Source organism: Streptomyces sp. NPDC006872 (genome assembly GCF_040635845.1).
GTDB lineage: Bacteria > Actinomycetota > Actinomycetes > Streptomycetales > Streptomycetaceae > Streptomyces.
This window is the reverse complement of sequence record NZ_JBEYIL010000020.1, coordinates 1-57,671: the sequence shown is the minus strand read 5'-3', so window position 1 is coordinate 57,671 and position 57,671 is coordinate 1. Positions and strand designations below refer to the sequence as shown.

Annotated in this window: 42 protein-coding genes (1 of these 42 running past the window's edge); 30 read left to right on the top strand and 12 right to left on the bottom strand. The window is 71.0% G+C overall.

Annotation, left to right across the window (positions count from 1 at the left end):
- Positions 1-600, top strand: the 3' end of a protein-coding gene (locus ABZ725_RS41770; RefSeq protein ID WP_358807584.1) for a sel1 repeat family protein. It extends 1,803 nt beyond the left edge of the window; the window shows 600 of its 2,403 coding nt (coding positions 1,804-2,403); its start codon lies beyond the left edge, outside the window; the stop codon is at positions 598-600.
- A 91-nt stretch (positions 601-691) separates the two neighbouring features.
- Here the strand turns inward: ABZ725_RS41770 and ABZ725_RS41765 are convergent, their stop codons facing one another.
- On the bottom strand, positions 692-1,345 hold the full coding sequence (locus ABZ725_RS41765; RefSeq protein ID WP_358807583.1) for a TetR family transcriptional regulator: 654 nt from the start codon (positions 1,343-1,345) through the stop codon (positions 692-694).
- 281 nt (positions 1,346-1,626) lie between these two features.
- Here ABZ725_RS41765 and ABZ725_RS41760 point away from each other — a divergent pair, with 281 nt between their 5' ends.
- Positions 1,627-3,105, top strand: coding sequence for an MFS transporter (locus ABZ725_RS41760; RefSeq protein ID WP_358807582.1), 1,479 nt, complete (start codon positions 1,627-1,629; stop codon positions 3,103-3,105).
- A 452-nt stretch (positions 3,106-3,557) separates the two neighbouring features.
- The gene (locus ABZ725_RS41755; protein WP_358807581.1) at positions 3,558-5,072 is read left to right on the top strand and encodes a family 43 glycosylhydrolase; all 1,515 of its coding nucleotides are present in this window, start codon (positions 3,558-3,560) and stop codon (positions 5,070-5,072) included.
- Positions 5,073-5,170: 98 nt separating this feature from the next.
- On the opposite strand, the gene ABZ725_RS41750 is transcribed toward ABZ725_RS41755, so the two are convergent.
- A complete protein-coding gene (locus ABZ725_RS41750; RefSeq protein ID WP_358807580.1) occupies positions 5,171-5,311 on the bottom strand; it encodes a hypothetical protein in 141 nt (46 codons plus the stop codon).
- Positions 5,308-7,530 (bottom strand): glycoside hydrolase family 3 C-terminal domain-containing protein, encoded by a 2,223-nt coding sequence (locus ABZ725_RS41745; protein ID WP_358807579.1) that lies wholly within the window; start codon positions 7,528-7,530, stop codon positions 5,308-5,310. Before ABZ725_RS41745 ends, ABZ725_RS41750 begins: the two co-directional genes overlap by 4 nt.
- Before the next feature lie 122 nt (positions 7,531-7,652).
- Here ABZ725_RS41745 and ABZ725_RS41740 point away from each other — a divergent pair, with 122 nt between their 5' ends.
- On the top strand, positions 7,653-9,116 hold the full coding sequence (locus ABZ725_RS41740; RefSeq protein WP_358807578.1) for an MFS transporter: 1,464 nt from the start codon (positions 7,653-7,655) through the stop codon (positions 9,114-9,116).
- Between the two features lie 366 nt (positions 9,117-9,482).
- On the opposite strand, the gene ABZ725_RS41735 is transcribed toward ABZ725_RS41740, so the two are convergent.
- The 5 genes from ABZ725_RS41735 to ABZ725_RS41715 all read right to left on the bottom strand — a co-directional run bounded on the left by ABZ725_RS41735 (position 9,483) and on the right by ABZ725_RS41715 (position 18,435).
- Entirely contained in the window at positions 9,483-10,109 is a 627-nt protein-coding gene (locus ABZ725_RS41735; protein ID WP_358807577.1) for a TetR/AcrR family transcriptional regulator, read from the bottom strand.
- A 256-nt stretch (positions 10,110-10,365) separates the two neighbouring features.
- Complete coding sequence (locus ABZ725_RS41730) at positions 10,366-12,726, bottom strand: glycoside hydrolase family 3 N-terminal domain-containing protein (RefSeq protein ID WP_358807576.1); 2,361 nt, start codon at positions 12,724-12,726, stop codon at positions 10,366-10,368.
- Between the two features lie 94 nt (positions 12,727-12,820).
- Positions 12,821-14,923: a hypothetical protein gene (locus ABZ725_RS41725; RefSeq protein WP_358807575.1), complete on the bottom strand. Its 2,103-nt coding sequence runs from the start codon at positions 14,921-14,923 to the stop codon at positions 12,821-12,823.
- Between the two features lie 2 nt (positions 14,924-14,925).
- Complete coding sequence (locus ABZ725_RS41720; RefSeq protein WP_358807574.1) at positions 14,926-17,400, bottom strand: glycoside hydrolase family 2 TIM barrel-domain containing protein; 2,475 nt, start codon at positions 17,398-17,400, stop codon at positions 14,926-14,928.
- Positions 17,401-18,093: 693 nt separating this feature from the next.
- On the bottom strand, positions 18,094-18,435 hold the full coding sequence (locus tag ABZ725_RS41715; RefSeq protein ID WP_358807573.1) for a helix-turn-helix transcriptional regulator: 342 nt from the start codon (positions 18,433-18,435) through the stop codon (positions 18,094-18,096).
- Between the two features lie 185 nt (positions 18,436-18,620).
- Between ABZ725_RS41715 and ABZ725_RS41710 the strand changes: the two genes are divergently transcribed.
- The 4 genes from ABZ725_RS41710 to ABZ725_RS41695 all read left to right on the top strand — a co-directional run bounded on the left by ABZ725_RS41710 (position 18,621) and on the right by ABZ725_RS41695 (position 23,496).
- On the top strand, positions 18,621-19,598 hold the full coding sequence (locus tag ABZ725_RS41710) for a zinc-binding dehydrogenase (protein WP_358807572.1): 978 nt from the start codon (positions 18,621-18,623) through the stop codon (positions 19,596-19,598).
- Positions 19,599-19,675: 77 nt separating this feature from the next.
- The gene (locus ABZ725_RS41705) at positions 19,676-20,656 is read left to right on the top strand and encodes an EamA family transporter (RefSeq protein WP_358807571.1); all 981 of its coding nucleotides are present in this window, start codon (positions 19,676-19,678) and stop codon (positions 20,654-20,656) included.
- Between the two features lie 191 nt (positions 20,657-20,847).
- Positions 20,848-21,687 (top strand): formylglycine-generating enzyme family protein, encoded by an 840-nt coding sequence (locus ABZ725_RS41700; RefSeq protein WP_358807746.1) that lies wholly within the window; start codon positions 20,848-20,850, stop codon positions 21,685-21,687.
- 48 nt (positions 21,688-21,735) lie between these two features.
- A complete protein-coding gene (locus ABZ725_RS41695; RefSeq protein ID WP_358807570.1) occupies positions 21,736-23,496 on the top strand; it encodes a sulfatase in 1,761 nt (586 codons plus the stop codon).
- Positions 23,497-23,679: 183 nt separating this feature from the next.
- Here ABZ725_RS41695 and ABZ725_RS41690 read toward each other — a convergent pair whose 3' ends face one another.
- Positions 23,680-24,387: an NAD(P)H-binding protein gene (locus ABZ725_RS41690; RefSeq protein ID WP_358807569.1), complete on the bottom strand. Its 708-nt coding sequence runs from the start codon at positions 24,385-24,387 to the stop codon at positions 23,680-23,682.
- A 125-nt stretch (positions 24,388-24,512) separates the two neighbouring features.
- Between ABZ725_RS41690 and ABZ725_RS41685 the strand changes: the two genes are divergently transcribed.
- Together ABZ725_RS41685 and ABZ725_RS41680 are read left to right on the top strand one after the other, a co-directional pair.
- A complete protein-coding gene (locus ABZ725_RS41685) occupies positions 24,513-25,244 on the top strand; it encodes a TetR/AcrR family transcriptional regulator (protein WP_358807568.1) in 732 nt (243 codons plus the stop codon).
- 476 nt (positions 25,245-25,720) lie between these two features.
- Positions 25,721-26,887: a DNA gyrase subunit B gene (locus tag ABZ725_RS41680; protein WP_358807567.1), complete on the top strand. Its 1,167-nt coding sequence runs from the start codon at positions 25,721-25,723 to the stop codon at positions 26,885-26,887.
- 28 nt (positions 26,888-26,915) lie between these two features.
- On the opposite strand, the gene ABZ725_RS41675 is transcribed toward ABZ725_RS41680, so the two are convergent.
- Positions 26,916-27,566, bottom strand: coding sequence for a DUF6518 family protein (locus ABZ725_RS41675; RefSeq protein WP_358807566.1), 651 nt, complete (start codon positions 27,564-27,566; stop codon positions 26,916-26,918).
- A 425-nt stretch (positions 27,567-27,991) separates the two neighbouring features.
- Here ABZ725_RS41675 and ABZ725_RS41670 point away from each other — a divergent pair, with 425 nt between their 5' ends.
- From ABZ725_RS41670 to ABZ725_RS41655, 4 genes are all read left to right on the top strand, one after another.
- On the top strand, positions 27,992-28,444 hold the full coding sequence (locus tag ABZ725_RS41670; RefSeq protein WP_358807565.1) for a hypothetical protein: 453 nt from the start codon (positions 27,992-27,994) through the stop codon (positions 28,442-28,444).
- Between the two features lie 34 nt (positions 28,445-28,478).
- On the top strand, positions 28,479-29,045 hold the full coding sequence (locus ABZ725_RS41665) for a hypothetical protein (RefSeq protein ID WP_358807564.1): 567 nt from the start codon (positions 28,479-28,481) through the stop codon (positions 29,043-29,045).
- An 84-nt stretch (positions 29,046-29,129) separates the two neighbouring features.
- Complete coding sequence (locus ABZ725_RS41660) at positions 29,130-32,948, top strand: CHAT domain-containing protein (RefSeq protein ID WP_358807563.1); 3,819 nt, start codon at positions 29,130-29,132, stop codon at positions 32,946-32,948.
- Positions 32,949-33,061: 113 nt separating this feature from the next.
- Positions 33,062-33,874, top strand: coding sequence for a hypothetical protein (locus ABZ725_RS41655; RefSeq protein WP_358807562.1), 813 nt, complete (start codon positions 33,062-33,064; stop codon positions 33,872-33,874).
- Positions 33,875-34,022: 148 nt separating this feature from the next.
- On the opposite strand, the gene ABZ725_RS41650 is transcribed toward ABZ725_RS41655, so the two are convergent.
- Positions 34,023-34,931, bottom strand: a complete 909-nt coding sequence (locus ABZ725_RS41650; protein WP_358807561.1) for a LysR family transcriptional regulator — start codon at positions 34,929-34,931, stop codon at positions 34,023-34,025.
- A gap of 72 nt (positions 34,932-35,003) precedes the next feature.
- Here ABZ725_RS41650 and ABZ725_RS41645 point away from each other — a divergent pair, with 72 nt between their 5' ends.
- Positions 35,004-35,450 (top strand): RidA family protein, encoded by a 447-nt coding sequence (locus tag ABZ725_RS41645; protein ID WP_358807560.1) that lies wholly within the window; start codon positions 35,004-35,006, stop codon positions 35,448-35,450.
- Positions 35,447-36,562 (top strand): dipeptide epimerase, encoded by a 1,116-nt coding sequence (locus tag ABZ725_RS41640; protein WP_358807559.1) that lies wholly within the window; start codon positions 35,447-35,449, stop codon positions 36,560-36,562. The genes ABZ725_RS41645 and ABZ725_RS41640 overlap by 4 nt, the downstream gene beginning before the upstream one ends.
- A gap of 100 nt (positions 36,563-36,662) precedes the next feature.
- Here the strand turns inward: ABZ725_RS41640 and ABZ725_RS41635 are convergent, their stop codons facing one another.
- Positions 36,663-40,187, bottom strand: a complete 3,525-nt coding sequence (locus tag ABZ725_RS41635; RefSeq protein ID WP_358807558.1) for a hypothetical protein — start codon at positions 40,185-40,187, stop codon at positions 36,663-36,665.
- Positions 40,188-40,546: 359 nt separating this feature from the next.
- Between ABZ725_RS41635 and ABZ725_RS41630 the strand changes: the two genes are divergently transcribed.
- The 14 genes from ABZ725_RS41630 (at position 40,547) to denD (ending at position 57,569) form a co-directional block, all read left to right on the top strand.
- Positions 40,547-42,592, top strand: a complete 2,046-nt coding sequence (locus tag ABZ725_RS41630; protein WP_358807557.1) for a calcium-binding protein — start codon at positions 40,547-40,549, stop codon at positions 42,590-42,592.
- A gap of 200 nt (positions 42,593-42,792) precedes the next feature.
- Positions 42,793-44,925, top strand: a complete 2,133-nt coding sequence (locus ABZ725_RS41625) for a glycoside hydrolase family 27 protein (RefSeq protein WP_358807556.1) — start codon at positions 42,793-42,795, stop codon at positions 44,923-44,925.
- Positions 44,926-45,070: 145 nt separating this feature from the next.
- Positions 45,071-46,363 (top strand): ABC transporter substrate-binding protein, encoded by a 1,293-nt coding sequence (locus ABZ725_RS41620; protein ID WP_358807555.1) that lies wholly within the window; start codon positions 45,071-45,073, stop codon positions 46,361-46,363.
- Between the two features lie 2 nt (positions 46,364-46,365).
- Complete coding sequence (locus ABZ725_RS41615; protein WP_358807554.1) at positions 46,366-47,262, top strand: sugar ABC transporter permease; 897 nt, start codon at positions 46,366-46,368, stop codon at positions 47,260-47,262.
- Positions 47,262-48,185, top strand: a complete 924-nt coding sequence (locus tag ABZ725_RS41610) for a carbohydrate ABC transporter permease (protein WP_358807553.1) — start codon at positions 47,262-47,264, stop codon at positions 48,183-48,185. The genes ABZ725_RS41615 and ABZ725_RS41610 overlap by 1 nt, the downstream gene beginning before the upstream one ends.
- Complete coding sequence (locus ABZ725_RS41605) at positions 48,182-50,293, top strand: alpha-galactosidase (RefSeq protein ID WP_358807552.1); 2,112 nt, start codon at positions 48,182-48,184, stop codon at positions 50,291-50,293. Before ABZ725_RS41610 ends, ABZ725_RS41605 begins: the two co-directional genes overlap by 4 nt.
- A gap of 82 nt (positions 50,294-50,375) precedes the next feature.
- Positions 50,376-51,134: a glucose 1-dehydrogenase gene (locus ABZ725_RS41600; RefSeq protein WP_358807551.1), complete on the top strand. Its 759-nt coding sequence runs from the start codon at positions 50,376-50,378 to the stop codon at positions 51,132-51,134.
- A gap of 50 nt (positions 51,135-51,184) precedes the next feature.
- Positions 51,185-51,946, top strand: a complete 762-nt coding sequence (locus ABZ725_RS41595; RefSeq protein ID WP_358807550.1) for a FadR/GntR family transcriptional regulator — start codon at positions 51,185-51,187, stop codon at positions 51,944-51,946.
- Complete coding sequence (dgoD, locus tag ABZ725_RS41590) at positions 51,943-53,088, top strand: galactonate dehydratase (protein ID WP_358807549.1); 1,146 nt, start codon at positions 51,943-51,945, stop codon at positions 53,086-53,088. The genes ABZ725_RS41595 and dgoD overlap by 4 nt, the downstream gene beginning before the upstream one ends.
- Positions 53,082-53,879 carry a hypothetical protein gene (locus ABZ725_RS41585; protein WP_358807548.1) on the top strand — a complete coding sequence of 266 codons (798 nt, stop codon included), beginning with the start codon at positions 53,082-53,084 and terminating at the stop codon, positions 53,877-53,879. The genes dgoD and ABZ725_RS41585 overlap by 7 nt, the downstream gene beginning before the upstream one ends.
- A gap of 44 nt (positions 53,880-53,923) precedes the next feature.
- Positions 53,924-54,559 (top strand): bifunctional 4-hydroxy-2-oxoglutarate aldolase/2-dehydro-3-deoxy-phosphogluconate aldolase, encoded by a 636-nt coding sequence (locus tag ABZ725_RS41580; protein ID WP_358807547.1) that lies wholly within the window; start codon positions 53,924-53,926, stop codon positions 54,557-54,559.
- Positions 54,556-55,425 carry an SMP-30/gluconolactonase/LRE family protein gene (locus ABZ725_RS41575; protein WP_358807546.1) on the top strand — a complete coding sequence of 290 codons (870 nt, stop codon included), beginning with the start codon at positions 54,556-54,558 and terminating at the stop codon, positions 55,423-55,425. Before ABZ725_RS41580 ends, ABZ725_RS41575 begins: the two co-directional genes overlap by 4 nt.
- A 10-nt stretch (positions 55,426-55,435) precedes the next feature.
- Positions 55,436-56,413, top strand: a complete 978-nt coding sequence (locus tag ABZ725_RS41570) for a sugar kinase (RefSeq protein ID WP_358807545.1) — start codon at positions 55,436-55,438, stop codon at positions 56,411-56,413.
- Between the two features lie 145 nt (positions 56,414-56,558).
- Positions 56,559-57,569 (top strand): D-erythronate dehydrogenase, encoded by a 1,011-nt coding sequence (gene denD / locus ABZ725_RS41565; RefSeq protein ID WP_358807544.1) that lies wholly within the window; start codon positions 56,559-56,561, stop codon positions 57,567-57,569.
- Positions 57,570-57,671: the final 102 nt, after the last annotated feature.

The window sequence follows — 57,671 nt, the reverse complement described above, 5'->3', positions numbered from 1 at the left end:
GCCGACGACGTCGAGGAAGCCGAGCGTCTTTACCGGCAGGCCGTCCGCCAGGGCGCCATCGGCTGTCTGGGATCGCTCGCGCGGCTTCAGGAAAATCTCGGCCACCCTGAAGCCGCCGCCCGGCTGTACCGGAAAGCGATCGATGCCGGCGCCACCATTGATCTGATCTTCCTGGCGAGGATCCACAAGGAAGCCGGGCAGCACGAGGCTGCCGAGGCCTGCTATCAGGAAGCGATCGACGCCGGGTTCGGCAACGACCTGCTCCACCTCTCAGAGGTGTTCCACCGGCTCGGGCACCACGACCACGCCGCTGAGGTCACCGACCGTGCTGCCCAAGCCGGCGTTCTCGGCGCGCTCGTCGTGACCGCCGACCCGCACGACGAGACTCTGACGCACAGCCTGTACCGCAAGGCGCTCGCTGCCGGCGATTCGACGGCCCTCACCTTGCTCGGCAAGGTGAGGGAATACCTCGGCGACCCAGACAGTGCCGAACGCCTGTACATACGGGCAGCCGACTGCGGTTCGCAGCAACGACAGTTCCATAGACGCTGGCCTCACGGCCTCGACCCCGACGGCACCCCCACATCCGCCTGCTCCTGAGGTTCTGGGGTTGGCGTCGGGTCGTGACGGCGGGTGATCGTTACGGTATGCCGGAAGCATGCGGTAGGCGCAAGGCCGAACGGGCCGACGATCAGTCCTCCCGTGTGACCGGTGCCTGCCACAGAGCCGCAATGGCGTCGACCAGGCCGTTCGCCGCCTCGCGCCAACTGGCGCGGAAAGTCGGCTCGTTGCCCGCAAGAGCTCGCTCGCGCTCGGCGACCATCTGCGTGACGAGATGACGCGTCATGGCGGTGCGTTCGGCGTGCACCTCGGCCGGCAGGTCGGGCAGACAGCGATTCAGGCCCTCCTGCAGTTTCTGCACCGACGGCGAGGCGGCCGCGAACTCCTCGGTCGTGACGGCGCGCAGGGCCGGGTCGGCCGTGACCTGGGCGATGAAGCGGCCGTACCAGCTGGGGGTACCCAGGCTCTCCACGTGCTCGGTGACCGGACGGACCGCGCAGGCCACCCAGTCCCGCAGGTCGGCCGAGTCGCCGATGTCGGACAGCATGCGCACACGGCCGGCCTCTATCCCCTCGGCGTGCCGGCGGGCGATGGCGCGCACCAGGTCGATCTTGGTGCCGAAGTGATAGCTGACCGCGGCGTTGTTGCCCTGCCCGGCGGCTTCGCTGATCTGGCGGTTGGCGACCGCATGCACGCCGTGTTCGGCGAACAGTCGCTCCGCCGCTTCCAGGAGCGCCTCCCGCGTCGCGCTGACCTGCTCGTCCCGCCTGGTCCTACCGGACATCGTCACCACCGCTTCGGGACATCGCATCGATCCGCGAGGGCCCGTCCCCCAGGCCGTCGCGGATCCTCGACCGGATCGGCGAGGTCGAACGACGAAAGCGTACGCAATGGCACGGCCGGTTCAGGCCGCCCTCCTCCACGATCCCTCCACGCAGTGTTCCCGCCGGATTCAGTCGGCCCGACTTGAACCCGACCACCCCTCGGAGTAGATTTTAAATCAACCCGTTGATTTAAAGCTGGCGGGTTCATTCCACATCTGCCTGCTTCAGACGGAGACCAGCCATGTCCGACACGCCCACCCGCCCCGCGGACACCACCGCGTCCGCGCCCCCGAATCCGAACGTGATCGTGGCTGTGCTGGCCTTCGCCGGGATCGTGGTCTCGCTGATGCAGACCCTGGTGATCCCGATCGTCCCGGAGCTGCCGAAGTACCTGAACGCCTCGGCCTCCGACACCGCCTGGGCCGTCACCGCCACACTGCTCGCCGCCGCCGTCGCCACCCCCATCGCCGGACGCCTCGGCGACATGTACGGCAAGCGCCGCATGCTCCTCACCAGCCTCGCGATGGTGACCGCCGGCTCGTTCGTCGTCGCACTCAGCGACTCCCTCACACCGATGATCATCGGACGCCTTCTGCAGGGCCTCTCCGCCGGAGTCATCCCGCTCGGCCTCAGCATCATGCGCGACGAGATGCCCGCCGAACGGCTCGGCTCGTCGACCGCCCTGATGAGCGCCTCGCTCGGCATCGGCGCCGCCATCGGCCTGCCCATCGCCGCTTTCGTCGCCGACAACTTCGACTGGCACACCCTGTTCTGGACCTCAGGCGTCCTCGGCGGCCTCGCCCTCGTGCTCGTCGTGACGCTGGTCCCCGAGTCCAAGGTGCGCACCGGCGGCCGCTTCGACCTGCTCGGCGGCATCGGCCTGGCGGGCGGACTGGTCGCCCTGCTGCTGGCCATCTCCAAGGGCGGCGACTGGGGCTGGGGCAGCGCCACCACCCTCGGCCTCTTCACCACCGCCGTGATCGTCCTGCTCGCCTGGGGCTTCTTCGAACTGCGCACCCCCCAGCCACTCGTCGACCTGCGCACCACCGCCAAACCCCAGGTGCTCTTCACCAACCTCGCCGGCCTGGCCTTCGGCTTCTCCCTGTTCGCACTCCAGCTGATCGTCCCGCAGCTCATGCAACTTCCCGAGCAGACCGGCTACGGCCTCGGCGAGGACCTGCTCGCCGTGGGCCTGGTCCTGGCGCCCCAGGGCCTCGTCGTCATGATCGCCGCCCCCCTGTCCTCGAAGATCTCCAAGGCCTTCGGAGCGAAGTACACGCTGATGATCGGCGCCGTCATCGTCGCCACCGGCTACGCCCTGAACATCTTCATGATGAGCGAGATCTGGCAGCTGGTCCTCGTCTCCTGCATCGTCGGCGCCGGCGTCGGCTTCGCCTACGGCGCCCTGCCCACGCTCATCATGAGCGCGGTGCCGGTCTCCGAGACGGGATCCGCCAACGCCGTCAACACCCTGCTCCGCTCCATCGGCAGCTCCCTCGCCAGCGCCGCCTGCGGAGTCGTCGTCTCCCAGATGACCATCGACTTCGGCGGCCACGCCCTGCCCTCCGAGGACTCCTTCAAGGTGATCATGGCCATCGGCTGCTGCGCCGCCCTCCTCGCCCTGCTCCTGGCCTCCTTCCTCCCCCGGCGGCGCGCGGCCGCCTCAGCACCCGGGACGCCTGCCGAGACGGTCACCGCAGACGTCGCGCAAAAGGCTTAGACCCCGCTCCGACCGGCTCGGCCGGCACGGGGACCCTGCCGGGCCGCATCGCCCGGCCTGCGTCGGATCCGCCCCGCTCTGTTCCTCGCGGGACGCCACAGCACGCACGTGAACCCGCCCTGCGGCGGCGGTGGCCGGTGTTCCGGTCCGGGCGGTGAACAGGCGGGCGGCGGCGCGGGCGACGTCGGGGCCGTCCGGGCGCATCAGGATGCCGGAGGCGGCGATCGCCCCGCGGAACAGACACGTCGTGCCCATGAGGTCTGCTCCTGACACTTCAACGGCGCTTGAGGATCGGCCCCACGCCGACCTGGCGCAGCCGGGCGGCGGCGAGGCCGTGGAGTGGTCGAGCGTCCGGTCATGCCCGTCATCCAAAATCTAACGTATATAGAATTTAGCGGCTAGGGTGATCGCGACACCGCCACCCCTCACGACCGCACATCGAAGGGCCGCACATGACCATCAACATCAATCCGGTCATCCCGGGCTTCCATCCGGATCCGTCCGTCTGCCGTGTCGGCGAGGACTACTACCTGGTGAACTCCAGCTTCGAGTACTTCCCCGGGGTCCCGATCTTCCACAGCCGCGACCTCGTGCGGTGGGAGCAGATCGGCAACGTCCTGGACCGGCCGAGCCAGTTCACCGTGCGGCTGGGCCGGGAGGGAGCCAGCGCGGGCATCTACGCGCCCACCATCCGCTACCACGACGGCGAGTTCTGGATGGTGACCACGAACCGGGAGGACGTGATGAAGGGTCACCTGATCGTCCGGGCGAGCGACCCCGCGGGCGAGTGGAGCGAGCCCGTGTACACGACGGGCGCGATCGGCATCGACCCCGACCTGGCCTGGGACGAGACCGGCACCTGCTACCTGACCTGGGCGTTCCCGGGAGGCATCCATCAAGCCACCGTGGACCCTGCCACCGGCAAGCTGCTCTGCGAGCCGCGCCTCGTCTGGAGCGGCACGGGTCTGGCCCATGTGGAGGGCCCGCACCTGTACCGGCGCGGCGACTACTGGTACCTCCTGGTGGCCGAAGGCGGCACCGGACCGGGGCACGGGGTCACCGTCGCCCGCTCGCACTCCCCCTCCGGACCGTGGGAGCCGCACCCGGCCAACCCGGTCCTCTCCCACCGCAGTTCCCCGCACCCGGTGCAGAACACCGGCCACGGCGACCTGGTCGAACTGCCCGACGGCACCTGGGCGATGGTGCACCTGGGCGTACGGCCGCGCGGGTCGTTCCCGGAGTCCCACGTCAACGGCCGCGAGACCTTCCTCACCGGCGTGGACTGGGTCGACGACTGGCCCCTGATCGTCGAGGACCGCTACGACGTCCCTCAGGCGCCCACCGCCTTCACCGACGACTTCGACGCCGAGCGGCTCCACCCGCGCTGGATCGCGCCGGGCGCCGACCCCCGTTCCTTCGCCGTTCCCACCCCGGGCGCGGGCCTGCGCCTGTCGGCCGGCCGGACGCCCGAGGGCCGCGAGGCCGAGCGGCTCCTGGCGGTCCGGGCCCGCGACTTCTCCTGGACCGCGACCGCCACCCTGCCCCAGGGCGACGCGGCTCTCGTCGTGCGGATCGACGACGCCCACTGGGCCGCCGTGGAACGCCAGGGCACAACCGTGTCGGCGCGCGCGGTCGTCGGCCCGTTCGACCAGGTGCTGGCCACCGCCGAGGGCATCACGGCGGACCACCCGCTCGCCCTGCGCGCGGTCGCCAACACGCAGCAGTACAGCTTCGCCAAGGGACCCGACGACATCCACCTCGGCTATCTCGCCGACGGCGAGTTCCAGACCCTCGCCGCGATCGACGGACGGTACCTGTCGACCGAGGTGGCCGGCGGCTTCACCGGCCGGGTGATCGGCGTCGAGGGACTGGGCACGGACGCCCTGGTCACGCGCTTCACCTACGCTCCCGACCCGGACCCGGTGCCGGCCACCCCGATGGCGATGCCGCCGTCCGCCGACTCCTGACGACTACCGGGACAACACTCGAAGGGGCGGGCCGGACGCGATCGTCCGGCCCGCCCCTTCGGCTGAGCGCGCTCATCGGTCGTGAGCGATGTCCGCTCTCACCTCCCGGTCTTCAGCTCGCCCTGGCTCTGTTGCTCCGTCCGCCACCAGTCGCTGGTGATGTTGTCGCCCTCGATCTGGTGCGGTGCGGTGGAGGCGTCCCCCAGGAGGTCGGGGCGCAGGTCGGGGGTGCGGCTCAACGGGTCGCCTCCAGGATCTCGGTCAGGTCGTCGGTGGTCACGGGGACGCCGGGGAAGTGCAGGTACTGGCGGGCCGGGATGGACGCGACCATCTCCATGAGGTCGCTGTCGGCCTCGGCCTGCCGGCGCTGCTCCTCGGTCGCCCCGGCCATGAGAGCCTCCTGGAGCAGCGGACCCGCGACGGGGTGCGCGAACCAGTCGCCGATCGCGGAGTCGAGGGTCAGGGCGGTGGCGGCGGCATCACCGGCGAGGGTGATCTTCTGTTCGGCGACGACACGAGCGGCACTCTCGCCGATTTGGATGGTGTACTCGCCCGGGGCCACCGTCCAGCGGCAAGCCTCCACGTCGTAGTAGGCGAACGCCCGTCGCTCCAGCGGGAGCTCGACCGTGCGGGACTCACCCGGCGCCAGAGAGATCTTGGTGAAGGCACGCAGTTCGCGCACCGGACGGCGTACTCGCCCGGCACTGGTGGCGACGTACACCTGGACGACGTGCTTGCCGGCCCGCTCGCCCGTGTTGCTCACCCGCACCCGGACGGTGGCGGTGTCGTCGTCGGTGACGTCGACCGTCAGCTCTTCCGTCTCGAAGGTGGTGTAGCTCAGTCCGTGTCCGAAGGGGTAGCGGACGGCGCGGCCGACGGTCTCGTAGTGGCGGTAGCCGACCATCACCCCCTCGCCGTAGCGGACATGGCCCGCTTCACCGGGGAAGGTGAGGTAGCTGGGGTTGTCCTCCAGGCGCAGCGGGATGCTCTCCGCCAGTCGGCCGGAGGGGTTGACGGCGCCGGTCAGAACGTCGGCGAGGGCGGCCCCGCCGGCCTGGCCGAGCAGCCAGCCCGCCATGATCGCGTCGACGTCGTCGTGCCAGCCCTCCAGGGACACCACGCCTCCGGTCGAGAGCACGACCACCGTGCGCGGGGCGATGGCCGCCACCGCCCGTACCACCGCCACCTGGTCGGCGGGCAGGTCGAGGTGCTCACGGTCGGAGCCCTCCGTGTCCCCGCGCAGACCGACGAAGACCACGGCGACCTCGACCCCGCAGGCGGCTCGGGCGGCTTCCTCGCGCAGCGCCTCGGGGTCGCCCGTCCCGTCGGTCGTGAACCCCGGCGCGTACGTCACCGGGTGACCGAGAGCCCTGATCGCCTCCAGCGGGGCGTCGACGCGGGTGGCGGCGACGAGGGAGCTGCCGCCGCCCTGGAACTGGGGTCTCGCGGCGAACTCGCCGATGACGGCCAGGCGTACGCCCTCCGCCAACGGCAGGGTGTACTTGTCGTTCTTCAGCAGGACGACGCAGTCGGCGGCCGCCTCGCAGGCCAGCGCGTGGTGCTCGGCGGCGGGTACGGCGGACTCGGCGTCCGGGGTCGCGGCCCGTCCGGCGAGGGCGGCCACCCGCCGTGCGCTCGCGTCGACCAGGGCCTCGTCCAGGCCGCCCGCACGCACCGCCCGCACGACCGCCGCGTCATGGACGGCGTCCGGACCGGGCATCTGCAGGTCGAGGCCCGCGGCCAGGGCCGCCACCCGGTCGCCGACGCCGCCCCAGTCCGAGACCACCAGCCCCTCGAAGCCCCACTCCTCCCGCAGAACCTCGGTGAGCAGCCGGCGGCTCTCCGCGGCGGGGACGCCGTTGATGCGGTTGTAGGCGGCCATGACGATGGCCGGGCGCGCCTCGGTCACCACGCGTTCGAATGCCGCCAGGTAGATCTCGCGCAGGGTGCGCTCGTCGACGTCGGCGCTGATGCGCATCCGGTCGGTCTCCTGGTTGTTCGCCGCGAAGTGCTTGACGCTCGCCGCCACGCCCTGGCTCTGCAGGCCGCGCACGAAGGCGGCGCCCAGGGCCCCGGACACGAGCGGGTCCTCGGAGTAGTACTCGAAGTTGCGTCCGCACAACGGGGAGCGCTTGATGTTCACGCCGGGGCCCAGGACGACGTCGACGCCGTGCGCGCGGGCCTCTCGGCCAACGGCCTCCCCGATGCGGGCGGCGAGTTCGGCGTCCCAGCTGGAACCGACGGCGACGGCCGGCGGGAAACAGGTGGCGGGCTCGCTCGCATGGAAGCCCAGATGGTCGGCGCCCGCCTTCTGCCGGCGGATGCCGTGCGGGCCGTCGGTCAGCACCACCGCGCGAACTCCCGCCCGGTCGAGCGGCTGAGTGGACCAGAAGTCCCCTCCCGAGAGCAGGGACGCCTTCTCCTCCAGGGAGAGGGCCGCGGTGTCGAACTGCTGCATGTGCGCCACCTCAAGGTCACAGAAATGTTTCCGTGTTGAAAATCTACCATTCAAAAAAATTCAGAGCTAGCCTGCGCGCTGGGAGCACAAGGGCTCCATCCGCACAGAAGGCCGGGTGCCGCATGACACTCAACGTCGAGTCACCGGAGCGCGAGGAGGAGACCGGCAAGTCCGGTTTCGGCGCACGGTTCGCACTCATCCTGATCGCGCTGCTGTGGGCGTCCCAACTGAACGGCCTCATCGGCCTCATGGGGTCGAACGCGCAGGCCGAGATCGCGGTCCATTACCACACCACCGAGATCGCCTGGTTCAGTCAGATCGGCCTGCTGGTCGGCGTCTTCTCGACGCCGTTCATCGTCAAGTGCGCAGGCATGTTCGGCACAAGGCGCCTGCTGATCGTCATCACCACGCTCGGCCTGGTCGGCGACCTGGTCACCGCCCTCTCGACCAACTTCGAGACCCTGCTCGTCGGGCGGGCCATCGCCGGCTTCTACGGTCCGTCGATCGCGCTGGTCTACGCACTCACCCGGGACGTCTTCCCGCCCAAGCTGGTCGGTCCCGCCAGCGGATTCCTCGGCGGCGGCATGGGCGTGCTCGCCCTCGGCGGACCCTTCCTGTCCGGCTGGGTCCTGGACGACTTCGGCTACCGCGGCGTCCTGTGGTTCATGGTGATCGCCACCGGGATCAGCCTCCTGGCCCTGCTCTTCATCGTGCCCGAGAGCCAGGTCCGCGAGCCCCGCACCCCGGTCGACTGGGTCGGCGGAACCCTGCTGGGCGGCGGTCTGGCGTCCGTCATCTACGGCGTCGGCAAGGGTCAGCAGTGGGGCTGGACCAGCGGCGACACCCTGTCCTTCATCGGCTTCGGCCTGCTGGCGGTGATCGGGTTCGTCCTGGTCGAGCGCAAGGTCGCCCACCCGATGTTCCCCATCACCCTGCTCGGGCGTCGCCGGGTGTGGTCGACGTTCCTGGTGTCGAGCCTCATCATGGGCGCGATCTTCGCCCAGGGCACGGTGCTCAACCTGCTCATCCTGATGCCGAAGATCCCGGGACTGTCCGACGGCCTGGGCTGGACCGCCACCAAGAACGCCTGGGTCGGCGCACCCAACAGTGTCCTCCTCATCGCGGTCTCGGTGGCGACCGGCATTCTCGTCCGCCGCTTCGACTCCCGTCTGCTGCTCGGGATCGGCGGCACCCTGGTGGCCGTCGGCGTCTGCCTCATGTCCCAGTTCCACCACAGCGTCGCCCAGATCATGACGATCGGTGTGTTCAGCGGGGTCGGCATGGGCATCGTCGTGGCCCTCGTCCCGATCATGGTCATCGAGTCGGTCAGGCCGGAGGAGCAGGCGCTGGGCAACGGCGCGCAGAACATGATGCAGGGCGTCCTGCAGGGTGTGATGACCCAGGTGGCGTTCGTACTCGTCGCGCAGAACAGCAACGTGATGAAGGGCACCGCCTTCTACGTCGACGACAGCTACAGCAAGGGGTTCCTGCTGTTCGCCGGCGTGATCGCGGTCGGCACCCTGTTGATCCTCCTGATCCCCAAGGCCAAGAGCCTCAAGGAGGCAGAGGTCGGCCAAGCGGCCTGACGGCCCCGCCTCCTGAACACGGCCCCCCCACGCCTTCTCGGCCGGCTCCGACACCTCGTCGAAGCCGGCCGAGGCCACGAGGGGCTCCACACGAGGACATCACCGGGATCGGGGAGTGACGGCGCTGGACACACTCGCGGCCCTGCCGCACGGCGCGGACACTCTGGAGGTGCCGGCCACGTTGTGCACCACGGGCTCGTTGCGCACGGCCGCCGCGTCCGTGCACCGCCATCCCCATCCCCATCCCCATCCCCATCGCCGCCCGACCGGCGCGGGCGGAGTCCCATCCGGGCTTCTCCTTCACTACTCCCGCGGGTCGTCTGCGCCTCGAACTCGCGCTGCTCCTGATGCCGGAGGCGAACCCGGTCAGTCGGCGGCCTTCTCCTCCCGCCCGGAGTCGGCCGAAGGCGCCAGCATCCGCGTGAACGTCTCCGCGATCGCGGCGATGTCCACCGTGGGGTCGTGCATCCACTGGATCTGCAGGCCGTCCAGCACCGCCAGCACCACCCTTGCCAGGTGCTCGGCCGGTTCGTCCGCCCGGATCACCCCGGTCCGCTGCTGCTCCTCGAAGTCGCGCGTGACTTCGGAGGCGATCGTGCGGTAGCGGTCGTGGAAGTAACTGTGCGCAGGACTCTCCGGGTCGGTCGCCGCCGCGGAGAGGGTGACATACAGCTTGGCCAGCCCGGGATGGTTGGTGGTGTGCCGGGCGCTCGCCGCCATGCCCTCGACCATGCTCGCGCCCTCCACGGCGGCGCCGGTGCTCGCGGCCTTCCCCATCACGTCGCGCCGCTCCAGCACCGCGAGCAGCAGGTCGTCACGCGTGGGGAAGTAGTACGTCAGCGCCGGCTGCGTCACTCCGACCCGGTCGGCGATGTCCTGCAGGGAGGCTCGTTCGCCGTGCTCGTCGATGGCCTCGTAGGCGGCCTGGAGGATCTGCTCCCGCCGCTCGGCGCTCTTGCGGTAGGGGCCTCGTGGCTTTCGCTGACTGGTCACTCGGGGGCCTCGTGGCTTTCGCTGGTCCGTCACTCGTCAGACCGTACTTCACACGACTCGTCCGGCAGAGGCCCTATGGCCTGCACTGTTGCGGAAATCGGCCACGCGCGGGCTGCGCCGTTTCGCCGGCGTCATGGCATGGCGAAGCGGGCGCGCCCATCAGGTGGCACGCCCGCCCCGTCTCGTCGACACGGTCGGCTGCCGGGGTGTCAGGCACCGGCGGCCGACCGGCCGATCTGATTCCTGTCCGCCCGTGTCAGGGTCGGATCGGACAGGTCTGACCGACCGTCACCGTCGCCGCGCAGGGGAGTGCGTCGGCGGCGAGGCCGGCCAGTACGGTGACGTCGCCCGGCTCGATGCCACGACGGCCGTCGGTCAGGGTGTAGTGGAGCCGTTCCACCGGGGCTTCCACGACGAGGGTCCTGCTCTCCCCCGCGGCGAGGCCCACGCGTTCGAACGCGATCAGCTGCCGCACCGGGCGGACGACGCTCGCGAACTCGTCGCGCGCGTACAGCTGCACGACGGTCTCGCCGTCCACGTCCCCGGTGTTCACCACCGTGAGCCGGGCCCGGATCATCCCGTCGGCCAGTTCGACCGCCGGACGGTCCTCCCGCTCGTCGAGCGTGACCTCGAAGGTGGTGTACGACAGCCCGTGGCCGAACGCGTAGAGAGGGCCCTGGGTGTCGAGGTCGCCGTAGCCGTGCCGGGTGCCGGTGGGGTGTCCGTAGCCGCTGCCGTGGTGGTGTCCGTGGTAGAGGGGGATCTGGCCCAGGTGGCGCGGGAAGGTGCTGGGCAGTTTGCCGCTGGGGTTGATCAGGCCGAACAGGGTGTGCGCGATCGTGGTGCCCGCCTCCTGGCCGAGCAGCGGCGCGAGCAGGACGGCGTGGGAGACCGATGCCGCCTTCTGCAGCAGCAGCGGGCGGCCGGAGACGACCACGGTCACGAGCGGCTTGCCCGTGGCGGCCAGGTGCTCCAGGAGATCCTCCTGGTCACCCGGCAGGGAGGGCGAGGCCGTCGACTGGCCCTCGCCGGCGGTGTTGTTGCCGACCCACCCGGTGCGCTCGCCGAGCACGGCGAGGACCAGGTCGGCGTCCGCGACGGCGGCGCGCACAGTGGCGGCGTCGAGCGAGTCCTCCTTCTCGAACCGGCCCAGCGACACGAACTCGATCTTCGCGTCCTGCTCCCGCAGGGCGTCCAGGACCGTGAGCGCCTCGGGGTGCAGTTCGCGGGCCACGCCCTCGAAGACGGGGTCCATGCCCGGCATGCGGGTCTGGAAGATGTCGGTGAACACGAAGGACGCCGGGTCCACGCCGGGCACCTTGCCCTCCATGACCGCCATCATCCCCAGCGGCATCTCGGCGTTGGAGACGGAGGTGTACGCGCCGAAGTGGATGCGCAGTTCGTCGGCGGCGGGCCCGACGACGACGATGCGACGCTCGCCGGGTGTCAGCGGGAGGATGCCGTCGTTCTGGAGCAGGACCATGCCGCGGGCCGCGAGGGCGCGGCGGACCTCGGCGGCCTCCTCGCGGTCCGGGCGCACCGCCGGCGCGGGGGCCGGGCCGAAGCCGGGGACGAGTCCGACGCGGGCCTTGACGGCCAGGACCCGGGCCACCGCGAGGTCGACGACCTTCTCGTCCAGGCGCCCTTCGGTGACCTCCTCCACCAGGGAGGCGTAGTTGCCGTTGCCGGGAAGTTCGACGTCCAGGCCGGCGGACAGTGCCTGGACCGCCGCCTCGCCTGCGGTGCGGGCGGTGCGGTGGTGGGTGCGGAGCATGTCGACCGAGTCGTAGTCGCTGACCACCAGGCCGTCGAAGCCGAGGGTCTCGCGCAGGAAGTCGGTGAGCAGCCAGCGGTTCGCGGCCGCGGGCACGCCGTCGATCTCGTTGTAGGAGTTCATCACCGACCTCAGGCCCGCCTCCGTGATCGCGCGGCGGAACGGCTCGGCGTACTCGTCGACCAGGGCGCGGCGTCCGAGCTGGGTCGCCGCCTGGTTGAGGGCGCCCTCCGAGGATCCGTAGCCCAGGAAGTGCTTGCCGGTCGCCAGGACACCCGGCTCGGACTGCGCACCGCGCACGAACGCGACGGACATCTGCGCGGCCAGCTCCGGGTCCTCGCCGTATGTCTCGTGCACACGGCCCCAGCGCGGGTCGCGGTTGATGTCCATGACCGGGGAGAACATCAGCTGGATCCCGGCGTCGAGCATGTGCGCGGACGTCACGGTCGCGGCCCTGCGGACCAGTTCAGGGTCCCAGGTCGTGGCCTGCGCCCAGGCGGTGGGGAACTGCGAACCGGAGGCGTGCAGGAAGCCGTTGATGCCCTCGTTGTGGACCAACGCGCCAATTCCGAACGGGGAGACCTCGCGGACGACGTACTGGATCTGGGCGAGCAGTCCGCGCATGCTATCGGCGTCATGGCCCAGGAACCACGCCAGGGACAGATGTCCCACGCCGTGGGGACGCATGTCCTTGATGCGCAGCGGTTCGACGGCGGGGCCGGCCTCCGACTGTGTGAACAGGTCGGCGGCGCTCAGACCGGCGAGCTGGGCGACCTTGTGTTCCAACGTGAGCCGGGAGACCAGATTCCGGATCTCGTCGGGGCTCCATTCACCAGTGGCCATGTTCAGGTTCTTTCGTTCGGGGGTGGTCGGGCGGGGACGGACGGTCGCGGAGGGTCGCGGACGGTCGCGGACGGTCGCGGAGGGTCGCGGACGGTCAGGGCCAGCGGATGAAGCCCTCGTGTCGGACATGCCAACTGCTGTCGCGCGGGAAGCCGGGACAGTCGGCGTCGGCGGAGTCCCAGCCGGCGGCCATGAGGGACACCGCGGCGAGCAGGCCGCCGTTGGCCGGGTTGTAGAGGGGCAGCAGGCTGCCGAACTGCGGGTTGTGGCCGACCGCCGAGTACGTGTTCCTCGGGGTGTCCCTGAGCAGGGCGTCCACCGCGAGGTCGGGGCGGCCGACGCGGGTCGCGGTCATCGCCATGGCCGGGAAGTCCCAGCCCCAGGCGGTGTCCCACTGCCAGTCGTCCAGGACATCGACGAGGGTTGCTTCCATGGTGGCCGCGTCGACGAGCGGGCCGGCCGGGACGACACCGAGCGCGCACAGCAGCGAGGGATGGTCGTCGCGGCGCAGATACGGCTCGGTCGCGGTCGCGGTGTAGCGCCCGTCCCTCTGGTGCGGTGCGGCCAGGTGGTCCTGGATGTGCTGCCAGTGCTTGTTCCGCTCCAGGCCGAGGCGTTCGCGCCAGGACTGGGCGATTTCCAATCCGTACCACCAGTAGGCGAGTTCGAAGGTGGGGTCCTCGGTGGTCTTCGCGTCGTAGAACTCCTGGGCGGGCATCACGGGCGCGGGCAGGTGGTAGGTGCCGGAGCGCTCTTCGACGAAGGAGGCCATGAACCGGGCTGTTTCCTCGACGAGTTCGGCGAAACGGGCGACCAACTCCATGCGTTGGTGCTCTGGTCGGGCGCGGTGGAGCAGTTCGAGGAGGTAGAGGGGGTGTGGTTGCTGCCAGACGAGGAGTGCGCCGATGTCCGACGGGCTTTCCCGGCCGTCGGGGCCCACGTGTTTGGGCCAGCGGGCGCCCTCGTAGCTCTGCCGCCGTGCGGTCTTCCGCGCCGAGTCGAGGATGGACAGGTACCAGTCCATGCTGCGGGCGAGCAGCGCGGGGCGGCCCCAGGCGGCGAAGTGGGCCGCGTGCCACCAGTGCATCTCGAGGTGGAACTTGCCGCCCCAGGAGTTGGCGACGAGTCCCGACTCCTGGGGCGGGAGCGCGCCGGAGCCGTGCACGGCGGTCAGATACTGCGACAGCACGACGCGGCGCTCCAGCTCCGCCGCCCGCGGATCGGTGCTGCCCGCGAAGTCGACGGCCGCGCCCGAGGTCCAGAAGCCGCGCCACCACGCTGCGGCCGTGTCGGCCACGGATGCGAACGTGCCGCTGCCGGGGTCGCCGTCGGGAGCGAATCCGGCAACCAGCTCCAGTGTGTCCGCCGAGCCGGTCAGCACGAACTCGTGGGGTTCCCCTGTCGCGGAGAGAATGCCCTGGCTCCAGTCCGTTCGGACCGCGTAGGTCGTGTCGTCGAGCACCCGCCGGATCAGGGCCGTCCGCTCCCCCGCGCTCTCCAGTACCGACTCGTGCCGGTCGGGCGATGCCCAGTCGGAGGTCTGGAAGAAGCCGTCGCTGGCGTAGGGGAACCGCAGGACGACGCCGGCGAGGCCGCTCGCGATCAGCTTCGACTCGATGCGGAAGGCGACTCGCGCGTGGTGCGGGTCGGCGACCGTGGTGACTCTCACCTCCTGACCGGCGTACTCGAAGCTGCTGGTGAGCGTGCCCGACCACAGGTCGAGCCGTTGGCGTGGGTTCGCGAGGGCTTCGGGGCAGGTCTCCGGCTCCGCCCCGGGGGCGGTGCGCAGCAGCAGCCCGATGCGTCCGAGGTCGATCCGCTGCGGGTTCGTGTGGAGCCAGGCTCCGGCGCGGAACTCCTCGGCCGGCTCACCGCTCATCATCGAGGCCATGTCGAACTTGTCGGGGTATTGCACCGGCCCGCGTGCGGTGTGGTAGGTCGACATCGCATCGTCGAGGACGAATCCGTCGGGGTTGGGCATCGAGTGCCAACCCCAGTTCGACATGGTCGCGTTGGTGACGGCGAGGCGCTGCTCGGCGAAGGCTGCGGACTGGTCGTGGTAGGCGACGAAGGTCTGCATGCCGGTGATGTCGGCGGTGTAGGCGAAGTCTCCGTTTCCGACCGTCAGCACGTGGGAGGGGTCGGGGCGGGTGATCTCGACGGCATGGCGACCGACGAGGGACTCACGGTCGATCATGGTCATCGTTCCTTGCGGGGCATGTGCGGGTGCGGTTCGACCGTGACGACGACGTCGACCGGGTCGCATCCCTCGGCCGTCGCGGTGAGGCGGATCTTCCCGGGACCGGTGGGCCGCAGGACGGCCAGCGCGCGTCCCTCGTAGGTGAGGCGGTCCGTGGTGTCGAACCGTTCCTCGGTCCACGGGTCGGCGCTGCCGAGGGCGAGCAGAACTCCGGCTCCGGTGACCTCGACGGACACGCGACGGTCGGCGGCGGTGTGGACTGTGCCCTTCGCGTCGGTGAGGGTCAGGGTGACGTAGGACAGGTCGCCGCCGGTCGCCCGGATGACCTCGCGGTCGGCCTCGGCGTTCAGCCGGACGGGGCCGTTGGCCCATTGCAGGCTGGTGCGGCCGGTCTCGGCTCCGTCCCGGTAGGCGACGGCGACCAGTTCCCCGGGCACGTAGGCGATCTCGAACTCGGTGCGAAAACGGTGCTCCGGACCGGCGGGCCGTCGTCCGAAGGAGTTTCCGTTGCCGAGGAGTTCGACCTCGTCGGCGTCGCTGTAGACCTCGACCGTGATCGGGGCCCCCTCGGAGCCGGGCCAGGCCCAGCTGGAGACGGTGTCGCTCCACGCCCACGGCGATCCCGCCCACGTCCTGCCGTGGTAATCGGGCCTCCTGACGGCGATGTAGGGCTCGGCGCGCAGGCCGAAGACGATCTCCCGGTAGTAGGAGGCGGGCCTGCGGTGGCCGGTGATGTCGATGTCGCCGCAGCCCGCCACCAGGTACGGGTACGGCGCGTTGTGGCCGGGCTGCTGCCTGTCCCCGTCCTCGCTGACGTACTGGGGTCGGCCGATGCCGACCTCGCCGAGGTAGTCCCAGCCGGTCCAGGTGAAGTCACCGATGACGTGGCCGTACTGCTTCACCAGCCGCCAGTTGCCGTCGATGCGGGTGGGGAAGGTCTCGGTGCCGAGGATGATCCGGTTGGGGAACAGGTCGCGGTCCAGGGCGTAGCGGGCCTCGGCGTAGTTCATGCCGGCCACATCGAGGACGGCGAAGGACTCCGCCGTGCGCTCGGTGACCAGCTCCGAGGAGCTGACCGCGTTCATCGCGTCGCCCGCGTCGGCCATGAGGGTGTTGATGCCAGCGCCGTCCTGCGCCGACTGCTCCAGCACCTGCTGCTGGAGTGCGCCCAGCTCGGACAGCACCGCCAGCATGCCGTTGACGGCGTTGGTGACATAGCGCGTCGGGTCCAGGGAGCGGACCTTCTCCGCGAGCCTGCGGCCCCATGCGGCGCCGAAGGGCGAGCCGGTCTCGGGGATCTCGTTGCCGATCGAGTACATGATGACGCTGGGATGATTGACGTCCTTGGCGACCATCGCCTCGATGTCGCGCTCCCACCACTCGGGGAAGTTCAGGCTGTAGTCGAACTCGGTCTTGCCGGACGTCCACACGTCGAACGCCTCGTCCACGACGAGCATGCCGTGCCGGTCGCAGGCCTCGAGCATCGCCTTGCTCATCGGCTGGTGGGAGATGCGGATCGCGTTGAACCCGGCGTCCTTGAGGAGTTCGACCCTGCGCTCCTCGGCACGGGCGTAGGTCGCCGCGCCGAGGATGCCGTTGTCGTGGTGGATGCAGGCGCCGCGCAGTTTCACGGTCTCGCCGTTGATACGCAGTCCGTGCTCGGGGTCGAGTTGCAGTGTGCGGACGCCGAAGGTGACCTTCTCCTGGTCCACGTCCCCCAGGGCCAGGTGGCAGTCGTAGAGGGTCGGCGCCTCGGGGCTCCACAGGGCCGGGAAGGGGACGTAGAGACGCTGGCGGACGGTAGCCGCCTCGCCGGGCAGGACCGTCACCCTCGACACGTCGCTCGCGACGACCGCCCCGGACGCGTCCCGTATCTCCGTGACGACGGGGAGCGTGTGAACCTCGATCGAGTCGTTGGCCACCTCCGTCGCGATCTCGACGACGGCGCGCGACGCGTCGATGTCAGGGGTGGTGACCCGGACCCCGTCGGGCACGATCCGGACCACCTCGCCGACGAGCAGCCAGGTGTCGCGGTAGATCCCGGCGCCCGTGTACCAGCGAGAGTCGCGGTGGGCGCGGGCCTCGACGCGGATCTCGTTGTCCTCGCCGAAGCGCAGGAAGCGGTCGGCGTCGATGCGGAAGTGCGAGTAACCGTAGGGCCGTTGACCCGCGTAGTCGCCATTGATGTACACGGTGGCGTCGCGGTACACACCTTCGAACTCGACGAAGATCCGCTTTCCCCGGGACTCCTCCGGGACGGCGAAGCTCTTGCGGTACTCGAAGACGCCGCCCGGGAAGTAAGCGCCCGCCGCGCCCTCCATCGTGACCTCGTCCGGGGCGGCCCGCTGCTGCCCGATCATCGCGTCGTGCGGAAGCGTCACCGGCCGGAACGGGACTACCTGACCGGCCAGTTCGGCGAAGGGGTTGACCTTGGGCCGGACCTGCCAGCCGTCATTGAAGGACGTGCGGATCATGTGGACTCCATGAGTTGTCGGCTCGCCGCCGCAAGGGGCCGCGCACGCAGCCCGGCGTCACGCGATACGCCCCGGCGACCCCGCCTCGAGTGACCGCGATGTTTCAGCGATCGAAAATCTACCATTCAAAAAAATTAACGGCCAGAGCGGTGCGCACGATCTTCCGAACCGCGCCCCTCCAGAGCAGGTCGGGACCGTCCACGGCGCGACCGGGCTCTCGGAGTCGGCGCGGCTGCAGCACCGCCGGAGCGCGGACACCGCCGAGAGACATGGCCACTCACGCCGGAGATCAGGCTGCGGGTGCGGGCCGCCGGCCGAAGCGCATGGCGTCGACAGTGCGGCGACGGTCTCCCGGTAGCGGAAGAGGCCCTGCGGCAGTCGGCGGGCGGCAACTGCCGATCCGCTGCGGGCACCACGAACACTCCGAGCACGGCACACTCGCCGATCCCAGGTCGGGTCGGGAGTCAGCTCGGCTCGGGAGCCAGGTCAGGTCGGGAGTCAGCTCAGGTCGAGAGTCCGGTCAGGTCGAGAGTCCGGTCAGGTCGAGAGTCCGGTCAGGTCGAGAGTCCGGTCAGGTCGAGAGTCCGGTCAGGTCGGGACGGACGGACCTGCCGTGGGTCCCGCACCATGGGGCCGGCATGTCGGCGTGTGCGCCATGACGGGCGGGGCACACACTTGCGCACGGCCGGCCGCTCACTCGGCGTCGTCGCGCAGGAGCAGGTCGAGCAGCCCGGGGAAGCGGGCCTCGAACTCCTCGCGGCGCAGTCGGTTGACCCGTTTGGGCCCCTCGTCGCGTTGTTCGACCAGACCCGCGCCGCGCAGCACCGAGAAGTGATGGCTGAGCGCCGCCTTGCCGACGGGCACGTCGAAGCTGCCGCAGCTACGTGTCCAGTCGGCGGAGCCTGCCAGGTCTCGGATCAGCTGCATGCGCACAGGATCGGAGACCGCGGACAACGCTGTGAGCACGGACACGTCCGCGGGATCCGTGTGGACCGGTGCCGCACGATGGCTACCGCCCGCTGCCTGGTTCGACATGCCTCTCCCGTCACCACGCGCACCCTCCATGGGGGCCGCGCCGAGCATCTCTGCCGCTTGCCGAGTGTTCGATGGATATCTTACAGTCCCAGTGTTCGCTTCCCATTGAACACTTCTCTGCTTGAACACTTCTCTGCTGAACACTTCTCTGCCCTGAACACTTCATCGAATGGCGGGTTCCGCATATGCGCGCAGTCGAGTTCCAGGAGTACGGCGCCCCCGAGGTGCTGCGGGTCGTCCAGGCCGAGATCCCCGAGCCCGGGCCGGGTCAGGTCACCATCGACGCGGCGTACGTCGGCGTGAACTTCGCCGACCTCAAGGCCCGTGCCGAGGGCTACCGGGTGCAGTCACTGCCCTTCCGGCCCGGCCTGGAGGTCTCCGGGCGGGTCCGGGCCGTCGGCGAGGGGGTCGAGGGACTGGTTCCGGGCCAGGAGGTCGCTGCGCTCGTCGGCGGCGGCGCCTACGCCGAGGTCGTCGTCGCCGACGCGGTCACGGTCTTCCCGCTCCCGGCGGGCCTGGACCTGCGGACCGCCGCCGCGCTCCCCACCGTGGTGCCGACCGCGCACGCCCTGCTCCACGAGGTGGGCAGGCTGCGCGCCGGGGAGACCGTGCTCGTGCACGGAGCGGCCGGAGGCATCGGCACCGTGGCCGGGCAGCTGGCCCGGGCGGCGGGCGCCGGTGCGGTGTACGGCGTGACCTCCTCCGCCGCCAAGGCCGAGTACGCCCTCAAGCACGGCTACGACGAGCTGTTCACCGCCGACACCTTCGCCGACGGCGTCCGCCGCGCCACCGGCGGCAGGGGCGTCGACCTGGTGCTCGACCCGGTCGGCGGCGACACCCTGCGCCGCGGCCTCGACGCGCTGGCGGTCTTCGGACGTCTGGTGTCCTTCGGCAACGCGAGCGGAGCCGAGCCGTGGCAGGTCGGGCAGCCCGAGCTGTACGCGCAGGGCCGTTCTGTCGGCGGCTTCTCCATCCTCGCCCTCGCGCAGTCCGCGCCCGAGGCTCTGCGCGCACTCGCCGAGCGGGCCTTCGCCAAGGTCACCGACGGCACCGTGAACCTGCCGGTCACCGCGGAGTTCCCGCTGACGGAGGCGGCCGAGGCGCACCGGCTCATGGGCGGACGCACATCGACCGGCAAGCTGCTGCTGCGCGTCGCCGACTGAGGAAGCAGGTCGCGCACAGACCCTGCGTCCTGCGGCCCGCGGCAGGGCAACGGAAATTCACGAAACTCGGACGAGGAATGACTCAGAACAGCGTGGCCCAGGGGTTCTCCGGGGCCGTGGGGAAGATACCCGCGCCCGGTCTGGTGCTGGGCGGCGTGTGCGGAATCCAGTTCGGCGCAGCCTTCTCACCGCGCATCTACCCGCAGGTGAGTGCTCCGGGCGTCGTGTTCCTGCGACTGCTGATCGCGGGCGTGCTCCTGTGCCTGCTCTGGCGCCCACGACGGCAGGCCTTGACCTCGGTCAGCGGCGCCTGGTGGACGGTGATCGGCGCCGGGGCCCTTCTGGCGGCCCACCATCTCGCTTTCTACGAGGCGGTGAAGCACATCCCTCTGGGGGCCGTGGCCACGATCGAGTTCCTCGGCCCGTTCGCCATCGCCCTCGCCGGATCGCGTCGGGCGGTCGACCTGCTGCCCGCATGCCTGGCGGTCGGCGGTGTCGTTCTGCTCGGCGGGGGCGGCATCCCGCTCGATCCCGGCGGCCTCGCGCTGGCGGCGGTGGCGGCGTGCTGCTGGGCCGGCTACATCCTCGTCTCCTCCCGCATGGCCAGGCGCCTCAGCGGCGGCCAGGGCCTGGCGGTGGCGGTGCTGATCGCGGCACTGCTCAGTGCCCCGTACGGCATCACCCACGCCGGGACCGCGCTCCTGGACCCGCAGGTGCTCTGGGTGGCCGCGCTGGTGGCGGTGACCGCGAGCGTGCTGCCGTACTCGCTCAACCTGGAGGCGCTGCGCCGGATCCCGCCGCGCGTGTTCGGTGTGCTGACAAGTCTGGAACCGGCCGCCGGCGCCGTCTTCGGGCTCCTCATCCTCGGGCAGCGGCTGGCCTGGCCGCAGTGGCTCGGCATCGCCGCGGTCGGCCTCGCCTCCGTCGCGGCGACCTTTCTGGCGGCGGCGGAACGACCGAGGTCCCGCACGGTCGCGCAGAGCGAGCCGAGCGACACGCGCCCGGGCGAGAACCCCGTGGACCTCGGCGCGAGTGATCGGCGAGTTACGACACCGTAAATCTATACATCAAAGAATTTAGCGATTAGGGTTTCCCCCGTTCTCGTGATCCGCCCCCGCACCAGGAGCCGAGCACCATGGATCCCCGCGATTCCCCGCCCCCCGCATGCTGCGCTCCCCGCAGCGGCAGAGCGCCCGGTCCGCCGGTGATCGTGCCGGCGGTCGCGCGCCGCGTGGGCTCCCTGGACGGCATGGTCCGCGTCCCCGGCAGCGAGTTCCTGATGGGGACGGACGACACCGAGGGCTTCCCCGAGGACGGCGAGGGGCCGGTCCGCCCGGTGCGCCTCAGCCCGTTCCATATCGATGTCCACGCCGTCAGCAACGACCGGTTCGCCGAGTTCGTCGACGCCACCGGCCATATCACCGAGGCCCAACGCATCGGCTGGTCCTACGTGTTCGCCGGTTTCCTGCCCGCCGCGCTGCGGCGCGGCGCGCCGCGACCGGAACGCACGCCATGGTGGTGCGGGGTCACCGGGGCCCGCTGGGACCGTCCCGAAGGCCCGGGCAGCACACTGAAGGGCCGCGGGGACCATCCGGTGGTGCACACGTCCTGGAACGACGCCGCCGCCTACGCAGCCTGGGCGGGCAAGCGACTGCCCACCGAGGCCGAGTGGGAGTACGCGGCCCGCGGCGGCCTGGAGCAGCGGCGCTACCCCTGGGGCGACGAACTCGACCCCGGCGGCGAGTACCGCTGCAACATCTGGCGGGGCGCGTTCCCCACGAAGAACACCGCCGCCGACGGCTACCGCGGCACGGCCCCCGTCGACGCCTTCGAACCCAACGGATTCGGCCTGTACAACACCTCCGGCAACGTCTGGGAGTGGTGCGCCGACTGGTGGTCCGCCGACCACGCCGCCGACCCGGCGACCGACCCGAAGGGCCCCGCGCAGGGCCGGGACAAGGTCATCCGCGGCGGCTCGCACCTGTGCCACAAGTCCTACTGCAACCGCTACCGCGTCGCGGCACGCACCGCCAGCGCACCCGACGGGGCCGGCGGCCACACCGGGTTCCGGTGCGCCCGGGACGTCTGAGCACCTGCGACCGACCCGACCGCCGCCTCGCCGAAGGAGCACCCCGGCATGAAAGCCATCATGGTGATGTTCGACAGCCTCAACCGTCACATGCTGCCGCCCTACGGATGCGACTGGACCCACGCCCCCAACTTCGCGCGGCTGGCCGAGCGGACCGTCACCTTCGACAACTGCTACGCGGGCTCGATGCCCTGCATGCCGGCCCGGCGCGAGCTCCACACCGGCCGGCACAACTTCCTGCACCGCAGCTGGGGCCCGCTGGAGCCGTTCGACGACTCCATGCCCGAACTCCTCAAGCGCAGCGGCGTGTACACGCACCTGGCCAGCGACCATCCCCACTACTGGGAGGACGGCGGGGCGACCTACCACGGCCGCTACAACACCTGGGAGTTCTTCCGCGGCCAGGAGGGCGACGCGTGGAAGGGACACGTCGCCGCACCGCTCATGCCCGAGGACGTGAAGGAGATGCGACAGGAGGGCTACCGCCAGGACTGGGTCAACCGTCAGTACATGCAGACCGAGGACCGCCACCCGCAGACCCTCACCTTCGACGCCGGTCTGGAGTTCCTGCACACCAACCACGCCGAGGACCGCTGGTTCCTGCAGATCGAGACCTTCGACCCGCACGAGCCGTTCTTCAGCCACCGGCAGTACAAGGACCTCTACCCGCACGACTACGACGGCCCGCACTTCGACTGGCCCGACTACCGCCAGGTCACCGAGACCGACGACCAGGTACAGCACGCCCGGCTGGAGTACGCGGCGCTGCTGTCCATGTGCGACAGGTCGCTCGGCCGCGTCCTGGACCTGATGGACGAACACGGCATGTGGGACGACACCCTGCTGATCGTCAACACCGACCACGGTCTGCTCCTGGGCGAGAAGAACTGGTGGGGCAAGTCCGTGCAGCCCTGGTACAACGAGCTGGTCCATCTCCCGCTCTTCGTCTGGGACCCCAGGGCGGGCGTCACCGGCGCACGCCGCGAGGCGCTCGTGCAGACCGTCGACCTCGCTGCCACACTCCTGGAGTTCTTCGGCGTGGACCGGCCCGCGGACATGCAGGGCGTCCCCCTGCCGGTCGCCGCCGACGAACCGGTGCGCGAGGCGGGCCTGTTCGGGATCCACGGCGGGCACGTCAACGTCACCGACGGCCGCTACGTCTACATGCGCGCGCCGGCGTCCGTGGACAACGCCCCCTTGTTCGAGCACACCCTGATGCCGACGCACATGAAGGGACGTTTCACGCCCGACGAACTGGCCGACATCGAACTCGCCGATCCCTTCTCCTTCACCAAGGGCGTGCGCACCGTGCGGGTGACCGGACGGACCTTCTTCAACCCCTTCCAGTTCGGCACACTCCTGTTTGACCTGCACACCGATCCGGAACAGCGCTCGCCGATCGTCGACGACGAGGCGGAGCTCCGCATGGCGAACCTGCTCCTCGACCTGCTGCACGCGAGCGACGCACCACCCAGCCAGTACGAACGCCTCGGCCTGCCCGCCGAGGGCCCGGCAACCGAGGAGCACCTCCTCGTGCGGGCGCAACGTGACCAGGCCGAACTGGCCCAGGAACCGCTCCCCCGCCCCGAGGACTACCCCGCCGGCCGTTTCTCCCTGCGCACTCCGCTCGCCGCCCTCGTCTCGGACCCCAAAGCCGTAGAGGTGCTACGCACCCACGCGCCCACCCTCGTCGACACCGAGCTCCTCCAGATGATCGGCACCACGTCACTGATCTCGCTGGCCGCCATGTCGACCTCGTTCCCGAAGAAGACACTCCGCGTGCTCGCGGAGGAGCTCTCGACGCTCTGAGGGGTTGCGGCACGGCACGGTCTCAGCGGTGTGGCGGCCACCGCTGAGGCCGTGCCGTGCGACGCGGCGGACGTCACCGTCCCAACCCGGCGGCGAGCCGGAACGGCTCAACGAGCGCGGCGCGCGGGTGATCGTCCTGGATCTGCCGACCGTCGGGCCCGGGCCTCTGGGCAATACGAGGCTTCAGTATCCGATCGTGAAGCGGCGCTGCACGAACCGCGGCAGCTCCGCCTCGTCGACCAAAGCGACCGCCGCGTCCTCCGCCGAGATGCGGCTGCGCCCCTCCGCGTCGCGGACCGCCTGGTCGCCGCCGATGCGGAAGCGGCCGGTGCGCTCGCCGGGGGCGATCTCCTCGGCGGGGCTGAAGTAGGTCCACAGCCGGTTCGAGGTGCGCAGGACGTCGAAGCCGTCGCGGGCGCCGCGCGCCGCCGCCGCGTAGGCGCGGGGCAGCCCGAGCTGATCGAGGGTCGCGTGCATGCGCTCGTCCGAGTCGGCGAGCACCAGCCCGGGCTCGACCTCCAGGCTGCCTGCGCCGCCGATCACGATCAGCCGGGTCCGCTGGTGGCTCTCGAGCGCCTTCAGCAGGGCGCGCGCCACGGTGGAGTGGGTCGAGGGGTCGGCGATCGAACGCCGGACGGTGTCCGCGAAGTCCTTGGCGGCGTTGCCGGGCTGGTAGGCGCTGACGAGAACGTCGAGGCCGGGCAGCACGGCCATGATGCTCGCCGCGTCCAGGACGTCGACGCTCGCCCAGGTGATGTTCTCCCGCTTCTCGTCGGCCTGCGGCCGCGACGCGTCTCGGCTCAACGCCCTGACGTGATGCCCCCGGTCGAGGGCCTCGGTGACGACCCGGCTGCCGATGGTCCCCGTGGCCCCGACGACTCCGATGTGCATGGTTCTCCCCTGTGCATGCGGATAGGAAGGCGCGGCCAACACGATCGACTGCGCGCCGTGCCGTGACTATACGCCGTGAAGTTTCTGTACGGCACTCGATTTCAGTGACGCTGTAGAGTGTCCGGGTGGCAGGTACAGCGAGCAGGGCAGGAAGCACGACGGGGCGACGCGAGCGTCTGCGGGCCGAGACAACGGCCGAAATCAAGAGTGTGGCGCTGGAGTTGATGGCCTCGGGCGGGCCCGAGGCCATCACCCTGCGGGCCATCGCCCGCGAGATGGGCATGACGGCCAACGCCATCTACGGCTACTTCGCCACCCGCGACGACCTGGTCACCGTGCTCATCAAAGACGTCTACACCGAGCTGGCCGACGCCGTGGACACAGCATGGGAGAGCGCCTCCGCCGAGGGTCCGGCCACCCGGATCCAGCGCTGGGCCGACGCCTTCCGCAACTGGGCCCTGGCCAACCCCGAGGGCTTCCGGCTCGTCTACGGCGATCCCGTTCCCGGCTACGACACCCCGCACGGAGGCGCCGCCCCGGAGGCCGCCCACCGGGTCTGCGCCGGACTCACCGCGCTGGCCGCAGCCGCCTGGCCGCACGCTCAACACCTCTATGAGAGCAGCGAGTTCGAGTGGTCCGACTTCGACGCCGGGCTCGTCGACAAGGTCCGCGCGGACTTCCCCGGTCTGCCGCCCGCCGCCGTCGCGCTCGCTCTGCGCATCTGGGGGCGCCTGCACGGCCTGGTGTCACTGGAGGTCTACGGCCATCTGCGCACCCAGACCACCAGGCCGGACAAGCTCTTCCGGGAGGAAGTGACCCAGCTCGTACAGTCGTTGGGCGTCCCGCTCCGCAGCTGAAATCCCGCTGTGTGCAGCTCGGCACATGCAGGATTCTTTGCACCACCAGGTCTTCCGGGTGACGGACGACGAGGTCAGACGGGCCCGGCGCGTCCTGGAGGCGTGTAGTGCCGCCGTGGCTGACTGACATCGTCGGGGCAGGCGCAGCCAGGCAGGCCATGCGGCGCCCGGTCACCCCTGCCCGCCACCACCGCGATGACATCGACGCCAACGAGTTCGGCTCGGGCCGAGTTCGCGCCCGGTTGCCCTGCCGTCCGTCGAATTGGGGGCCTCAGGGGCGTCCGGAGCGGGGTCGTCTGCGACTTCGGCGGGCCCTCCGACACGTTCCGGGCGTGGCGCGCGGCCCCCGGGTCAACCGCTTCCCGGCACGCCCTCACCCGCCCGTCTGCGACCTCCACGAAACGGCTCTGACCTGGCACTTTTCTGGATTTCTCCTAGGCTGGGAAGGTCTGCCGGACACCATGGGAGGGGACTTCATGAGTGGGCGAAGCACGGGGTACGACGCTGCCCAAATCGAGGTGCTGGAGGGACGGGAAGCCGTTCGGAAGCGGCCAGGGATGTACGTCGGCTCGACCGGCGAACGCGGCCTGCACCAGCTGGTGTTCGACGTCGTCGGCCGGGCGGTGAACCAGTTCCTGGCCGGCCGGTGCGGCTCCGTCGACGTCACGCTCATGTCCGACGGCGGCGTGCGGGTCGCCGACGACGGGCCGGGAGGTGCGTTCACGGCCGCCGGGGACACCGACGGCCCGGACCTCGAAGCACTGCTGACAAGCTTTCAGGCCGAGGCCGAGCCCAGTGGCCGACGCTTCGCAGCCGTGGGCCTTTTCGGTATGGGGCTCGTCGTGGCCAACGCCCTGTCGAGCCGGCTGACGGCCGAGGTGCGGCGCGAGGGCACCCGCCGGGTGCACGAGTACGCGCGCGGTGTCGCCGTCGCCCCGCCCACCGCCGTCGGGCCCGCGACCGGAAGCGGGACGGCCATCGTCTTCTGGCCCGACACCGAGATCTTCGAGACGACACGCTGCTCGTTCGCGGTGCTGGCGGAGCGTTTCCGGCAGGTCGCCTTCCTCAACCCGGGCCTGCGGATCTCCCTGACCGACGAACGCCCGGCGGGCGCGGCCCGAGCGGTGCTGTTCCAGTTCCCGGACGGCGTGCGGGACTTCGTGGCCGCCCTCGCCGCGGAGACCGGCGCAGCCCTCCATCCGGACGTCATCGGCTTCGAGCGGGAGGACCCGCGAATGGCGGGGACAATGGAGGTGGCCCTGCTGTGGAACGGCTCAGGCGAGGAGCGGATACGTGGCTTCGCCAACAGCCTGGCCACTCCCCAGGGCGGCACACACGTGGACGGCTTCCGCGACGGCGTGGCGGCCGCGGTCACCGCGTACGCACGGGAACGGGGGCTGCCGGCCGCGACGGACCCCGACCTCTGCGCCGACCGGATCGGCGAGGGGCTCACGGCAGTCGTGTCGGTCAAGCTCGACCATCCCGAATTCCTCGGCGCCACGCACGGGCTACTGAGCAACCCCGACGTGCGGGTCTGTGTCGGAGAGGCCGTCCGGGAGCACCTCAGCAACTGGTTCGAGGAGCAGCCGGAGCGGGCCGCGGAGGTCGTCGACCGAATCGTCCGGGGCGTCCGTCAGGACTGAACAGCAGCGTGGTCGTGGCCGCACGGACTCAGGAGGAGACCGCCTGGAGGGGCAGTTCGACGATCGCGTAGGCGAGGAGCGCGCAGGGCACGGCTGCCGCCAGGGTGAGAAGACGCTCCCGGTGCGTGCGGGCCATGAGAAGAGGGACCAGGACGAACACCGCGAAGCAGGTCCAGGCTTGCGGCGCATAGTGGAGGTCCCAGGCGTACATCGCCCCCTCCATCCCGAAGAGTCCGGCGAACGCGGCCAGGCCGACGACACGACTCCGTGCGTCCCTGCCGCGTCGCCACGAGTACGCCGCGACACCGAACAGCGGCCCCGCCACGCATGCCAGGCCGAACCAGACGAGCGGGAAGAACAGAGCGCCCATGCCATCGCGCCCGAACTCGGCGTAGCCGTAGTACCCGACGACCAGTCCGGCCTCCGCGCCCAGCCCGACGAGCGCGGCCCTCTGCACCGTGCCCCGCTCGACAAGCAGGGCTCCGGCGGCGAATGCGACGGCCGACCAGACAGCGCCCGAGTTGGCGAGCTGGTTCCAGGCTCCCGGGAGCCATCCCTGGGCCAGGTTGGTGAACACGCCGAGCAGCATCCCGCCGACTGTCGCCGTCATCGTGGTGCCCCACGAACCGAAGCTACTGCTCGGTTCCGCCAACTCGTCCGGGGTCGTGGTCGTCGCCATGCCTGGCCTCCGCGGTCACGCTCACACCTGCCGCACCTCGCGTGCGCTTCGACGTACTATACACACACTGTATACACACGGTGTACAGCTGCCTGGTGGCACGATCACGCCGAAACGAACTGCACGACGCCGTTCACGGACGACTCCCGGCGGCAGCCTCGGCCGTGGCCCGGCCCGGGCGGGCAGCCGCTCGCGCAAAAAGCCGTCCGGGATGGGTTCGCCGCGCAAGTTCTATGCACTCAACGACGCGGGGCGCGAGGCGGCGTGTGGTGGGACTGCCGTCCACTGGGCCGTGTGTCGGCCGTGGCTCGACCGCCCCGGTAGCCCCTTTCTGACGCTCGTGCCCGCGGAACCGTTTCACCGAGTGCCGTGTCCTCCTTGACAGGAGGTGGTTCCACGCCGCGGAACCACCTGTGAAGGGGGATATGGCCATGGGGCAGGTACGCGAGGGGGCACGGTTAGGGGCTTGGGCCGTCGCCGGAGTCATCGGCTTGGCGGTGTTGTACGTGATCGGGGTGTTCGCCTTCGGCGGTGCGGCGTGGATCACCGCCCCGTTCCGCGGTGAGGTGGACAAGCGCGAGAACACCGTCGCCTCGGGCGAGTTCCGTCAGACCACGTACGAGCAGTTCTTCGATCTGTGCGAGGCCGTGCAGAACGCCGAAGGGACGATCCAGGCGCTCCAGGAGGAGCGGAAGACCGCTTCGGAGACTCGCACGGCGCAGATCGACCAGTCGATCACCGCGCTGAAGGCCACGCGGATCGAGTCGGTCAACGAATACAACTCGAAGGCCGCCCAGGAGCACCGCGCACCCTTCCGTGACAAGGATCTGCCGTACCGGCTGGACACCGCCGCCGAGCGCACGACGTGCACCAACTGATCCCCATCTCATCCCGGGAAGAGGGCAGCACCGCATGAAGAAGTTCATACGCATGGCCCTGGCCACCGTCGTCGCGCTCGTTGTGGGCCTCGCCCTGACGTCCTGCACCAGCGACACCAGCCAGGACAAGGAGAACGCGGCCAAGCAGGACAACTACGACCATCTCGTGGCCCAGCAGCCGGCGGGCCGCATGGAGTACTCGCCGACCCGCGAAGCGATCAACCAGTGGGTCGAGACGTGGGGGAAGCGGGGCAAACTCTCGTACGTCTACATCCAGAACGCCAAGGGCGAGTACGGGTACTTCATCATGAAGGGCCTGCCGGTGCCACGCTGCAAGATGCTCACTCCGACGGAGAAGGTGGAGCACTCCGACAGCGGCATCGCGGTCCTCTCGCAGCCCGGCATGGACGGCACGTACACGACGGGGTCCACCTGCAACGCCTACTACGGCTTCGACGCGACAACGAACGCGTACATGGAGTTCACGGTCGGCACGAACCAGTCGTTCTTCCTGTTCGACAAGCCCATGACGATGCCGGAGTACGCCAGCGCCAAGCAGTTGGGGCCGACCTCGGTGAAGGACCTCAAGAAGCAGCCTTGAGCGGTCGAGGGCCGGACAGGAGTGTGAGACACAGGGTGCGGTGAGTGCAGGTACGAGCCCGGCGATCTCAGGGGGGCAGGACGGATGCAGTTCGACGACTTGCACCGACTCGCGGTCGAGGCGATGGCCGCGTACCAACAGGCCACAGTGCGGCGGGAGCTCCCGGTGGTGGAGCGGGCGCTGACTCTTGCGGAAGCGCTGTTCGCACACGTGCCGGCGGAGAATCCGGGACCGCGGGCAATCGCCGCCCAGCTCACCTCCGCCCTGTTCCTGCTGCGCGCCGAAGTGGGCAGCAGCACGGGGACCGAGGCCGGCTTCCACCGTGCCCAGGACGACCTCGACCGCGCCCTGTCCCACGCCGAGTGGGCGGTCCGACTGCGCGAACAGGCGACCGACGCACCCGACTTGCCTCCGCTCGCGCAGTTCCTCGCCCACACGGCCGAGGTCCTACGGGCCCGTCTGCGGCGCACCGGTGACATTCGGGAATTGGACGGCGCGATCGACGCGGTCCGCTCCGCAGTAGGACATCTCGAAGCCGGTCGGCCGGAGCGCGTCATGCTCCTGGCCCATGCGTGCGGCTTTCTCGTCGAGCGACATCTGCTCACCGGATCGCCGGCCGACCTCGACGAAGCGGTCCGGGCCGGCCGGGACGCCGTCGGAGCGGCAGAGCCGAGCCACAACATGTACGCGGGGGCCTGCAACAACCTGGCCCTCGCGTTGCGCAACCGATACGAACGCCGGGGCAACCGCGCCGACCTGGACGAGGCCGTCGCCCACGCGCGCAAGGGAACGGAGGCCGCCGCGGAGATGTCCGTGCGCGCCGCGTGCCTGAGCACACTGAGCGGTGTCCTGGTGACCCAGTACCTGCACGGGGGCGCCCTGCAAGCCCTCGACGAATCCATCGCGGCAGGGTGGACGGCACTAGACGCGATGGGCCTGTCCTCGACCGCCGCCGCCATGGATCCGGACGGCGCCGACTGCCCGGACTCCTCGATGGACGATGTTCCCGCTGCCGTGCCCGTCCTGGTCAACTTGGCCAACGCGCTGTTCCGTCGATATGAACGCACCGGTGACCTCCGTGACCTCGACGAGTGCATCGCGGCCGCCCGAGAGGCTCTGCGCCGTTCGCACCCACGCGACGCGAATCATCCGCAGTGTCTGGACCAGTTGAACCGCGGGCTCCAGATGCGCTTCCAACGGACAGGGGCCGCAGAGGACCTGAGCGAGGCCGTCGACGCCGGCCGCAAGGCGCTCCGGCGCTGCCCCGCCCGGGACCCGGCGCGCGGCATAGTGCTCAACAACCACGCCCGTGCTCTGCGCCTGCGGTTCGAGCACCGCGGCGACGCCGCAGACCTCAACGAGGCCATCACCGCGATCCGTCGAGCTTTGCGGACCGCGCCGCCAGGAGACACCGCACACGCCCTGTGCCAGGCGCAGTTGAGCACCTTGGCGATACTGCGCCACCGGTTCGCCTCCGACTCCGTCGACCTCGACACCGCGGTGGCGGCCGGAGCCGAGGCCCTGGCGACCGCCGCCCCGGACGACCCCTGTCGGGGCATGTACCTGTGCAACTTGGGCATCGCTCACCAGGAGCGGTTCACCCGGCACGCGGACCCCGCCGACCTCGACGCGGCAGTCACGGCCGGCCTGCGAGCGGTGCTCGCCACCCCGCCGGACCACCCGCTGTACACGACATGCCAACAGAACCTGGGCAACACCCTTCTCACCCGCTGGGTCTGGCGGGTGGAGCACGGCGACGGCCGAGGCGAGCGGCGCTCCGGACCGGTCCGGAGCGCCAGGACACCCCTCCGTCGCCGAACTGCGGACCTGGCCGATCTGCACGACGCCATCGCAGCCCACCGCGCCGCCCTGGCAGCGGCGCACAGCGGCACCGAGCGGGCGATGGTCTTGGGCAACCTGGGTACGGCGCTGCGCTGGCGGTACCAGCACCGGGGCCGGGCCCGCGATGCGCGGGAAGCCGAAGCTCATTTACGGGCGGCGGTAGGTGCCGGCCCGGACGGCAGCCCGGTGCACGGCAGACATCTGTCCGGACTGGCCGAGCTGTTGAATGCGCGCCACCGGCGCACCGGCGATCGGGCCGGCGCGACCGAGGCCATCGCCTTGTGGCGGCAGGCGGCGCGGCTGCCGCACGCAGCGGTGGCCGACCGGATCGGAGCGGCGGTCTCGTGGGCCGAGCTGGCCATGCGGCTCGGCCAGGACTGGGCCCAGGCCATGGAAGGCATGGCCACGGCCGTCGACCTGCTCCCGCTGCTCGCCTGGCGCGGCCTCGACCGCACCGAACGCGAACGACTCCTCGCCAGCTGCGCCGGTCTGGCCCAGGACAGCGCCGCGGCCGCGCTGACCGCGGGCTTTCCGGAACAGGCCGTCGAACTCCTCGAACGCGGCCGGTCCGTGCTGTGGTCACAACTGCTCGAACAGCACACCGAACTCGACGCCCTGCGAGCCGCGGCACCCGCGCTGGCCGCCCGTCTGGACCAGGTCCGTTCCGCACTGGACACGCCGAACGGCACGGGGGCAGCCGCCGCCCTGCCGACCGTGCCACCCCTGACAGGCAGCGCCGGAGCCGGTACGCCTCCGCCAGGCACCCCCTACCGCCCCGTCTGGCTGGAGCATCACGACGCCGCAGACCGCCGTATGGCACCGGCCCAGGAATGGGACGAGCTCATCGAAGAAGTGCGCCGCCTGCCCGGCTTCGAGAACTTCCTGCGCCGGCCGCGTCTGCGCGAGCTGCAGTCCGCTCTGCCCGGACCGGTGGTCCTGGTCAACGTCAGCACTCTGCGCTGCGACGCCCTGATCGTGACGAGGGACGCCGTGCGCGTCGTGCCGCTGCCCGACCTGACCGCCCAGGACGCGCACACACGTGCTGTCCGGCTTCTCACCGCGATACACGAAGCCGACCGAGCCGTCGACGGCGCCGCAGGCATGACCGCACACATGGCCGCACGCATACACCGCGAACAGACTCTCCTCGACACACTCGAGTGGCTGTGGGAGACGGTCTCCGCTCCCGTACTGGCAGCGTTGCGCCTCACTTCCCCCGCCCCCTCGCACGGCCCATGGCCCCGGCTGTGGTGGTGTCCCACCGGCCCCCTCGCTCTGCTGCCCGTCCATGCGGCAGGCCGTCCCCCCGATCCAGGCTCGGACCGGCCGCGTCCCGGCGACAGCGTCCTGGACCGCGTCGTCAGCTCCTACACCCCGACGCTGCGCAGCCTGGCGGCCGCGTCCACCCGGGCCGACGTCGGCCGCAGGGGCCAGGGCGGCAGGGGAACCGGGCTGCTCGCCGTCGCTGTCGCCGAAGCGCCCGGGCTGCGCTCCCTGCACGGCGTACGCGATGAGGCCGAAACGGTGACTCGGCTCTTCCCCAGCCAGTCCCACACGCTGCTCGACGGACCGAACGCCACCCGCGACGCCGTCCGCTCCGGGCTAGCCCGACACTCCTGGGCACACATCGCCTGCCACGGCAGCCAGGACCTCGCGGCTCCGTCCCGCGCCGGACTTCATCTGCACGACGGCCTGCTGACGGTAGCCGAACTCGCCGCCGTCCGGCCCGAGGAGTCCAGGGAGTCCGGGGAGTCCGGGGAACTCGTCTACCTCTCCGCCTGCGATACGGCCATGGGAGGAGCCGACGTCCCCGACGAGGCGATCACACTCGCCCACGCCCTTCAATTCAGCGGCTACCGGCAGGTGGTCGCCACCTTGTGGAACATAGAGGACACGGTGGCGATGGAGGCGGCCGAGGACTTCTACACCCGCATGGCCCACACCGCCGACCAGGCTCCGACCCCGGCCGCGCAGGCCCTCCACCACTCGGTCCGCAGTCTGCGTGCACAGATGCCACACGCACCGGGCCAGTGGGCCTCGTACGTGCACGTAGGCGCTTGAACCGTGGCACCGGTTGCGGCCCATTCCGGTTGCGCCTTCCGATCGACGACCGGTCGGCCCGGTTAGGATGTGCCGCGTTTCGGGGATGGGCCTGTCGAGGGGGAGTTACGGGGATGGCGACGACGGCTGCCGCGCTGGTTCTGCGGGGAAAGAGACGTACGGCGCTCCGCCTGGATGGTCAGGTGGTGGTGCTGCGGAGGTCAGTCGAGGAGCTCCACATACCGGTGGAGGCGATGGCGGGGATACGGGCGGAGGGACGCGCCGTCGAGATCGAACTGCTGGGTGGAGCCGAGCCGGTGGTCTACCGCGTCGAGGGTGTCTCCGAGGCGGGCGCTGCCGCGTTCGGGCAGGCGGTCGGTCGGCTGCTGCCGATGCCCGACGGTGACGCCGAACCCGTGGACGGTCTGTCGCTGGTGGACGTGCGTCCGCTGCCCGGCAGCAACAGGGGATGGTTCTCCGGGCGCAGACCGGTCGCCGCGGTGGGCGCCCTGTTCTATGCCGGGCTGGTGGCGGCCGTGGGCGTGGCCGGGGGCGGGGAACAGGTGGCCGCGCTGCTCGGCGGTTCGGTCGCGCTGTACGCCGGGTGTTTCATGATCTACGCCGGGGTCCGGGCGAACGTGAGGGACTGGCGACTGAAACGACGCGGCATCACCGTCGTGGCCCAGTTCTCGCACTACACCAACAAGTGGCGGGTGTACACGTACACGACGGCCACCGGCCAGAGCTACACCTACCGGACGACCGGCAGTGGCACGCACCCGATCGAGGTCGCCTACGACCCCGCGCGGCCCGGCGACGCAAGGGTGGGTGTCAGCGTCCTGGACACGCTCGTCATGGTCCTCATCCTCGCGATCCCGGGCTTCGTGGCGGTGATGGGTGTCTTCCTCGTCGGTCACGCGGTCGCCGCACTGTGGGGCGGCTGGTGACAGCAGTGCTGCCGGTGTTCCGATGGCGCCACCAGAAGCAGACCGGGCAGATCCCATACGAGCCCGGCTGCCTGTTCATCGTCACGCCCTCATCCTGGCGTACCGCACCGTGAGGTTCCACGGCTTTGCCCGTGCAGGGCGCGTCTCGCTAGTGCTTGCCCGGCGGATCTTCGCTGATGGTCGACAAGAGGCTTGCGACCAAGGGGTTTCGGTCGTTCTTGCGCCAGGCGACGGCGACTCGTGTGCGGGCGGTGCCGGCATCGATCCTGCGGAAGGCGACGCCTTTGAGACGGATGCGTCGGATGCTCGCCGGAGCCAGTGATACGCCCAGGCCGGCTTCCACCAGGGCGCAGACGGTCTGCCATTCCACCGCGCTCTGCACCACCCGGGGCGTGAAGCCTGCAGCCGTGCACAGGCCGGTGATCTGATCGTGCAGCTGCGGGCCCACCGCTCGCGGCAGCAGCACGAAGGGCGAGTTCGCCAACCGGGCGAGGGGAACGGTCCGTTGGGCCGCGAGAGGGTGTGTGGACGGGAGGACGGCTACGAAGGGCTCGGTCAGTACGGTCTCGAAGTTCAACTCTGCTTCGTCGGCAGGGGGTTCGCGCAGCAGGCCGATGTCGAGGCTCTTGTCGCGCAGGGCGGCGATCTGCGGCGCCGTGGTCATTTCGTGGATGTCCAGATGCACGTCGGGGAAGCGTTCCCGGAACGTGCGCAGCAGGCCGGGCAGGACGGTCAGGGCGAGGGAGGCGGCGAAGCCGATCCGCAGGCGGCCGGCTTGGCCACTGCCGACGGCCCGGGCTGCGGCCAGACCGTCCGCGAGGTCGGTGAGGGCCCGCCGGGCGGCGGGCAGCAGTTCCCGGCCTGCCGAAGTGAGGGCGACCCGTCCCGGTTCGCGGCTGAACAGCTCGTGGCCGACCTTGTCTTCCAGACGGCGGATCTGCTGGCTCAGCGGCGGCTGCGCGATGCCAAGGCGTGTGGCGGCACGGCCGAAGTGAAGCTCTTCTGCGAGCACGACGAAGGCGTGCAACTGGGGCAGGGGAAGTTCGGGGCGTTCCATACGCCTAGAGATATCAGGTGATGCTTCTGACCGTATTAGACGTATCTCCGCTGGTCACCTAGCGTTCGGCACATGACGGAGCGACGTGCGATCCTCAGCGGCTCGACCTTTGAGGAGCAGATCGGCTATGCCCGTGCCGTGGTCGACGGTGACTGGGTGCATGTATCGGGGACGACCGGTTTCGACTACACCGCCATGACCATCTCCGACGACGTGGTGGAGCAGGCTGAGCAGTGCCTGCGCAACATCGAGGCCGCGCTGACCGAGGCGAAGTGCACCTTCGCCGACGTCGTGCGAGTGCGGTATCTCCTGCCCGACCGTGTCGACTTCGAGCCCTGCTGGCCGGTCCTGCGCCGATATTTCGGCGAGGTCCGGCCGGCGGCCACCATGCTCGTGTGCGGCCTGTCCGATCCCCGTATGAAGATCGAGATCGAGGTGTACGCACGAAGGCCACGGCAGCCCGACAGCCCGGGTGATCAGCTCCAGGGGAACGGGGTTGTCAACGAGGCTGATCGATGACCATCGCCGCTGTCCATGTCCACCGTCTGGTGGCTCCCCTCCACACGCCGTTCGTCACTGCCCTGGCGCAGCTGACCCATGTCTCGACCGTCGTCGTCGAGATCGTGGACCGCGACGGGCGTTCCGGCTTCGGTGAGGCACCGGAGGTGTGGACTGTCACCGGATCCTCGCTCGCCTCCAGCGAGGCGTGCGTCACCCAGGCCTTCGCTCCGCTGCTCATCGGTCGTAACGCCGATGACCTGGTGGAGAACTGTCGCAGGGTCAGCCGTGCCGTGGTCGGCAATGAGCCGGCCAAGGCGGCGGTGGACATCGCGCTCCACGATCTCGCCGCGGTCCGGCTCGGGGTCCCGCTGGTCCGACTGCTCGGCGGCTCCCGGCTGGTGGTGCCCACCGACGTGAGCCTTGCGGTCGGCACGGTGGACAGCCTGGCCACCGCGGCGAAGAGCCGCGCCGCGGAGGGCTTCGACGTGCTGAAGGTCAAGGTCGGCACGGACGCGGCCATGGACATCGACCGGGTGACGGCGGTCCGCCAGGCGGTCGGTCCCGAGGTGAGGATCCGTCTCGACGCCAACCAGGGGTGGACGCCCCGCGAGGCGGTCCGGGTCATCCGCTCGCTGGAGGACGCCGGCATGGGGGTGGAGTTCGTCGAACAGCCGGTGGCCTACCGGGATGTGGAGGGCCTGGCCTGGGTGAGCGACCGCGTCGAGACCCCGATCATGGCGGACGAGTCCGTCTTCGACGTGCGCGACCTGGTGGAGGTCATCCGCCGGCGCGCGGCGGACCTGGTCAACGTCAAGCTGGCGAAGAGCGGCGGACTCAGCGCCGCCCGCACCCTCCTCGAAGTGGCGCGGGCCCAGGACATGGGCACCATCGTCGGCTCCATGCTGGAGAGCGAGATCGGCACCGGCGCCGCGGCCAGCCTGGTGGCCGCCTACGGGACCACCATGGTGAGCGACCTCGACGCGGTGTGGTGGCTCCGGCGTCCCGCCGTCGTCGGCGGCATGCGGTACCGAGGCGCGGCGGTCGTGCTGCCCGACGCGCCGGGCCTCGGCATCTCCGGCCTGGTCGCCGCAGAAGCCCGGGAAGCCACGGAGGCACGGGCACCGGAGTAGGGCACCGCCGCACAAGCTGACCTGCCCCGGCCCGACCCCACGTCACGCCCGCACGCCCGCACGCCCGCAGGCCCTCCATCACGCCATCACGCCATCACCGCTAAGCCCTGGCGGCGATGATGATCCCGCCAGGCACATTGCCGCCGATGTCGATCGCCATGCGGACCGCGGCGACGATGGGCTCTTCCGGGCCCTTGCGAATCGCGTCGTAGTTGAGGAAGGCGAAGAGGTTCGGGAAGGTCAGCAAGGACTGGGCCACCGTGTGGACGCCGTCGATCGCCTGCTGCGCGACCAGGCGGATGACGTTGCCCAGGCAGGCCACGCCGATGACGGTCATGACGAGGGGCATCCACGGCTTCAGCACGCCCCAGCCCTGTTTCAGCTGGGCGAAGCAGAGGAACGCCGCGCAGGCGGCGAAGCCGATCACACCGCCCATCGCAGCCTTGAGCCCGTTGGACCAGGTGTCGATCTCCGACAGGACGACCCCTTGGAAGGTCAGCATGGCCGAGACTCCGGTCCACAGCACGTTGAGGAGCGACAGCCACCAGGGGGCATCGTCCCCCTGGTAGTCGATGACGCACATCGGGATCACCTGGACCGCGGTGAGGATTCCCGCGGCCATGGTGCAGGCGCGGTACTGCGGGATGCCGAGGGCGCTCTGCTCGGGAAGCCTGCCGTGCGGGAACGGCTGTTCGTCGACGCCCTCGGCCAACTTGTAGATGAGGGTGACCGGTACCGCGGCCGCGAGGGCGATCACCCCGGCGTAGGTCGCCTTGTCGTCGTCCGAGTTCCCGGACAGGGCGGCCAGCCACCGGAAGAGCTCTTTGATGACGGCGTTGTCGATCTCGGCGTCGAGCAGTGCGCCGAAGCCCTGCATACCCGACTCGATGAGCGAGGCGCCCAGGTCGACGATGGCGGTTCCGGTGTCGAAGGCGGCTCCGACGATGTTCTTCGTGCCGTCGAGGATCGCCGCCAGTTCCGCGTTGGAGACTCCGCCCGACGAACGGAACGTGTCCAGCACGGCCGGGGCCAGCTCCTTCACGCCCTTCTCCAACTCCTGCCCGGCGGTGGACATCCGCTGCGCGACCTCCCTCATCAGCTTCTCGGCGCCGTCGGGCTCCACGGGCTGCGGCAGCGACAACTCCGACAGCGCGGCCGGCAGGCCGGCGGACTGGAGCTTGTCCATCAGCCAGTTGTGGTGCGCGTTGCTTGTGAAGTGGCTCTGCGGCAGCTTCCCGATCGACGAGCCCTTGGGAGCTGCGGCCAACTCGGAGATCCTCTTGCCGGAGAACTGTCGGCTCACCGTGTCAAAGCTCTTGAGTACGTTGCCCTTCTCGTCCTGGAGCCAGGTCGCCGCCCTCTGACGTCCCGATTCAGTGGCCTTGGCGATCGCCTGCGGCGCTTTGCGCATGGCCTCTTCCAGCGCGCGCTTGGTGTTCCAGATGGCCTTGAGGTCGAACAGCGCCTTGAGCCACGCGATGACCTTCTCGACGAACGCCTCGATCTGGTGGAAGACGTTGACCACGAAGTGCGCGGCCTGCTCCAGACCGTGTAGCGCGATCTTGATGCCCTTGACGATCGCGTTGCCGATCTTGATCGCGATGGTGGAGACCTCGTGGACTCCCTTGAGGACCGCCTCGTGGATCGCGATCAGACCGTTCTTGGCCGCCCGCAACAGGTCGCCGCCGAGCTGTCTGAGCTTGTGCTGGACCTCCTTCGCCACGTGCTTGGCGCCGTCGGCGACCTCGTTGTAGACGTGCTTGACGTCGTTCCACCGGTCACTGAGCCAGCCGTACTCCGCCCCCTCCTCCTCACGGCTGACCTCCGCGACGGCCAGGTCCAGCTCCTCCTGGTTGTGCAGCAGAACGCACTGGTAGGGCACGCCGTCGGTCTCCTGCAACCCGGAAGCGGTCAACCCCAGGCTGAACCGCACACCGACCGCGTTCTCGGGCAGCTTCTTGCCCATGCCGACGAGTGCGGTGCGCTGGATCGCCTGGGTGGCGGTCGAGGCGAGTGTCGGGTTCTTGTTGGCCAGCGGAGCCAGATGGGCGTTGTCGCGGCCCTTCGCGTCTTTCAGCGTGTTGCCCTGTTTGTCGAACGTCGGCAGCGCGCCGCCCGGATCTGTCTCGCGCAGCGTCCCGTGGCCCGAGAGGTAGGTGTGGACGGCGTGGCCGGGCTGGATGGGTACCGGCTTCGCCAGATCTGCCGAGCTGAGTTCCAGCAGGGAGGCGCCCAGCCCGTTCGGTGCCACCCCGAAGGTGACCTTGCCGCAGGCGTCGGTCAGGAGGTCGACACCCTGACGAGGGATCTTGATCACCCGGTTCTGGTGCGTCACCGTGCACGCGGAGGCGTGTTCCGCCGGCTTCAGCTTCACCGGGTAGTTCGCCAGGGGTGCGCCCGTGGCGTCGGTGACCGCTGCTTCGACGAGGTAGTGGGTGACCTCGAACGCCTGTGCCTGCGGAGCGCGGACGTCATGTTCGTGCCACATACTGGTGTGCGGGTCCTGGGTCTCCATACGGAGGCCCTTCACACCCTTGACGTACGAGAAGAGCGTCGGGGCGGCGACGGGCTCGACCGAGGCCGCAACGCCTGCGATGCCCTTGTCGAGAGGCGTCGGCGGGAGCCAGCGCGGGGCTCCGTCACCGCCGACGGGCTGGATGGGATCCTGGCGCAGCGCCCAGAGGACGTCCTTCTCGTCGATGCCGTAGATGTCCCAGCGGATCTGACTCGACTGCGGGGTCTCGCACAGGTGCGCGACAGCGGTGCGGAACGTCATGTCGCCGACGTGACACATGCCCAAGGACCGGCCCTGCTGTCCGCAGATCCACAGGTGCAGGGTGTCATCCGCGTGCAGGATCAGGAACGTGGCCTGCCGATAGTCGCCGTAGGCGGCCACCACGCGTTTCACCTGTGGGTAGCCCGGCACCTCCACGTCCCACTCGTTGCCGACATGGCCGACGGTGCCGTGGTTGGTCATGAGTCTGCCGTTCACGACCGAGGCCGAGATCCAGTGGTCATCACCCACGCGGGTCATCCGTGCGTTCTCATCGAGGCGCGTCCACACGGAGTGCGGGGCGGGGAACAAGGCCCATCCCGAGCCCGTCGCCCGGCCCGCGTACACGAGGGGGTACAGACCGCTTTGGCCGACGGCGTGGGAGACCTTCAGGCCGCGGAGCTGGTCCCCCTCCCCGGGGCTGTGCACGGCGAGCGGTGCGGACCACGTCCCGTCGGAGTGCAGCACGGAGCGGTAGCCGCTGCCACGGCTGAGGAAGAAGCATTCGACGAAGGACTCGCCTTCCCGGTTCTTCCCCGTGATGACGACCACTTCGGTCGGTGTGTGCGCGTCGAAGAGCTTCACCGCCTGCCAGCCCGTCGAGGACGTGGCGTCGGGGAACACATGCAGCAGAGCCGTGCCGCTCCCCGCCTCGCTCACCACGAGCACTTCCTCCGCCTTGGTGTACGGATTGCGGAAGACCGCGAGCGGGGCCGGGCTCGACTCGACCACGTGGATACCGGCCGCCATCACCACGTCCTGGCTCAGCACTTCGCTCACGTGGACCTTGAGCGGGAGTACGGGCTTGGGGGCGGACGGTACGGCGGGCGAGGGCGCGGCGGCGGTCTTCACGAGTGGCTCCCGGAGCGGTGGGGGTGTCTGTCCAGTACTCCCTGCATCTCCCCGCGCCACTCGCGTCGGCCTGCGCGCGCCACCCGTTGGCATGGTGCCGTTAGCCCGTCCGCCCCCGACGAGTTCGCCCATGGACACGGCATGCGCCTGCCCCTGCCACCGCGACCGCCCCCCACCACCGCGCCGTGTACGGCTTACCGCCCCGAGGGTGAGCACCGTCGCGCGCCGTGGCCCCGCGCAACGGCCTGCGTGGCCGTGTCGACCGCGCTCGCCCACTCGGATGGATTCGTGCGTCCGGCGAGTGCAACGCCACTCGTGCTGGCCGTCGGCGTGGTGCGGGCGGCGGAAGGCTGTCGCGCATGTTCACCCCACATGTACGACCGGCGCGGCAGAGACTCCGTGATCGCCGCCGCCGGTCCTTCCCGGCCCTGGTCGGTACGGTCGCGGCGAGTGTCCTGGCGCTCGTCCTGGCCCTCCCCGGCACCGCGGCCGCGGCCCCGGGCGGCCTGGATGCCGCCTTCAGCGGTGACGGCACGGTGCTCACCTCCCTCACCGGCGACGATCGCGCCGATGACACGGCGGTGCAGCAGACGGACGGAAAGATCGTCTCCGTCGGCGCTTCCGTCGATGAATCGGCGTCGGAGAGCCTCTTCGCGCTGACCCGCCACAACCCCGACGGCACCCCGGACACCGACTTCGGCGGTGACGGCACGGTGACGACCGCCATCAACAACATGGGCCCGAGCCTCCAGTGGAGCGAGGCGCACGCCGTGGCTCTCCAGCCCGACGGGAAAATCGTCGTGGCAGGCAGCAGTTGGCGGGAGTTCGAGAACTGCTGCTGGTTCGTGGTGGCCCGCTACCTTCCCGACGGGACCCTGGACGACTCCTTCAGCGGCGACGGCCGGGTCTTCGCCGACTTCGACGGCCCGACCGAGGCCCTCGACGTGGCCGTCGACCCAGACGGCAGGATCGTCGCGGCCGGTTACACCGGTGGCCAGATGGCGGTGCTCCGCCTCACCGACAACGGCACCCCGGACACCACGTTCGGGGGCGACGGCACGGTGACCGCGAATCCGGCGGGGCCGGTCCTGCAGGAGGGCGGTGACGGACGTGCCCTGGCGTTGCAGCCCGACGGGAAGATCGTCGTCGGGGGCCAAGTCGGCTCGACCCGCTTCGACTTCGCGCTGATGCGCTTCAACGCCAACGGCAGCGTGGACACGACCTTCGACGGCGACGGCATCGTCCGCACCGACTTCGGCGACTACGAGTCCGTGGAAGGGATCGCGCTCCAGCCCGACGGAAAGATCGTCGCCGCCGGCAGCAGCGGCACCAGGTTCGCTCTGGCCCGCTACCTGTCCAACGGCGCCCTGGACACGAGCTTCGACGGCAACGGCAGGGTGCTCACCACCGGCGGGGGAGCAACGGACGTGGCGCTCCAGCCCGGTGACGGCCGGATCGTCATCGCCGGAAACAACGGACCCGGCGGCGATTTCGCCGTCCGGCGCTACAACCCCGACGGCAGCCAGGACACCGGCTTCGGCGCCGGCGGTCTCGCGACCGCGGACTTCGGCGGCAGCGACGCGGCCCGCGGCGTGGCCCTCCAGACGGACGGGAAGATCGTCGCCGCCGGCGGGGGCGGAGCGAGCAACGACTTCGCCCTGGCCCGCTTCGAGGGCGGCGGCGCCCCTCCGGTGCCTGCCGGCGTGGATCTGTCGGTGACGAAGTCCGGTCCCACCACGGTCAGCATCGGTGACCGTCCCACCTACACCGTGCAGGTCACCAACAACAGCGCCACGACCTCCGCCACCAACGTCTCCCTGACCGACACGCTCAGCGGCGTCGCCGTCTCGGTCGTCTCGGCGACCACCGGCGCGGGCACCTGCACCACCACCGCCACCACCGCGAGTTGCTCCCTCGGCACCCTCGCCCCCGGAGCGGCCGCCACCGTGACGGTCGCCGCCGAGCCACGGGCCACCGGCACCCTCACCGACCGGGCCACGGTCACTGCCACCCAGACCGACCCGAACTCCGCCAACAACACCGCGACGACGACCACCACGGTCAACAACGCACGCGGCTGCACCCGCGTCGGCACCAGCGGCAACGACACCATCACCGGCACCTTCGGCAACGACGTGATCTGCGCTCTCGGCGGCGACGACACCGTCAACGCGGGCAACGGCAACGACACCGTCCACGGCGCGTACGGCAACGACCGCATCGACGGCGGGTCCGGCAACGACACCCTCACCGCAGGTCCCGGCAACGACAATCTGATCGGCAACTCCGGCGCCGACAACCTCAACACCGTCGACAACGTGTCCGGCAACGACACCGCCAACGGCGGCCTCAACACGGACACCTGCACGACGGACGCGGGCGACACCCGCGTCAGCTGTCCCTGACCCGCACGACGCCGCTGGGCCTCGCACGACTCCGTGCGGGGCCCAGCGGCGTCTACGTCACCGTGAGATCGCGTTTTTAAGTTAATTAGCAATTAATATTGACAGGGTTGAGGGGCCTGGGCACAGTTTCCGCCGTGGCACCGGCGCCCGGCACGACCGGAGCAGCGTGCCCAGAGCACCTCAACTCTCGGGAGACTTCAGTGGCTTCACAACGTGCGGGGACGGCGCGACTGCGACGGACCGCGGCGGCGCTCGGCGCCGTGGTGCTGGTCGGGTCGGCCGTTCCGACGGCACACGCCGGGGACGACCAGGGCGCGCCGCAGTACTACGACAGCGGCCTCGCCCCCACGCCGTACATGGGCTGGAACACCTACTACGGGCTCGGCGCCCCGACGGAGGACCAGGTCAGAAAGGTCGCCGACCACCTCGTCAGCAGCGGGCTGCGCGACAGCGGCTACGACATCGTCTGGCTGGACGGCGGTTGGCAGGCGGACCAGCCGCGCGACCCGGAGACGGGCCAGCTCGTGGCCCACCCCACCCGCTTCCCCTCCGGCATCCCCGCGCTGGTGACCTACCTTCACCAGCGCGGTCTCAAGGCCGGCATCTACACCGACGCGGGCGAGTACGACGGCGGCAAATGGTGCGGCCTGGGCAGCCGCGGCCACTACGAGCAGGACGCCCGCCAGTTCGCCGACTGGAAGGTCGACGCCATCAAGGTGGACTTCCTCTGCGGGATCGGCGCCGGGCTCGACCCGGGCCCGGCCTTCAAGGGGTTCAGCGACGCCGTCGCCAAGTCCGGGCGGAAGATGCTGCTCAACCTGTGCAACCCGCTCACCGACGACTGGGGCATGCCGCACACCCCCGAGCAGGACGCGCACAACACGTACGTCTACGGGCCCACCACCGCCGACTCCTGGCGCACCGGCACCGACCTCGCCTGGGGCACCCCGACGGCGGGGCAGTGGCCCAACATCCTGCGCAGCATGGACGCCAATGCCTGGCACCCCGAGGCCCAGGGTCCCGGGCACTGGAACGACCCGGACTACCTCATCCCGATGCGCAAGCTCGCCGAGGGCGGCTATGAGCTGACCGAGGAGGAGTCCATCACACAGTTCGTGATGTGGGCCGAGATGGCCTCGCCGCTGGTCCTCGGCAGCGACCCGCGCACGCTGCCGCAGTCGATGATCGACACCCTGCGCAACCCCGAGATGCTCGCCGTCGACCAGGACGTGCTGGGCATCCAGGGCGCCCGCGTGGCGACCGACTCCGTGGGCGACGTCTACAGCAAGGTGCTGACGGGCGCCGGCAAGCGGGCGGTCGTCCTGCTCAACCGTTCCGACCAGGCGCAGGACCGCACGGTGACCTTCGCCGACGCGGGCCTGACGGGCAAGGTCGGGGTGCGCGATCTGCGGGCCCGCACCTCGCGCGGGACCTTCAGCGGCTCGTACACGGTGCGCGTCCCCGCGCACGGGACCGCCTTCCTCAAGCTGACCGGCGCCGACGACGCCCCGGGCGCGCAGCTGCCCGGCCGCTCCTCTGCGAGCCCGGCGCTGGTGCGCGACGGCGACGACCTGACCGTCTTCACCCGCGGCACGGACGGCGGTCTGCGCGCGCAGACCGCGCGCGGCGGTGACTGGTCCAGGGGCAGGACCACCGAGCTGGGCGGCCCGACGCAGGGTCGTTTCCTCGGCCAGCCCGCCGCGTACGCCTCGGCGGGCGGCCGGATCGACGTCTTCGTGCGCGGCACCGACGACACCGCCTACCGGCGTGTGTACGCGAACGGGCGCTGGGGCCGCTGGCAGAGCCTCGGCGGGACGCTGACGGACGCACCGACCGCGGCCTTCGCGGGACCGGACGACTGGACGCTGTTCGCCCGCGGCGCGGACGGCAAGCTGTGGTCCCGCGGCCCGGCGGCCGACTGGACCTCGCTGGGCGCGCCGCAGGACCGACCGTTCTACGGACGCCCGTCGGCCGTCGTCGACGACGCCGGGCGACTGCACGTGGCCGTGCGCACCTCCGAAGACTCGGTGTGGTCGCGGATCCGGGACACGTCCGGCACCTGGTCGGACTGGACGGCCCTCGGCGGCACGATCAGCGGCAGCCCGACCCTGGTGGCCTCCGGCGGCACGGTGCACCTGTACGCCCGCGCCGGTGACTACACGCTCTGGACGCGCAGTTGGAGCGCGTCCGGCGGCTGGGCGGGCTGGAGCAAGAACAACGACTTCGTCAGCGGCGCCTTCGACGGCGCGCTCGGCGGCGTCGCCGGACCGGACGGCGGCGTGCTGGCCGCCTTCCGCGGGGTGGACGGCCGCGTCCACCAGACCGAGCTCTGAGCTCCGCACAGCACAGCACTGACAGCATAAATTAGTAATTAATCTTGACGGGCCCGGACCCCTGCGACAGGCTGTGCCTGCCGCACCGGAGCCGGGCCGTCAGGGGGCCTCAGCTCCGTTCCGTGGGCACATAGGGAGTGCACAGATGACCGCCTTCAACGCCACCCGCCGCAGATTCCTCGTAGGAACAGGCGCAGTCGGCGCCGGCGCGCTGCTCAGCGGCTGCGTCACCTCGAGTCCGTCCGCCTCCGGAGGAAAGTCCGGCGGCCCGGTGACCCTGCAGTCCAACCTCTCCTCCCCGCAGGCCAAGACCGCGATGCAGGCGATCGTCGCCGCCTTCGACAAGCGCGGCGGTGCCGACGCGCAGCTCAACACCGTCGCGTCGGAGACCTTCCGCACCCAGCTGCCGACCTACCTCACCTCCGCCAACCCGCCGGACGTCTACAGCTGGTACCCCGGCTCCGTCGCCGAGTCGTACGCCAACAAGGACCTGCTCCTCGACCTCGACGACATATGGGAGAAGCCCGAGCTCTCCGGCTACTCCGACGCGCTGAAGAACCTGTGCACCTCGGCCTCCAGCGGCAAGAAGGTCTTCGTGCCCACCAGTTACTACTGGTGGGGCATGTTCTACCGGAAGTCGAACTTCGCGAAGTGGGGCGTCAAGGAGCCCAAGACCTGGGACGAGTTCCTCGATCTGTGCGACAAGCTCAAGAGCAAGGGCGTCGCCCCGATCGGCCTCGGCGCCGGCGGCGACACGCCCTGGGTCGCCTCCGCCTGGTTCGACTACCTCGACATCCGCGTCAACGGCGCCGCGTACCACCGCGAACTCCTCGCGGGCAAGCACCGCTTCGACGACCCCGAGGTCCGCAAGGTCTTCGACAAGTGGGACGAGGCCCGCCCGTACTTCGACCCCGACGGCACGGCCATCCCCTTCCAGGACGCCACCACCGCCCTCCTCCAGGGCCGTACCGGCATGATGCTCATCGGCACCTTCTTCGCCGACGCCGCCCCCAAGGACGCCCTGGGCGACCTGGACTTCTTCCAGTTCCCCATCATCGACCCGAAGGTGCCGGTCGCCGAGGAGGCGCCCACCGACGGCTTCTTCGCCAGCGCCCGCACCAAGCGCGCCGACGGGGTCAAGGAACTGCTGCGCTACCTGGCCACCGCCGAGTCGCAGGAGCTCTACCTCAAGAGCGGCTCCGGCACCACGCTGCCCACGCACCCCGACGCCAAGGACGCCGGCACCCCGCTGGTCCTCAAGGGGCGCAAGCTCATCGAGAGCGCCGTCGATCTGACCCAGTTCTTCAACCGGGACTCCAGCGACGCCCTCCAGCCGACCGCCGACACCGCGCTGGTGCACTACCTGGCCAAGCCCAAGGAGATCGGCTCCATCCTCACCACGTGGCAGCGCAGCGCCCAGAAGATCTGGAGCCAGTGAACATGGCGCTGATCAGCTCCACCCGAAGGCCCAGGGCCACCCGAGTGCCCTCGGTGGTCCTGGCCTTCGTCCTCGTCCCGCTGCTCGCCGAGGCGTTCTGGGTCTTCTGGCCGGCCCTCCAGGGCTTCTATCTCTCCCTGACCTCCTGGGACGGCCTGGGAGCCCCGGAGTTCGTCGGCCTCGGCAACTACAGCGAGATGCTGCACGACGCGGTCTTCCGCACCGCCGCGATCAACACGGTGCTGTGGCTGCTGCTCTTCGGCGGGCTCTCCGCCGCCCTCGGGCTCGGCGCCGCGCTGCTGCTGCAGCAGGAGCGGCGCGGCATCGCGTTCTACCGGGCGGCGCTCTTCCTGCCGGTGGTCTTCTCACTGGTCGCGACCGCGCTGGTGTGGCAGGCCATGTACCAGCCGGACGGCCTGATCAACAACGTGTTGGAGGGCATCGGCCTCGGCGGCTGGAAGCACGCCTGGCTCGCCGACCAGGACACCGCCCTCTACGCGGTCATCGTGCCCGCGCTGTGGCGCCAGGTCGGCTATGTGATGGTGCTGTACCTGGCCGGCCTCAAGGGCATCGACCCCGTGCTGTACGAGGCGGCGAAGGTCGACGGCGCCACCCGTCTGCAGCAGTTCCGGCACATCACCCTGCCGCAGCTGCGCAGCGTCAACGCGGTCGTCCTGTCGGTGATCGTCATCGATTCGCTGCGTTCGTTCGACGTGGTGTGGGCGCTCACCCGCGGCGGCCCGTACCACTCCTCCGAACTGCTGAGCACCTACATGTACTCCACCGCGTTCCAGTCCCTGCGGCTGGGATACGGCTCCGCGCTCGCCGTCGTCATCTTCGTGCTGGCCTTCGGCGTCATCGCGAGCTACCTCGTGCGCGCCTTCCGGGAGGCCGACTGATGACCGCCACCGACGCGACCGCCCCCGTCAAGGACGCCGAGGGCCCGACGGGCCGGGCCCGGCCCGGCAAGGTCCCGGCGCCCCGACGCCCCGCCCTCAACGGCCGCGCCCTGCGCACCACCGGCTTCCACCTCACCGCGGGCCTGCTGTCCGCGCTGTGGCTGCTGCCGATCGCCCTCGTGCTGGTCACCAGCACCCGGACGTTCGACGACATCGCCGCGCACGGCGTCGGCAGCTGGCCGCACTCGTTCACCTTCGACAGCTTCCGTCAGGCGTGGGTGGACGGCGGCCAGCAGCGCGCCCTCATCAACAGCTTGCTGGTCACCCTCCCCACCGTGCTGCTCTCGCTCGGCCTCGCCTCCATGGCGGCGTTCGCGCTCAGCCGCTACGACCTGCCCTTCCGGCGTGTCCTGCTGTTGCTCATGCTCGGCGGCAACCTGCTGCCCCCGCAGATCCTGCTGATCCCGGTCTCCAAGCTCAGTGAAGTGCTGGGCATCTACGACCAGTTGTACGCCCTGATCGGCGTGCAGGTCGGCTTCGGCGTCGGCTTCTACGTGTTCGTCCTGCACGGCTTCATGCGGGCGATCCCCGGCGAGATCCAGCAGGCCGCCGTCATCGACGGCGCGAACCCGTGGCAGATCTACTGGCGGATCATCCTGCCGCTGGCCCGCCCGGCGCTGGCCGCGCTGACCGCGCTGTCGTTCACCTGGATCTTCAACGACCTGCTGTGGGCCATCACGGTGCTGCGCACCGACACCCAGATGCCCATCACCGCCTCCCTTCTCGGACTGCAGGGCCAGTACGTGTCCATGTGGAACGTGATCGCGGCCGGCTCGGTGATCGCCGCCGCCCCGACGGTGGCCGTCTTCCTCCGCTTCCAGCGCTACTTCGTGGCCGGACTGAACCTCGGAGCCGTCAAGTGACCCCGCACGACCGGTGGCTGCTGCGCACCGACACCACCACCTACGCCGTCACCCTCGGCGGCGACGGCCGCTGGGCCGAACTCGCCGCCTGGGGGCCGCACGGCGTCGAGGACGGGCCGTCGCCCCTCGACTGGTCGCGGCGCACCCACTTCATCGTCCCCGCCGACGCCGCCCCGGCCGAGTACATCCCGTACGGGCTGCGGCCGTTCACCGGCGCGGACCTGATCGCCTCCCGCCCCGGCGACGACCGCGGCAGCTGGTGGTGCTTCACCGGCGCCACGCAGGACGGCGACCGGGCGCTGCGCCTGGAGTTCGCCGACGATCTGCTCGGCCTGCGCACCACGCTGTGCTACGAGACGGTGCCCGGCACCGACGTCGTCCTGCGCTGGACGGAGCTCACCTGCACCGGTGCGGAGGAGGTGCGCCTGGAGCGCTTCGACTCCGCCGCCGTCAACGTGCCCGTCCAGGGCGGCGCGCGGCTGACGTACCTGGCCGGACAGTGGTCGCAGGAGTTCCAGTTGAAGCACCTGGAGCTGGAGCGCGGCCGCTTCGAGATGGAGAGCACCCAGGGCTCGGCCGGACACGCCTACCACCCCTGGCTCGCCGTCCAGGACGCCGCCGCCCCCGCCGAGGGCGCCACCCCCACCTACGGCATCGCCCTGGAATGGTCGGGCAACTGGCGGATCACCGCCGACGCCGAGCCCGGCGGCGCCGTCCGGGTGCGCGCCGGCCGGGTGCCCCACGAGGGCGCGATCCGCCTCTCCCCCGGCGCCACCCTCGTCACGCCCCGGCTGGCCTGCGCCTTCAGCCCGGACGGGCTCGACGGGCTGGCCCGCGTCTGGCACCGCTACGAGCGCCGCCTCACCGGAGCGCGCATCGACCGGCCGCGCAAGGTCCTCTACAACTCGTGGGAGGCGACCGGCTTCGACGTCGACGCCGCCGGGCAGCTGGAGCTCGCCAAGGCGGCCGCGGAACTGGGCGCCGAACTCTTCGTCGTCGACGACGGCTGGTTCACCGGACGCTCCGACGACACCGCCGGCCTCGGCGACTGGGATCCGGACCCGGACGGGTTCCCCGGCGGGTTCGACCGGTTCGTGGCGGACGTCCGCGCCCTCGGCATGGACTTCGGCCTGTGGGTGGAGCCCGAGGGCATCAGCCCCCGCTCCAGGCTCTACGCCGAGCACCCCGAGTGGGTGTACCGCATCGAGGGCCGGCCCGCGACGCCGATACGCAACCAGCTGCTGCTCGACCTCGGCCGTGCGGACGTCCAGGAGTTCGTCATCGCCACCCTCGACCGGCTGCTCGGCTCCCACGCCGTCAGCTACCTCAAGTGGGACATGAACCGGCCGCCCACCGAGCGCGGCCGCCCCGGCCACCCGGCCGGTCCCGACCCCGAGCACCAGGACCTCGACGCCGGCCATGTCGCCGGCTACCTGCGCGTCCTGGACCACCTGCGCACCGCCCACCCGCACGTCACCGTCGAGGGCTGCGCCGGCGGCGGCGCCCGCGTGGAGCACGCCACCCTCGCCCGCACCGACGTGGTGTGGCCCAGCGACAACACCGCGCCCATGGACCGGCTGCGCATCCAGTACGGCTATCTCCACGCGCACGCCCCGCACACCATGAGCTCCTGGGTCACCGATGCCCCCGGCGTCTTCGACCCGCGCCCCCGCTCCCTCGCCTTCCGGTTCGTCAACTCCATCGCCGGAGTCCTGGGCATCGGCGCCGACATCCGCCACTGGACGCCGCAGCAGCGTGCCGAGGCCGCCGAGTGGATCGCCCGCTACAAGGAGATCCGCGACATCGTCCACCACGGCGAGGTCAGCCTGCTGGGCAGCCCCGCCGACCCGACCTGCGGCATCCAGTACGAGGAGCCGGGCGGCGCCCGCCTGGTGGTGACGGCCTGGAACACCGGTCCGCTCGACGGCGCGCCGCTGGTGCCCGGCCGGGCCGCCCGACTGCGTCTGCGCGGCCTGCCGCCGGACGCCGTCTACACCGACACCGACACCGGCACCCGCTACAGCGGCGCGTACCTGCTCCACTCGGGGCTGCCGTTCGCCTGGACCGCCGCACACGACGCGGAGCTGACCGTCCTGGCCCGGCAGTGACGACAGCGGAAGAATCTGCATCCCACTCGACTCTCGAACATCTGCGCCCCACCTCCCTCTCGAACAGGAGACGATCCACCCCATGAACGCAGCCGCCCGCTTCACCAACCGGGTCGCCGTCGTCACCGGCGCCGCGTCGGGCATCGGCGCGGCCACCGCGGCACGCCTCGCCGCAGAGGGCGCGGCCGTCGTCCTGGTCGACATCGCCGCCGAACGCGGTGAGGAGACCGCCGAACGGCTGCGCAAGGACGGGTCCCCGGCCCTCTTCGTCGCCGCCGACGTCGCGAGCGAGGACGACTGGCAGCGGGTGATCACCGCCGCCCACACCTTCGGGCCCGTGGGCGTCCTGGTCAGCAACGCCTACACGGTGGCGGTCGCACCGGCCCACGAGACCAGCCTCGCCTCCTGGGAACGGCAGCTCTCGGTCAACCTCACCGGCGCCTTCCTGGGCGTCAGAGCGACACTGCCCGACCTGCGCGAGCACCAGGGGGCCGTGGTCCTCGTCTCCTCCGTCCACGCCCACCGGGGGATCCCCGGCCATCCGGCGTACGCGGCGAGCAAGGGCGCGCTGCTGTCGCTGTGCGGCCAGCTCGCCGTCGAGTACGGCCCCGAGGTCCGCGTCAACGCCGTGCTGCCGGGACCGATCCTGACCGCCGCCTGGGACCGGGTCCCGCCGGCCGACCGCGAGCTCAGCGCCGCCGGAACCGCGGCGCGCCGCTTCGGCACCCCCGAGGAGGTCGCCGCCGCCGTCGCCTTCCTCGCCGCCGACGAAGCCTCCTACATCACCGGATCCAGCCTGCTCGTGGACGGCGGCTGGAGCGTCGCCAAGGACTCCGCCTGACGGAGCCGACCGCTCCGGCCATCGACCGACCAGCAAGAAAGGCAACACACATGACGCCATACGCACGCCGCGGGGTGCACGGCCAGACCGTGGAGACCCTCGCCCGCCGGGTGCTCAGCGGCGAGATCCCCGAGGGAGCGACGCTCGACATGGCGGCCCTGCAGAGCGAACTGGACGTCAGCCTGACGGCCCTGCGCGAATCGCTCAAGGTGCTCGCGGCCAAGGGCATGGTCGACGCCCGGCAGAAGCGCGGCACCTTCGTCCGGCCCCGCTCCGACTGGAACCTGCTCGACGCCGACGTGCTGCGCTGGCAGTTCTCCGAGAGCACCGCCACCGGCGCCGACCCCGCGCTGCTGCGCAATCTCGGCGAGGTCCGCGGCATCATCGAACCCGCCGCCGTACGGCTGGCCGCGGCCCGCCGCACCGACGCCGACCTCGAGGCACTGGAGGCGGCGCTGACCGCGATGGGCCAGGAGGGCGGCGCGAGCGACGCCGTCGAGGCCGACCTCGCCTTCCACCGGGCGCTGCTCGCCGCCACCCACAACGAGCTGCTGGAACGCATGGAAATGGTCATCGAGTCGGGCCTGGCCCAGCGCGACCGGCTCGTGCACAGCGCCCCCCACAGCGAGGACCCGGTCCCCAGCCACCGAGCCGTCCTCGACGCCGTGCGCGACCGGGACCCGGACGCCGCCGAGCACGCCATGCGCGCCCTGCTCGACCAGGCCACGCGCGACCTCGACAAGCTCAGCGTCCCGTCCGGGGCCCAGGGCGCGAACGGCTCCGCCGAGCAGAAGGACGGCCGGTCACAGTGAAGATCGCGCGCGTCGAGACCTTCCTCGTCCCGCCCCGCTGGCTGTTCTGCCGCATCGAGACCGACGACGGCGTCGTCGGCTGGGGCGAGCCGGTGGTGGAGGGCCGGGCCGAGGTGGTCAGGTCGGCCGTCGAGGTGCTGGCGGAGTACCTGATCGGCCAGGACCCGCTGCGCATCCAGGACCACTGGCAGGTGCTGAGCAAGGGCGGCTTCTACCGCGGCGGCCCGGTCCTCTCCAGCGCCGTCGCCGGCCTCGACCAGGCCCTGTGGGACATCGCGGGCCGCGCCCTCGGGGTGCCGGTGCACACCCTGCTCGGCGGCCCGGTCCGCGACACCGTCCGGGTGTACGCGTGGGTCGGCGGCGACGAACCCGAGCGGCTCACGGACGAGGTGACCGCCCAGGTGGAGGCCGGCTTCACCGCCGTCAAGATGAACGCCGCCGGGCGCACCCCGCCGATCGGCAGCCCCGCCGAGACGGCTGCCGTCGTCGAGCGCGTGGCGGCCGCCCGCGCGGCGCTGGGCCCGCACCGTGACGTCGCCGTCGACTTCCACGGCCGCTTCAGCGCCGCCAACGCGCGGCGCGTGCTCCACGAGATAGCCCCGCTGCACCCGCTGTTCGTCGAGGAACCCGTCCTGCCCGAGCAGGCACATCTGCTGCCCGGGCTGGTCGCCGCCTCGTCCGTGCCGGTGGCCACCGGCGAACGGCTCTACGGGCGCGCCGACTTCCTCCCGGCGCTGACCGCGGGCGTCGCCGTGGCCCAGCCGGACCTGTCGCACGCGGGCGGGATTTCGGAGGTCACCCGGATCGCCTCGCTCGCCGAGACGTTCGGGGCCCACCTGGCGCCGCACTGCCCGCTCGGTCCCATCGCGCTGGCCGCCAGCCTCCAGGTCGCCTTCGCCACGCCCAACTTCCTGATCCAGGAGCAGAGCCGCGGCATCCACTACAACAAGGACGCCGACCTGCTGTCCTACCTGGTCGACACCGAGCCCTTCCGCTTCGTCGACGGCCAGGCGCACCGCACCGCACTGCCCGGACTGGGCATCGCCGTGGACGAGGACGCGGTCCGCGCCGCCGACCGGTCCGGCCATGCCTGGCGCAACCCCGTCTGGCGGCACGCCGACGGCTCCTTCGCCGAATGGTGAGCGTCACGCGGCTGCCCGTCCGCGTCACCACCGACCCCGACCACGGCGGGCGCTGGACGTCGCTGACCGCGGGCGGCCGCGAGTGGCTGTGGCGCCGCGACGAGCCCCGCCGCCCTGTGGTCCGGCCTGACGACCCGTTCGCCGACGCCGGCGGGCTGGAGGAGTGCGTGCCCACCGTGCGCGGACTGCCCGACCACGGGGACGCCTGGTCGCGGCCGTGGCGCAGGGCGGGGGAAGAGGACGTCGCGCAGTGCCCCGACTTCCGTCTGACCCGGCGCATCGCCGAGCGTGCGGACGCGGTCGTCGCCGACTACGGGCTCGCCGCCGAGCCCGGCTACCGCTTCGTGTGGGCCGCCCACGCCCTGCTGGCCCTCTCCCCCGCCGCCCGGATCGGCGTCGTCGGACCGGCGGCGACCCGGCTCTACCCGGACGAGGGCGACCGCTGGGTGGCCGGCGCCTGGCCCGGCGTCGACGGCGTACGGCTGGACCGGTTCGGACCGGACGACGGAAGCGCCGTCGGGGCGGTCGTCCTCACCTCCCGGGTGTCCGTGCACGACGGCGCGGACACGCTGCACCTGTCCGTCGAGGCCGCCGGGCAACCGGTCGCGGTCGCCCTCTGGCGCAACCTCGGCGGCTTTCCCCGGGGCGCGCCCTACCGCTCGATCGGCGTCGAGCCGATGCTCGGCCGCGTCTTCGACCGGGCCGCGGCCGGCGACGGCGACACCGCCGTCGTGCCATCGACCGGCGAGGTCGCCTGGCGGCTCACCGTCACCGCGACCCGCCGCGCCTGAACCCACCGGAAGACTTGAATCCTCATCACCAGAAGGGGTGTCGGATGAACCTGCTCGCCGAGTTGCGCGCCCATCGACTGCTCGCGATCGTCCGCGGCAGCGACCCGGACGCCGCGCTGACCACCGTGTTCACCCTCGTCGAGGCGGGTGTCGCCCTCATCGAGGTCTCCCTCTCCGGGCGGGGCGCGCTCGACGTCATCGCGCGGGCCCGTGCCGCGCTCGGCCCCGACGCGATGCTCGGCGCCGGAACCGTGCTCAGCCCCGACGACGCCCGGGCCGCCCAGAAGGCCGGGGCCGCCTTCCTCGTCTCCCCGGCGGTCGGCGACGGCATCGCCACCGGGCGGGAACTCGGACTCCCCGTACTCGTCGGGGTGATGACGCCCACCGACGTCCTTCAGGCGCTGCGGCTCGGCGCCGACGCCCTCAAGCTCTTCCCGGCGGGCAGCGCCGGGGGCCCCGGCTATCTGCGGGACCTGCGCGGCCCCTTCCCGGACCTGCCGTTCGTACCCGTCGGCGGAGTGGACGCGGCGGCCGCCGCCGACTACCTGCGCGAGGGAGCCACTGCCGTCGGCGTCGGATCGCCCCTCATCGGCGACGCCGCCGAGGGCGGCGACCTCACCGCCCTGCGCGAGCGCGCCCGCGCCTTCCTGGACGTCGTCCGCACCCAGGACCGCCCGTGACCGGTCCCGTGGTCGTGGGGAGCGACCGCCTCGAACTGGGCGAGGGCATCCGCTGGACGGACGGCCGCGCCGTGCTGACCGACATCCTCACCGGCCGGCTGCTCGCCCTGCCCGACGGGCCGGACGCGCCGCTCGCCCCGATCGTCCGACTGCGCTGCCCGTTGGGCGCCGTGGCGCCGGTGGAGGGGCGCCCCGGTCACTGGGTCGCGGCGGCGGGCACCGGCATCTGCCGTATCGACCCCGCGGGCCGCGTCGACTGGTTCGCGCGCCCCGAGGACGACGCGCCCGTGCCGATGCGGATGAACGACGGCGTCGCCGACCCGCACGGCCGCTTCTGGGCGGGCAGCATGGCGTACGGGGTCACCGAGGACGCGGGCTCCCTCTACCGCCTGGACCGCGACGGCCGCGTCACCCGCGTCCTGCGGGACGTCACGATCCCCAACGGCCCGGCCTTCAGCGCCGACGGCACCGTCATGTACCTCGCCGACAGCGCCCGGGGCGTCATCCGCCGCTACCCGGTCGACCCCGTGAGCGGAGAGCCAGGCGCCCCCGAACCCTTCGTCACCCTCGGCTCCGGCAGCCCCGACGGCATGACCACCGACATCGAGGGCTGCCTGTGGACCGCCGTCTGGGGCACCGGGCAGGTCCACCGCTACCGCCCCGACGGGGGCCTCGACCGGATCGTCGACCTGCCCGTCGGGCAGCCCGCGGGGCTCTGCCTCGGCGGCCCCGACGGCCGTACGCTCCTCGTCACCAGCGCGCAGATCGGCCTGGCCGCCCCGGGACCCCTCGACGGCGCCGTCTTCGCGGTCCGGGTGGACGTCCCCGGCGCCCCGGCCGCCCCGTACCGCGCCGACACACTCTAGGAAGCCCGCCATGAGCACCCATCGGCCACTGCGCCCCGGCCCCGTGGTCTGCGTCGGCGAGACGATGGCCGCCCTCGCCCCCGACCCCCTGGGGCCGTTGGACGACGCCGACCTGCTGCGCGTCGACATCGCGGGCGCCGAGTCGAACGTCGCTCTCTACCTCGCCGACCACGGCATCCCCGCGCGCTGGGTCTCCGCGGTCGGCGACGACCCCTTCGGCCGCCGCGTCCGCGCCCGGATCGCCGCGGGCGGCGTCGACGTCAGCGGTGTCCGCACCGACCCGGAGCGGCCCACCGGGCTGCTGCTCAAGGACCCGGGCGCGCACGGCACCCGCGTCCGCTACCACCGCGCCGGATCCGCCGCCTCGGCCCTCACCGCCGACGTGCTCGACGACCCGGCGGTGGCGGGCGCCGCGCTCGTCCACCTCAGCGGCATCACCCCCGCCCTGTCGCCCGGCTGCCGTGCCCTCGTCGAACGCGCGCTGCGCCCCGACCGCCCGTGGCCCGTCAGCTTCGACGTCAACCACCGCCCCGCCCTGTGGGCCGGTCGGTCTGCCGCCGACGTGCTGGGGGCGCTCGCGGACCGGGCCGACATCGTCCTCGTCGGCCTCGACGAGGCCCAGGTCCTGTGGGGCGACCGGATCACCGACGCCGAGCAGGTCCGCGCCCTGCTGTCCGGCCCGCGCGTCCTCGTCGTGAAGGACGGGGACCGCGCCGCCACCGCCTTCGTGGGGACCGCCGCCCACAGCGTGCCCGCCCTGACCGTGCGCGTCGCCGAACCGGTCGGCGCCGGCGACGCCTTCGCCGCCGGATTCCTCAGCGGTCTGCTGCGGCAGCTGCCCGTGGACCGCGCCCTGCGGTTGGGCCATCTCACCGCGGCCTCGGCCTTGAGGGTCGCCGCCGACCACGGCCCGCTGCCCGACCCCGCCGTCGTCGAGGCGCTCCTGAACGCCGACGACGAGACCTGGCGGGCCGCCGTGATCGACTGATTCCTGCGGAGGCGTCCGTCCGGAGCGTCCTCTCCCCACAGAGTGGTGGTGTCTGTCGGCTCGGCGTTTGACGGATGTGTCGGCGTGGGTAGTTCGCCGTCGCCGTCGGACCAGGGGCCCGACCGTCGGGCGAGGAGAGAATGACGTGAGGGTCGTGATCACGGGCGCGTTCGGCTTCCTGGGCCGTCGGCTCACCGGCGCACTGCTGCGGACGCCGACGTTGCGTGGCACACCGATCACCCGACTGGTGCTCGTCGACCGCATCGTGGAGCCCGACTCCGTGGTGGCGACGAACCCGCTCGTGGACATCGTGCACGGCGACCTGATCGACCGTCTCGACGACGTGTTCGCGGAGCCGGTTCATATGCTCCTCCACCTTGCCGCCGCGGTGTCGGCCGAGTGCGAGGCCGACTTCGACCTCGGTATGCGCGCCAATGTGGACACCACCCGTGCCCTGCTCGACGCTGCCCGGGCACAGTCGGCCGCCGGAGGGCCGAGGCCGCGGGTGCTGTTCGCCAGCAGTCTCGCCGTCTATGGTTCGACCCCGGAGCCGAGCCTGCCCGCGGTGGTCAGTGAGTCGTCCCTTCCCGTACCGCGGTCGAGCTACGGAACGCAGAAGCTCATCTGCGAGCAGATGATCGCGGACTGCACGCGGCGCGGCTTCCTCGACGGACGCGTCGCCCGTCTGATGACCGTCGTGGTGCGGCCGGGCCGGCCGAACGCGGCCGCCTCCGGCTTCCTGTCCAGCATCGTTCGGGAGCCGCTCGCGGGACTCCCGGCAGTCTGCCCGGTGCGGCCCGACCTGCGGGTGGCCCTGGCCTCACCACGCCGGACCGTGCAGGGGATCCTGCGCATCGCGGAGGCCGAGCGCGGCGTCGGGCCGGGGCGGCTGGAAGGCCCGGCGCCGGTCAACCTGCCTGCGCTCACGGTCTCGGTCGCCGAGATGCTCGCCACGCTGCGGCAGGTGGCCGGCGATGCCGTCGCCGACCTGGTGACCATCACGCCCGACCCTGCCGTCGAGGCCATCGTGGGCTCGTGGCCCGCCGTCTTCGACAGCAGTCGCGCCGCCGCACTCGGTCTGGAGCCCGACCCGAGCTTCCTGTCGGTCGTGCAGGACTACCTCGCCGATCACCCCGACGCCGTCGACGGCGGATGAACTCGGGCCTAGGGGCTGTCTCTAGTTGTGATCAAGTGGCTTGGGATGGGGACCGGTGCGATAAGACTGTGGTGTGACGCGCGCGCAACTCACCGACAGTGA

Excerpts from the sequence above, each read along its gene's own strand:
- ABZ725_RS41765 (WP_358807583.1), bottom strand. The coding sequence starts at position 1,345 with ATGTCCGGTAGGACCAGGCGGGACGAGCAGGTCAGCGCGACGCGGGAG.
- ABZ725_RS41760 (WP_358807582.1), top strand. The coding sequence starts at position 1,627 with ATGTCCGACACGCCCACCCGCCCCGCGGACACCACCGCGTCCGCGCCC.
- ABZ725_RS41755 (WP_358807581.1), top strand. The coding sequence starts at position 3,558 with ATGACCATCAACATCAATCCGGTCATCCCGGGCTTCCATCCGGATCCG.
- ABZ725_RS41745 (WP_358807579.1), bottom strand. The coding sequence starts at position 7,530 with ATGCAGCAGTTCGACACCGCGGCCCTCTCCCTGGAGGAGAAGGCGTCC.
- ABZ725_RS41740 (WP_358807578.1), top strand. The coding sequence starts at position 7,653 with ATGACACTCAACGTCGAGTCACCGGAGCGCGAGGAGGAGACCGGCAAG.
- ABZ725_RS41730 (WP_358807576.1), bottom strand. The coding sequence starts at position 12,726 with ATGGCCACTGGTGAATGGAGCCCCGACGAGATCCGGAATCTGGTCTCC.
- ABZ725_RS41725 (WP_358807575.1), bottom strand. The coding sequence starts at position 14,923 with ATGATCGACCGTGAGTCCCTCGTCGGTCGCCATGCCGTCGAGATCACC.
- ABZ725_RS41720 (WP_358807574.1), bottom strand. The coding sequence starts at position 17,400 with ATGATCCGCACGTCCTTCAATGACGGCTGGCAGGTCCGGCCCAAGGTC.
- ABZ725_RS41715 (WP_358807573.1), bottom strand. The coding sequence starts at position 18,435 with ATGTCGAACCAGGCAGCGGGCGGTAGCCATCGTGCGGCACCGGTCCAC.
- ABZ725_RS41710 (WP_358807572.1), top strand. The coding sequence starts at position 18,621 with ATGCGCGCAGTCGAGTTCCAGGAGTACGGCGCCCCCGAGGTGCTGCGG.
- ABZ725_RS41705 (WP_358807571.1), top strand. The coding sequence starts at position 19,676 with ATGACTCAGAACAGCGTGGCCCAGGGGTTCTCCGGGGCCGTGGGGAAG.
- ABZ725_RS41700 (WP_358807746.1), top strand. The coding sequence starts at position 20,848 with ATGGTCCGCGTCCCCGGCAGCGAGTTCCTGATGGGGACGGACGACACC.
- ABZ725_RS41695 (WP_358807570.1), top strand. The coding sequence starts at position 21,736 with ATGAAAGCCATCATGGTGATGTTCGACAGCCTCAACCGTCACATGCTG.
- ABZ725_RS41690 (WP_358807569.1), bottom strand. The coding sequence starts at position 24,387 with ATGCACATCGGAGTCGTCGGGGCCACGGGGACCATCGGCAGCCGGGTC.
- ABZ725_RS41680 (WP_358807567.1), top strand. The coding sequence starts at position 25,721 with ATGAGTGGGCGAAGCACGGGGTACGACGCTGCCCAAATCGAGGTGCTG.
- ABZ725_RS41675 (WP_358807566.1), bottom strand. The coding sequence starts at position 27,566 with ATGGCGACGACCACGACCCCGGACGAGTTGGCGGAACCGAGCAGTAGC.
- ABZ725_RS41670 (WP_358807565.1), top strand. The coding sequence starts at position 27,992 with ATGGCCATGGGGCAGGTACGCGAGGGGGCACGGTTAGGGGCTTGGGCC.
- ABZ725_RS41665 (WP_358807564.1), top strand. The coding sequence starts at position 28,479 with ATGAAGAAGTTCATACGCATGGCCCTGGCCACCGTCGTCGCGCTCGTT.
- ABZ725_RS41660 (WP_358807563.1), top strand. The coding sequence starts at position 29,130 with ATGCAGTTCGACGACTTGCACCGACTCGCGGTCGAGGCGATGGCCGCG.
- ABZ725_RS41655 (WP_358807562.1), top strand. The coding sequence starts at position 33,062 with ATGGCGACGACGGCTGCCGCGCTGGTTCTGCGGGGAAAGAGACGTACG.
- ABZ725_RS41650 (WP_358807561.1), bottom strand. The coding sequence starts at position 34,931 with ATGGAACGCCCCGAACTTCCCCTGCCCCAGTTGCACGCCTTCGTCGTG.
- ABZ725_RS41645 (WP_358807560.1), top strand. The coding sequence starts at position 35,004 with ATGACGGAGCGACGTGCGATCCTCAGCGGCTCGACCTTTGAGGAGCAG.
- ABZ725_RS41640 (WP_358807559.1), top strand. The coding sequence starts at position 35,447 with ATGACCATCGCCGCTGTCCATGTCCACCGTCTGGTGGCTCCCCTCCAC.
- ABZ725_RS41630 (WP_358807557.1), top strand. The coding sequence starts at position 40,547 with ATGTTCACCCCACATGTACGACCGGCGCGGCAGAGACTCCGTGATCGC.
- ABZ725_RS41620 (WP_358807555.1), top strand. The coding sequence starts at position 45,071 with ATGACCGCCTTCAACGCCACCCGCCGCAGATTCCTCGTAGGAACAGGC.
- ABZ725_RS41615 (WP_358807554.1), top strand. The coding sequence starts at position 46,366 with ATGGCGCTGATCAGCTCCACCCGAAGGCCCAGGGCCACCCGAGTGCCC.
- ABZ725_RS41610 (WP_358807553.1), top strand. The coding sequence starts at position 47,262 with ATGACCGCCACCGACGCGACCGCCCCCGTCAAGGACGCCGAGGGCCCG.
- ABZ725_RS41600 (WP_358807551.1), top strand. The coding sequence starts at position 50,376 with ATGAACGCAGCCGCCCGCTTCACCAACCGGGTCGCCGTCGTCACCGGC.
- ABZ725_RS41595 (WP_358807550.1), top strand. The coding sequence starts at position 51,185 with ATGACGCCATACGCACGCCGCGGGGTGCACGGCCAGACCGTGGAGACC.
- ABZ725_RS41585 (WP_358807548.1), top strand. The coding sequence starts at position 53,082 with ATGGTGAGCGTCACGCGGCTGCCCGTCCGCGTCACCACCGACCCCGAC.
- ABZ725_RS41580 (WP_358807547.1), top strand. The coding sequence starts at position 53,924 with ATGAACCTGCTCGCCGAGTTGCGCGCCCATCGACTGCTCGCGATCGTC.
- ABZ725_RS41570 (WP_358807545.1), top strand. The coding sequence starts at position 55,436 with ATGAGCACCCATCGGCCACTGCGCCCCGGCCCCGTGGTCTGCGTCGGC.